Genomic DNA, 57,671 nt, shown 5'->3' with positions numbered 1-57,671 from the left:
AGATTCTGCTTTGAAAGAATATCCAGAATTATTCGAAAAATACTTCGCCAAACTTGTACCACCAACGGATAATAAGTTGGCTGCTTTAAACTCAGCAGTATGGTCAGGCGGAACGTTTATCTATGTACCAAAAGGTGTGAAATGTGATGTGCCACTTCAAACGTACTTCCGTATCAACGACCAAAACATGGGTCAATTCGAACGTACGCTCATTATCGTAGACGAGGGAGCAAGCGTACACTATGTTGAAGGATGTACAGCACCAACATATTCTTCAAATAGTTTACATGCAGCGATCGTTGAAATTTTCGTTGAAGAAGGCGGATATTGCCGCTATACAACGATTCAAAATTGGTCGGATAATGTGTATAACTTGGTAACGAAACGTGCCAGAGCTGCTGCTCACGGAACGGTTGAGTGGATCGATGGAAACCTTGGGGCGAAGACAACAATGAAATATCCTTCCGTCTTCCTAGAAGGACCATACGCGAAAGGAACGATGTTATCCATCGCATTTGCTGGAGAAGGCCAACACCAAGATACAGGTGCGAAGATGATTCATAATGCGCCACATACTTCAAGTTCAATCGTTTCGAAATCGATTGCTAAAGATGGCGGAGCGGTGAACTATCGCGGTCAAGTAACGTTCAGTAAAAAATCAGATTATTCGATTTCACATATTGAATGTGACACGATTATTATGGATGACAAGTCGAAATCAGATACGATTCCATTTAACGAAATTCATAATGATAAAGTGGCACTTGAACACGAAGCCAAAGTCTCAAAAATCTCTGAAGAGCAATTGTTCTACTTGATGAGCCGTGGAATTAGCGAGTCAGAAGCGACAGAGATGATTGTCATGGGATTCGTTGAACCATTTACAAAAGAACTTCCAATGGAATATGCTGTTGAACTAAACCGTTTAATTGCGTACGAGATGGAAGGGTCCGTTGGATAGATGACATAAGCCAAGAAACATTGTTTGAATCAGGTTTCTTGGCTATTTATATTCATAACTCTATTGAATATAATCTTTAGTAATTATATGATTGTAGTAGTTTAATGATAAATAAAAATCGAGGGATATGTTTATGATTAGTGAAGAATATATAGAAAGAGAAAAACGAGTAGCAGAATGCTATAAGAGATACTTTGATTCTAGACCAGAATTAAAGAAAGCATTAGATGAATTACATGATTTGATTGAAAATGATGAGATTTCATTTGAGGAGTTCAGGAAAAGAGCTCTTGAAGCCGGAAAAAAATATGGTTAAGCATCTAACAAGTAATTAGGTGCTTTTTTTGATTGAATCTTAAATTATTTCTCGATGAATCTCTGTAAGGATTCGATAAGGTAGGCTGTTATTCAATGAATAATCTACTCCAAAAGGAAAAAGCTTCTTTATAGTTCTATATTATTTATAAAATATTTTTAAATCGAGTATATTACACTTGTATTATATTCGAGACATGTTATAATATGGTCATCAGAGAAAAAAAGAAAGGAGAATGGGAATGAGAAAACAACCGTGGTCGAACGAAAATAAGACAGAGCGGATTAACTTCACGATTGAACCTTCTTTAAAAGAAGCATTTTTGAAGATAATTTCGACTGATGTTTCAACTTATTTTAGATCGGTCATCGAGAAAGAAGTCGAAGGTCATCAAAAAAAAGTTGAAAACTGGCCGGATGCCATTAAGAATTTATTGCATGGACAATTTAAGGCGTTCTCCGAGCAAGTATTTGGAACATTTAATTACCGAGGACGAAACTATCCTTATAAGATTTTGGATGTTATGTCCGTTGAAGAAGGCCAACCATTGGAAGTCATTGACTATGAAGATGGATTGGTTTATGTTAAAGTGATTGAGGAGCTCAATCCAGAAAAATTAGTATATGTAACTTTATAGAAAGAAGGAAATTTATCATGCCATTAACAATTATTATTATCGCTTTAGTATTAGTTTTATTAATTATCGCGTTCAAATCAATTCGTATCGTACAACAAGGACACAAAGCTGCTGTTCAATCATTCGGACGTTATGTTGGGGAATTAGGACCAGGGTTACACTTTGTAACACCAATTATTCGTAACATTGCTTACGTTGTAGATATGCGTCAACGTTCATTAGATTTAGATCCACAAGAAATCATCACCAAAGATAACGTTAATTTAACAATTGATGCTTCAGCTAAATACCACGTAGATAATCTTGAAGAATACTTATATGGAAACACAAACCCAGAAGGATTATTACTTTTAGATATCCAAAACGAATTACGTGACATCATCGGTACAATGACGATGGCTGAAATTCTTGGTGGTACAAACAAAATCAACACTGACTTAAACCAACGTGTATTCGGTAAAACAGACTCTTACGGGGTTACAATCGACCGTGTTAACATTGGTGAAGTTATTCCTCCACAAAGCATCGTTGAAGCGATGAACAAACAAATCACTGCTGACCGTGAACGTGATGCTGCGTTAATCGCTGCTGACGCTCGTCAAAAAACAGTTGAAATGGATACAAGAACTCAGAACAACAAATTATTAGCAGATGCTCGTGCTCATGCTGAAAAAATCGCAATTGACACTCAAGCAACTGTTGCTCAATTAACAGCCATCAACAACGCATTAAATGAATCTAACTTAAATGCTGCTGCATTAGAATACTTAGCAATCGATGCTAAAAAAGCTCTTGCTGAAGGTCCAAACAATACAGTTGTATTAATGGATGGACAAAATAACGCAAAAATTGCCGAAAACATTGCTTCATTAGCATCAGGACGTAAAGTTTGGGACGAAGCAGGTAAATAATCATGAAACAACGAGCTAGCAAATCTTTCTTTAGATTGAAGTGGCTTGCCGTGTTGATTGTCAGTTTCTTCATGATGGGAACTTTCTATAGTGTTGCTGTAAATACAGTATATGCAGAAACGACCTCAGATAATTCTAGTAAAATGGTGGGGTCGTATGAAACCACGGTTAATGTTCAGGCAAACAAAAATTTTAATGAAACAATTACGGTTCCTTTAAAGTTTAACAATCCTGATTATGATTCTGTGAAAGTACCTGTTCAACTCAACAATCTAAAAGAAGGAGACTATAAACTTCAATTTTTTGTATTCAGAGAAAATAAAAAATACAAAGTAGATGTCTTTCTCTTAAATAAAAATAATCTATCTATTCACCTTGAATTTATTGATATAGTGGATGGGAAAGTCGTTAAGCCATTCCAATATGATAGAGCAACGGATAAAAGAGATGTAGAGGAGATGACGACTGAAGCCGTAAATGAAAAAGAAAATCAGTCTAATCTGCAATCTACGAATCAAAAGAATAATGACAATAACACAAAGACCAATACGTACGGTAGTGAAAAAAATTCTAATACGAATGACAATAAGAAAATTAGTTTCTTGTTGAATAATTTAAATCTAAAAGATGGCGAATTTTATTATGTATTAGGACAAGCTTTGTTTTTTATCGTATTAATTCTAATGGTATTTGTTTTTATTGGTAAAAAACAAAATAAGGCAAGAAATAACTCACAAAAAGAGAACTCTAATATGAATATGAGATCTCCTAAGAGAAATGAACGACGACAAAATAATACGGATTCTAGATTGGAAGATATTCCACAAAGAGTTTATCGTCCACGTCATAGTATTTCGAATCCAAAACAACGTTCTCAAGCTAAAAAACAAGCGACTAAACAGGCATTACAATCTACAAAACACCAAAGAACTCAACAGAGCCCAGAAGAGTTTGTTGGAACTCAACGTCCAACAAGACCGGTAGTGTATAAGACAAAATCTAACGAAAAGTCTCATACTTTACCTAGAGTACTTTCTAACAAATCTCTTCCTCGAATCATAAAAACAGTTCGCTTAAAATAAAGCGTCAAATCCTCTAAGTTGTAAAAGACTTAGGGGATTTTTTACAGGGAAGCATTTGCAGTCTATAAAGAATGGGAGTATTCTAAGTGTGAAGGGTGGAATATGGATGCAAAAAATACAAAAACTAATGAAAAAAATTGAGGCAGATCCTCAAAATACCGAGTATACAAAAGCCGGAATACAGCCATTATTTTCTGCGCCACGACGCGCAAAGATTTTGATTGTTGGGCAAGCTCCTGGAATTAAAGCGCAAGAGAGTCGCTTATTCTGGAACGATAAAAGTGGAGATAATTTAAGAACGTGGATGGGAGTTACTCGTGATTTCTTTTATCAATCCGATTTATTTGCAGTTGTGCCGATGGATTACTATTATCCAGGAAAAGGTAAATCTGGAGATCTTCCACCACGTAAAGGTTTTGCCGAAAAATGGCATGAAAAAACTTTAGCCTTAATGCCGGATATTGAACTAATTATATTGGTTGGAAAATACGCACAAGACTATTATTTAAAAAATACAAAGAAGAAAAACTTAACTGAAACCGTAAAAGCGTACAAAGAATACTTACCGAAGATGTTTCCTTTAGTACATCCATCTCCTTTAAACCGCAGATGGATGGCAAAAAATCCATGGTTTGAAAAGGAAGTCTTACCTGAATTTCAAAAGAGAGTTCAAGAAATCATTAAAGGAGCCAAGTAATGAGAACAGAGGTATATCCAGAAATCGAAATCTATAACGAACATATGATTCCAGTGGGGGCCTTGCATACCATTTACGTGGAAGAGTCAGGAAACCCATTAGGACATCCAGTTGTTGTTTTACACGGCGGACCAGGAGGGGCATCCTCTCCAGCGAATCGTCAATTTTTTGATCCAGAATTTTATCGTATTATCCAATTTGATCAACGTGGATGTGGAAAGAGTACCCCTTTTGCATCGTTAGAAGAGAATACGACGCAGGATTTAGTAGCGGATATGGAGAAGATTCGTACCACATTAGGGATTGATAAATGGCTTGTCTTTGGTGGTAGCTGGGGAACAACGCTAGCCTTACATTACACGATTGCACACCGTGAACGCGTCGTAGGATTGATGCTTCGTGGGATTTTTCTTGGCCGACAAAGTGATGTAGATTGGCTGTATCAAGATGGGGCGTCTCATTTTTATCCAGAGAACTTCGAGAAGTTTAAGGCACCGATTCCTGTTGAAGAACAAGGAGAATTGGTGAATGCGTACTACAAGCGTTTGACGTCAGAGGATGAATCGATTTGTCTAGAGGCAGCGCGTGCATGGGCAGAGTGGGAACATGGTCTCGTGAAGTTGATTCCGTATGATCCAATTGTCTGGGATGAAGCAGGTATTCGCGGGGCTCTTACAATTGCGCGAATGGAATGTCACTTCTTCTATCATCACTGCTTTGTAGAAGACGATAATTTCATCTTGAATCATGCTGATGCCTTCAAGGGGATTCCAATGCATATCGTACATGGGCGTTATGATGTGGATTGCCTCCCGAGCGCGGCGTTTGAACTCGCTCAAGCAGTTGATGGCTCAGAACTCATCTTTGCACAAGCGGCAGGACATACCGCAATGGAACCTGCCACGATGGAAGCATTAGTTGGTTTTAGTGAGAAATGCAAAATTTATTTTAAATAAAAAGAAAGGCTCGTAAAATGGATCTACGGGCCTATTTTTGTGTTTAGATTTTTTCAAGAAGCATTGTAGCAATTCGCTCTACGTCTCGGTTACTTCCGCGTAATTCAAATTCATCTAGCACTGGGAATCCAAAGCGTTCTGAATATTGACGGGCAGTGAGGCAGAATTGCTTGTTGAAGTTACGATTTCCGCTACCAATTACGCCAAAGCAATGTGCGTAATTATGTTCATAGGCTAAGAAATCACCGAGTGGATTCGTTAAGACTTCAACGTCTCCATTATTCACGCCATTTCCACCTTCTAAATAAGTCGGTAGAAAAGCAACGAAGGGTTTTCCTACTTTGAAGTAATCTTCTTGGCCTTTAACAAGGTCTTTGACATTGGTTAATGTCACGTTTAAAGATGGCTCCAAGAAGCGGAGTTGATCTTTTAGACGCGTTACAAAGTTATGTGTATTTCCGGTTAAACTAATATAAATAATCGGTAATTCTTTCGACATTGAGAAACCTCCTGAAAGATTTTTGCTGTCTTTAAGTATACCGCACTTTGCCTAATCCTTCTAGAGGGTGTTTTTAAACTTTTAAAAATTGTGAAAATCAGCTATAATACTTGAGAATAAACACGAAGGAGAGACTCATGTCACATTTAAAAGAAGAAGTACAATCTCGCAAGACTTTTGCGATTATTTCCCACCCAGATGCTGGGAAAACAACGATTACAGAACAATTACTCTTATACGGGGGTGCGATTCGTCAAGCTGGTACCGTAAAAGGGAAAAAGACAGGGAAGTTTGCTAAATCTGACTGGATGGAAATCGAAAAACAACGTGGGATTTCTGTTACAAGTTCAGTGATGCAAGTGGAATACGATGGCAACCATATTAATATCGTGGACACACCAGGGCACGAGGACTTCTCAGAAGATACGTATCGTACATTAATGGCCGTGGATAGTGCCGTGATGGTTATCGACAGCGCTAAAGGGATTGAGCCGCAAACGAAGAAATTATTCGAAGTTTGTAGTATGCGTGGAATTCCAATTTTCACATTCATCAACAAATTAGACCGTGATGGACGTGAACCACTTGAATTAATCGCGGAATTAGAAGAAGTATTAGGCATTGACGCGTATCCAATGAACTGGCCAATGGGGATGGGGAAAACATTCCTTGGCTTATATGACATTTACAATAAACGTGTAGAATTGATGCATCCAGAAGAAAACGAAGATAATGACTTCCTACCATTAAACGAAGATGGGGAAGTGGACGGCGATTATGCGTTCAAACAATCAACGCTATATAACCAAGCAATCGAAGACGCACAACTTTTACTAGAAGCAGGGAATGCGTTTGATGAAGAGAAGATTGCGGCTGGTAAATTAACGCCTGTATTCTTCGGTTCAGCCTTAACAGGATTTGGGGTTCAAACATTCTTAGATGCATTTGTTGACTTCGCACCAAGCCCATCTGCGAAGAAGACAGAATCAGGGGAATTGGTAGATCCGTTACAAGAACAATTCACAGGATTCATTTTCAAGATTCAAGCAAACATGAACCCAGCCCACCGCGACCGTATTGCGTTTGTGCGTATCTGTTCAGGAGAATTCACTCCAGGGATGGACATTACAGTGAACCGTTCGCAAAAGAAAATGAAATTATCTCATACAACGCAATTCATGGCCGATAGCCGTGAAACAGTTAAAGCAGCCGTTGCAGGGGATATTATCGGACTTTACGATACAGGGAACTTCCAAATCGGAGATACGATTTATTCAGGAAAAACGCCAGTTCAGTTTGAACCACTCCCACAATTCACGCCAGAGCTCTTTAATAAAGTTTCTGCCAAAAACGTGATGAAGCAAAAATCATTCCATAAAGGAATCGAGCAGTTAGTACAAGAAGGGGCCATCCAATTGTACAAGACATACCATACAGGAGAATATATCCTTGGTGCCGTTGGTCAACTACAATTCGAAGTGTTCCAATACCGCTTATTAAATGAATACAATGCCGAAGTAGTCATGACACCAATCGGAAGTAAGATTGCTCGTTGGATTGATGAAGAACAACTGGATCCAAATATGTCATCAAGCCGTAACTTATTATGTCGCGACCGATTTGACCAACCAGTCTTCTTATTCGAAAACCAATTCGCCCTAAATTGGTTTAAAGATAAACATCCTGATGTAGAATTAAAAGCATTATTCTAATAAAAATAAGAGACTCGCTAATCACTTGATTAGAGAGTCTTTTCGCGTTTTTGATTAAGCCTCGTATCCCATTAGGATTCCGCCTTGTTCTGCATAATAGCTGCAGACCCCGCTTGTGTGGATACTAGAAACATCCGCATCTGGGAACTCGCTATGAACGGCTGCTTGAATTAAGCCACAGATTTCCGGGTTACTACAGTGGCTGATAACCACACGACCACCCTTGTAGCCATTTTTTTTCATTTCAGACCAAACTGCTTGAACAGCTTTCTTTTGACCTTTTGCTTTGTGAAGTAAGTTTAGTGTTCCTTCTGGTGAAGCGTCACCGACTAAGCGGATATTGAGCATTCCGATAACGGCGCCGACTAATTTATTTAATCGACCGTTTTTTACTAGGTTATCGACACGAGCAAGAGCAAATAATAGTTTAGTGCTCGCTAAATATTCTTTTAATGCTGCAACCACTTCTTCAAAAGAAAGTCCTTGAGCAATCAGTTCATTTGCCTTTTGGACAAATAGAACCATTTCACCACTTGCTGAAAGGCTATCGAAGACTTCAATATTTGTTTCAGGGGCTTCTTCTAATAACATTTTTTTGGCTAATTGAGCACTATTTTGACTTCCTGATAGACCACCAGTAATTGTAATGGCAATAACATTTTCAGCACCTCTATAGGCCTCTAAAAAAGCATCTGGACTTGGACAAGCAGAAGCAGTTTTTTCCTTGGATTCATACATTTCAATCATCATAGCATCAATATCTAATGTTGCATCGTCTTTATAATGTTTCTCGCCCACTTGGACAGTTAATGGTACATTAATATATTCAGTATTTGGTGCTAGATTCTCGATTTCGCGTAAATCGCAACCAGAATCCGCAATTATTTTCCATTTCATAAGAGAATTCTCCTTTGGTAGTATAGTTCATACAAGAGTAATATACTTTGAACTTCAAAACAAGTCAACTAATCTAATTAAAACTTAACATTTTAGTGGAATTTTAGCGCTTTCTGTACTATTGTTAAGGAGTAGAAATAAATCTGAAGGAGGAGTATTATGACTCAAACAATTTCTTTTGGGTATGGATCAAAGCCAGCTCAATTATTATCGAATAAATTAAATCGACATGGAGTAATTGCTGGAGCCACAGGTACAGGGAAAACTGTTACTCTAAAAGTTCTTGCTGAACAATTAAGTGAAGCTGGTGTACCTGTATTACTTTCTGATATTAAAGGAGATTTAGCTAGCCTTGCCGAAAAAGGTGAAGTAACTGAAAAGATTGCTGAACGATTAAAAAAAGTACACGTAGAAGATTTTGAACCAAGTTCTTATCCTGTAGCGTTTTGGGATATTTTTGGAGAAAACGGAATTAATATTCGTACAACCATTTCAGAAATGGGACCTATTTTATTATCTCAGCTGTTAGGATTAAATGAAACGCAAGAAGGCATTTTAAACATTGCGTTTAAAGTTGCTTATGAACAAGGTTTATTATTAATTGATATTAAAGATTTACGTGCAATGTTAAATTATGTTGGAGCTCATGCTTCTGAATTACGTAATTTATATGGAAATATTGCGCAACAATCTATTGGTACTATTTTACGTAGCCTATTAGTTTTAGAACAACAAGGTGGAAATCAGTTCTTTGGAGAACCAGCTTTTGAAATTGGCGATTTATTTAAAACAGATGCAAGTGGACGTGGAACCATCAATGTATTATCTTCTGAAAAGTTGTTCCAAACACCTAAATTATATGCAACTTTCTTATTATGGTTCTTATCAGAGTTATATGAAAACTTACCTGAAGTAGGAGATTTAGACAAACCAAAACTAGTATTCTTCTTTGACGAAGCACATGTATTATTCAATCAAAGCAACCCAGCTGTACAAGCAAAAATTGAATTAATTGTTCGTTTAATTCGTTCGAAAGGAATTAGTATTTTCTTCGTAACACAAAATCCAACGGATATTCCTAATGCGGTAGCCAGTCAGTTAGGGAATCGAATCCAACATGGCTTACGTGCGTTTACGCCAGCTGAGCAAAAAAATGTCAAATCAGTAGCTGAAACTTTCCGTCAAGAAGAAGGAAAAGATTTAGTTTCAGTGATTACGAATCTAAAAGTAGGGGATGCGGTAGTTTCTACTTTACAGGAAGATGGATCTCCAAGTTTTGCAGAAGTGGTTTCTATTTACCCACCAAAGAGTAAATTAGATGCGGTTGATGCTTTTGTTCGTCAACAGCTAGTAAATCAATCTCCATTCTATGATAAATATGCTGAAATGTTTGACCGTGAGTCTGCTCATGAGCAACTATTAGCATTAGAACAACAATTTCAACAAGAACAAGAAGAAGCTTTAGCTCAAAGAGAAGCTGAAAAACAAGCAGAAGCAGAACGTAAAGAAGCTGAAAAACAAGAAGCTCTTGCACAAAAAGAGGCTGAAAAACAGGCTAAATTAGAAGAAAAAGAACGTGAACGTCAAGAAAGAGAACTAGAACGTCAAGCACGACAAGCAGCAACTAAGAAAGGTGATTCTGCGATGGATCGCTTTACCAAAAATATTATGTCTAGCGTTGGACGTGAAGTAGGCCGAGTGATTACTCGTGGAGTAATGGGCTTGTTCAAAAAATAAGAGGAGGCTGTCCTATGGCAAATGTCGTTGTATTCTTAGCGGAAGGATTTGAAGAGATTGAAGGCCTTGCTACAGTTGATATTTTGAGAAGAGCAGGTCATATTGTTCATACAGTTGGCATTGATGGACAAGTTATTACGGGTTCTCATAAAATTTCAGTGAAGACAGATGATGAATTAGAAACCTTTTATTGGGCTCAAATTGATGCATTAGTCCTTCCAGGTGGAATTCCAGGAGCTCATCATTTAAGAGAAAATGATTTCCTAATTCAAAAACTGAAAGAATATTCGAAAAAAGGGAAAATTATTGCAGCAATCTGTGCGGCGTCAATTGTCCTACATAGGGCAGGATTGCTGAAAAAGAAAAAATTTACTTGCTATCCCGGTTTTGAAGATGAAATTAATGACGGAATTTATACAGGAACGTTAGTTGAGAAAGATGGAAAAATCATCACGGGTTGTGGTGCAGCTGCAAGTTTCGAATTTGCTTATACAATAGCAGAAGCATTAGGAACAGATACCTCCGCACTTCGAGAAGGGATGCAGTACAATAAGCTTTTTAAAAAATAATAGTAGAAAGATTTGCCCTATTATTGGGGCAAATCTTTTTTATTACAAAAACATTACAATGTTACAAAAATATTAAATGAATAACTTGATTTTTCCTTGGAAATTTGAGAGAATAAAGTATCAAAATCGACGTAATCTGTATTAGAAATTAGGGAAATATATGAGAAAAGAAGAAATTAATCAAGTAGTGAAGAAATTACGTAGTAAAGGAGTTCGTATTACCCCTCAAAGAGTGGCAATGCTAGAATTTTTAGCTAGCGTGGATACTCATCCAACTGCGGAAGAGATTTATACTGAATTAACAAGAGAATATCCTCAAGTCAGTGTGGCGACAGTATATAACAATTTAAACCTGTTTATTAAAGAGGGTGTTGTTAAGGAATTAATGTATGGAGATAGTGCCAGTCGATACGATTTTGATTTAGGACAGCACTATCATGCTGTTTGCGATGTTTGTGGGAAAGTAGTGGATTTATATTATCCAGTTTTAGATGATGTTGAAAAAGCAGCAGAACAATTAACAGGGTTTAAAGTTAGAGGACATCGAATGGAAGTTTATGGGGTTTGTCCGGACTGTCAGAAAAAAGAAAAATAGTATTTAATAAGGGGTCGTGGAGAATGGAGAAGGTCATTCAACGAAGAGCCAATAATGGCAAAGAAAAACATTCAAAAAAAGAAAATAAATATACAAAAAATCCTGAAGAAATGCTAGAGACTGATTTGAAGGAAGAGGCAGTTCAAGAGGAGAATCAAGAGAACCAACGATTCGGTGGGAAGGATTCTAAAAAGAAAAGACCGAAAAAGAAAATTCCTAAAACTATTTTTTGGGTAATTGGAGTTTTAACTCTAGCTATTTTAGTATTTGAATTATTAACGATTCATCGTATTATGGCAGATCAATTTAATGAAGAAGAATTAAAACGTATTATTCAAGTTGAACAAGACGACACAAAAAAATATAACGAAAATTTTACGGTTAAAGATGAAACGAATGGCAACATTGAAATTCAGGAATTAATCCCTACAGATAGTTCTGGAAATGAAGTTGCTTCTATTGCTGAGCAGATTTCGACTTTAAAACAAACGGTGTTAGAAAAATACGCGGGTGCTTCAAAGAAAACTTTGATTTTTTTAAAAGCCTATCAAACAAAAGTTATTTCGAACGTAAATGATATTCATTACTATGTATCTGTATATCAACAAAAGGATCGTGGTTTTGAACAGAAAGAATTTTCGGAGTTAACACATAAACTTGTTTTCGCAGATACTTTACAACCATTTGAAATTTCAAAACTCTTTAATAATGATTTAGCAGTATCTAACTTTTTTGTAAAGAAAGCATTAGATGAATCTAAAGCAAATGGACTATCTGATGAGCAAACAGATAAAATTACTACTCAATTTAAAGATAACAATTGGAAGAAACTAGATACGTCAATCATTCAAAATGGAATTCGTATAAAATACAAAGACACAAACGATTCAGATGCAGAATGGACAATTCCTTTTACCGAGCTTTTTGCATATATGAATGAAAATATGATTCCGGAAACAGAGAAAGAGAACTATACACAATATCTTGCAGCTGTTAAAGAAAAACTAGGTAAGAAGAGAATTGCTTTATCGTTTGATGACGGCCCCCGACCTGAAACAACACCAAGAGTACTAGAAATTCTAAAAAAATATAACGCTCATGCAACATTTTATATCGTAGGAAGTCATGTAGAAGGTAATGAGTCTATTATTAAGCAAATTGTGGCTGAAGGACACGAACTTGGAAACCATAGTTATAGTCATCCTTTATTACCAAAGAAATCAGCAGACGAAGTGTATAAAGAGGTTCATAACACTTCAGACCTCATTGCCAAAGCTTCAGGTGGTTTAAGACCAATGAGTTTGCGTCCGCCATATGGTGGTTTTGATAAAATGGTAGCGGAGCAAGCAGGTATTGCTATAGTGAACTGGTCGATTGACTCGCTAGACTGGAAATATAGGGATGCAGCCAAAACAATTGAGCATATTAAGGAAAATGCTCATAATGGTGGAATCTTATTGATGCATGATATTCATGAAGAATCAGTAGAGGCATTACCAACAATTATTGAATATTTACAAGCAGAAGGTTACGAATTGGTGACTGTAGATGAATTGATGGCAGGACAACCATTAAAACCAAATCATGCATATTTTAACCGTATTGATATTCAAAAAATAGATTAAGAAGCTTGCAATTTTACTGAAAATAAGGTACATTGAATAAGTGCTTAATGCACAGACCTTTTACAGAGTTTTGCGAATCACCAACGTTTTACTCAGTACAAGGCATAAATTAAAAGAAAGAGGTGTTTAGAAATGGCAATTTCTAAAGAAAAGAAAAACGAAATCATCAAAGAGTATGCATTACACGAAGGAGACACTGGTTCACCAGAAGTACAAATCGCTGTATTAACTTACGAAATCAACCACTTAAATGACCACATCCGTGTTCATAAAAAAGACTTCCACTCAAACCGTGGATTAATGAAAAAAGTTGGTCACCGTCGTAACTTATTAGCATACTTACGTAACAAAGATGTTCAACGTTACCGTGAATTAATCAACCGTTTAGGCTTACGTCGTTAATCTTAAACAAATGGAAGAACTCCCATGCATTCGTGCTTGGGAGTTTTTTGATGGATATTTATTATAGAAAAATAAGAAGATTAATATAACTTATAATTTATAAGTTATATTGCAAAATATAAATGATTAAAAAAAGGCACAAGTCCCAATTATTTGGAACTTGTGCCTTACTATTTTACATTTCTTTTATAGAGTGATCAATGATTTGTCTGTAACACATCATATTTTTATTATTGTAGGATTTAATCACATTTCGTAATAATTTAAACGAAGAACGTCCTAACTCTAATGTATGAATATCAACATAAGCATCAATTCGAACAGAAGGTTGTACCGAGTCAAAAGTGATAATAGGCAAATGAATATGTTTTTCATTTAAATATCGAACAGCTCCTTCTGTAAAGAGAGAGTCTGCTGTTACTAGACCATCAATATTTCCTTCTTTAAGAAGTTCTTTTAAAGTATGGTATCCTTGTTCCCTCGTAAATTCAGATACTTGAGCAATAAGGCTATCATTTATTGGGATATCATATTTTTTTAGAGCTTTTTCATATCCTTTTAATCGGTCTCGGGATACAAATAATTGGTCGCGACCACCGATGAATGCAATAGATTTTGCTCCTTTTTGAATAATATATTCTGTTGCATCAAATCCTGCTTTTTCATTATTATTATCAACAAATGAAATAAGAGGGGATAATGTTTTTCCGATTACAACAGCCGGAAATTCTTGATCAATCGCAAATTCAACAAGGGGGTCCTCAATTTCTCCGTACAGGAAGATGAGTCCATCTACACGTTTTCCAAGAATCGTATCTTTTAGAATGGCTAAACGTTGATTCGTATCTTTTCCAGTACATAATTGTATCGAATATTGATGGTCCGCTGCTGTTTGCGAAATTCCTCGAATTACCGCAGGGAAAAATGAATTTTGATAAAAGATATCTGAGTCTTTGGGAAGAACAACGCCGATGACATTTGTTTTATTACTTGCTAAGCTTCTTGCATTAACATTGGGATGATAATTCAGTGAAGCCATGGCCTCACGTACTTTTTTCTTCGTCGCTTCACTTATACTAGATTTGTCTTGAAGTACTCTTGTAACAGTAGAAGGGGAGACTCCAGAAAGCTTTGCAACATCCTTAATAGTGGATGCCATCTATATTCCTCCTTTCCTAGTAGAGTGATTATTGAAATAAAAAATCTGGGCATGAAAACTGTTATTTTCACGCCCAGAGCATTTAAGGAACTATGATTTGATTGCTCCGTCAACCATACCTTTCATGATATGTTTTTGAGCGAATAGGAATAAGATGATTACTGGTAACATAATCAGTAATGTAGATGTTAGAATCATATCCCATTGTTTTGTAAATGATCCGGCAAAGTTTGATACCGCGATCGGTAATGTTTGAATCGCATTTCCTTTACCAAGTAATAGAAGTGGTAATAGGAAGTCGTTCCAAATCCAGATACCGTTCAAGATTAAGATTGTAACGTAGATGGGTTTTAAGATTGGAAGTACTACGTAGAAGAATGTTTGCATTTTGTTACATCCATCTAATTCCGCAGCTTCTTCGATTTCTAAAGGCACCCCTTTAATGAATCCGTGGAACATGAATACTGATAGTGACATACCGAAACCAGTATACGCTAAGATAATCCCTGGATAAGAACGTAATAAGCTAAATCCAAATAATGGGGTAGTAATCGCATCACTTAAAACTTTAAACCAAGTAACAAGTGGATACATTACGACTTGGAAAGGAATAACCATTGAAGCTACGAAAATGAAGAAAATCACTGTCGAAGCTTTTGAACGGAAACGAACAAGTCCCCATGCAGCAAGAGCCGAAAATAGAGTGATCGTGAAAAGAGAAATCACAGTAATAATCGTTGATGATAAAAATGATGATGGGTAATTGATGGAAGGGTTATTCCAAATTGTAACGATATTAGTCCATAGTTGACCAAAACTTGCAGGTAAAGCTAACGGATCTGAAAGAATATCAGCAGAGCTTTTAGCTGAGTTAATCACTAAAAGAACGATTGGACTCAAGAATAGTAAGAAAAGGATGACTCCTAAAATTTCTAGAAGTAAGATTCCCAATTTTTGTTTTTTCATTATAAGTCAATCTCCTTCCGTTTAGTGATTGAAGTTTGAATCAAGCTGATTACTACCAAGATAAAGAATAAGATAACTGCACGAGCTTGACCTAAAGCCATTAAGTTATCACCTGAAGCAGTATTATAAATGTTCATTGTAATAAACTCAGTACTTTGAATGGCTTTGTCATGCCATAGTAGTGAAGGACCACCACCTGTTAATGAGAAGTTCACATCGAAGATCTTGAATGAGTTAGTAATAGTCAAGAAGAGCGATACAGTGAACGCTGGCATTACCATTGGAATGATAATGTGACGTAGACACTGCCATGCATTTGCACCGTCAAGTGAAGCAGATTCAACTAGACTTGAAGGTACATTTTGTAAAGCTGCAAAATAAATCATCATAATATATCCAGCATATTGCCATGTATTAGTAATGATTAATGCAGTCACAGCTAATTTCACATCACCAAGGAACAAGTTATCGATTAAGAATTGGCTACCGATTAATTGTCCTAAAGCAGGAAATACTGAGTTATAGATGAATTGCCAAATATAACCAAGAACAAGTCCCCCGATTAAGTTTGGAATAAAGAATCCTGCGCGGAATATATCTTTTAATTTAATCTTGCTGGATACAAGTAAGGCAAGACTAAATGACACAATGTTTACCACGACAACGTTGAATAACGCAAAAATCACAGTAATCATTAAAGAATATTGGAAGCGAGTGTCAGCCAAACTTTCTGTAAAGTTTTTTAGACCTACAAATTGTAGGTTGGTTTGTGTAACGCTCTTCCAGTCGGTTAATGAATAGTAGAACCCTAAGAAGAAAGGCACAATAATAACGAGTGCAAAAATGATAAATGCTGGTAAAACTAATCTATAAAAATTGCGTTTTGCACGATCATCTCTGCTTAAGGCTTTCTTGTTTTTAGACATGAGAGAGTTCCTCCTTTTAATAATTTCCAGGTGGGGTAGCACCTGTATGTATACCTATTGTAGCACATAACCCACAGCCACTAAAAGGCAGCTGTGGGTTTGTTTACTACAATATTATTGATTATTTTTTAATCAAGCTTGGCACTTCTTTAATTTGGTTGATAATTAATTCTTGGAATTTAGCTTTATCAATTGAACCTTGAGCATATTGACCGTAAATTGGTCCTAATTTGTTCATTAAGAAGTTGTCAGGCATGAAGTATGGGTTGTCAAATGAGTAAACAGGTTTTTTAGCGCTAACCCATTCTGCTAAGAAACGAGATAATGGAGCAGATGGTTTCTCAGTAGTGTTAGCAAATGGAGAAATCATGTTCGCTTTGTTTACGATGTAGTCTTGACCTTCTTTAGTATCAGCTAAGTCGTTGAAGAATTTGTTGATAGAATCTAAAGCTTTAGTATCTTTGTTCACTACATAGTAAGAAGGAGCACCGATGAATAATCCATCAGCATTTTTATCTTTACCTAAAGTTTGATAAGGAATGAATCCCATTTCGAAGTTAGCATTTAATTGTTTTAAGTTAGGATCTTTCCAGTTACCTTGGTGTAGGAAAGCAGCTTTTCCTGAAGCAAATGCTGAGTCCATATCTTCTTGAGTACCAACTGTTAAGAGTTTCTTATCAGTATGTTTGAATAATAATTCAACCCAGTTAGTGTAGTTTTCTAAACGAGTTTTATCCATTTCACCTTTAAGCACTTGGTTTGTAACTGAACGATCACCATTTGGAAGACCACTACTTAAGTAAGCACCGAAGTCATGGATACCCATGATCCAAGTTTCACCTTCTTTAGTTGCTGTAGCAACAACAGTAGATAATCCTAATTCATCTTTTTTACTTTCTAAAGTAGCCATTGCTTTCTCAACTGCTTCAAAAGAAGTTAGAGTAGCAGGATCAATTCCAGCTTTAGTTAAGATTTCTTTGTTGTAAGCTAATCCGTATCCTTCTACAGATACTGGGAATCCGTATACGTCGTTACCTTGTTTAAATTCAAACTCAGTTTTATCAATCCAGTCACCTTTTAATGGTTGTAGGTTGTCTTTCCACAAATCATATCCAGCTTGACCTTCAATTACGAATACGTCTGGTGCAGTACCTGCAGTAAATTCAGTTTTTAGTTGGTCAGAAATCTTACATGAACCAGAACAAGTTTTAATATTAACTTTAACTCCGTTTTTGTCTCCCCATTCTTTAGCATATGCTGTTAGGGCTTCTTGGATTTCGCTCTTATTACTATATAAAGTAAATTCTTTTTTGCTTTCAGAGCCTCCATTAGAAGAGTTTGATTGGTTACCTCCGCTTGCACAGCCTGCTAAAGCTAAACCAGCTAAGCCAACCATTAAAGATTTTTTAAACCATTTGTTTGCCATAATATTTTCCTCCTTAAAATTCGTTGTAGATTACGCAAACGATTTCTTAACTGGTTTTAGTATACCGCTTCCATAAACCGTTTGCAAGTATTTTGTTAAAAAAAAATTAAAGGAATAAAAAATACTGAATATAAGTGGTTTTTGGTTGAATTAAATAGAAATTAAGTTTATTTTATCCTTGTATATTCAAGATGTATTAAAAACTTATAAAATAATACTTGTTTTATTAAAAAAAATACTCTAATATTAAAGCAAACGGTTGCGCGAATTATTGCGCTTACATGGATAAATATACTGATTAAGGAGAGAGGTATCAAATATATGAGCAATAGAGAATCAGGTGTGTTAATGCATATTTCATCATTACCTGGTCAATATGGAATCGGAACTTTCGGTAAATCTGCATTTGATTTTGTAGATTTTCTAGTTCGTACGAAACAGACTTATTGGCAAATTTTACCATTAGGAACAACTAGCTATGGAGATTCTCCATATCAATCTTTTTCGGCTTTTGCTGGAAATACAAACTTTATCGATTTCGATCTTTTAATAGAAGAAGGACTTCTAAGTAAAGAAGATGTTGAGATGAATTGGGGCGCTGAAGAAACAACGGTTGACTACGCATTATTATATGAAAAACGTCGACCTGTTTTAGAAAAAGCAGTGGCTGCTTTTCTATCTAAAGGAAAAACTCCTGCATACGAAAAATTTGTTGCAGAAAAAGCAGAATGGTTAGAGCCATTTGCTGAGTACATGGCGATTAAAGAATCCTTTGATATGAAACCGTGGACAGCTTGGAGCGACGAAGCGATTAAACGTCGTCAAAAAGATGCATTAGCAGAATATCGCTTACGTCTTGCAGAAAAATTAGAGTATCACCGTGTGACACAATTCTTATTTGATGAACAGTGGCATGCTTTGAAAAAATACGCGAATGACAACTTTATTCAAATTATTGGCGATATGCCAATTTATGTAGCTGCGGACAGTGTGGAAATGTGGGCAACACCACATTACTTCAAAACTGATGCAGAAGGAAATCCACTTTGTGTTGCTGGATGTCCTGCAGATGATTTTTCTCCGCTAGGTCAATTATGGGGGAATCCAATTTATAATTGGGAAGCAATGAAAGAAGATGGGTTCACTTGGTGGAGCAAACGACTAAAAGCGAGCTTTGAATTGTTTGATGTGGTTCGTATTGACCACTTTAGAGGTTTCTCAGCTTATTGGGAAATTCCAGCAGAGGCTGAAAATGCAACAATTGGGAAATGGGTGAAGGGCCCAGGATATGATTTGTTTAAAGCAGTAAAGGAACAAATTGGAGATCTGCCGATTATTGCTGAAGATTTAGGATTTATGGATGAAGATGTCATCAATCTTCGTGAAGCTACTGGTTTCCCAGGAATGAAAATTCTGGAATTTGGATTTATGGGTGAAAATCCTAAGAGTGGAGATTTACCTCATCATTATCCAGTCAATGCGGTTGCCTATACAGGAACACATGATAATGATACAGTATTAGGATGGTATAAGTCGGTTCCAACAGAAACAAGAGAATTTTGTAATCGTTACTTAAATCGACGTGATGAGGAACCAATTAGCTATGCTTTACTACGTGGGTTATATGGTTCGGTTAGTCGAATGACAGTTGCAACAATGCAAGATCTACTACAATTAGATGAGACGGCTCGTATGAACATTCCAAGTACGCTCGGAGGAAACTGGGTATGGAGAATGACCAAAGAGCAGTTAACAGAGGCTGTAGAAGAATTCTTACTTGGGATTACTGAATTGTATGATCGTGCGAACCCACATCATGATGAAGTGGAAATTGAAGAGGAGTTAGTAGAGGAAGAAAAGTAACCTCACGCAAACCAAAAAGGAGAGAACAATGAAAAATTTTAAACAATATGTAGAAGGAAACTTAGAAAAGTCTTTAAAAGACTGCACAAAAGAAGAAGTTTACTTAGCATTATTACAATTTACGAAAGAAAAAAGTGCAGCCTTACCACAAAATAATGGTAAGAAAAAAGTGTATTACATTTCTGCTGAGTTCTTAATCGGTAAATTATTATCAAACAATCTAATTAACTTAGGGCTTTACGATGAAGTGAAAGAAGTGCTATCAGAAGCTGGACATTCATTAGCTGAAATCGAAGAAATCGAATTAGAACCATCTTTAGGAAATGGGGGTCTAGGACGTCTAGCTGCGTGTTTCCTTGATTCCATCGCAACTCTTGGATTAACGGGAGACGGTGTTGGATTAAACTACCACTATGGCTTATTCGAACAAAAATTCAAAGATAACCAACAAGATGCTGTGCCAAACGTTTGGTTAACACCTGAAAGCTGGTTAGTTCCAACAGAAACTTCTTATAAAGTACCGTTTGCTGACTTTACATTGACTTCAAAAATGTTTGATATCGATGTTTTAGGATATGAACAATCAACTAAAAATAAATTACACTTATTCGATGTGGATTCAATTGACGAGTCTTTAGTTACAAGTGATTCAATTGAGTTTGATAAAACTCAAATCGCTAAAAACTTAACTTTATTCTTATATCCAGATGATAGTGATGAAGCAGGACACTTACTACGTATTTATCAACAATACTTCATGGTAAGTAATGGTGCTCAATTATTAATCGACGAAGCACTTGCTAAAGGAAGTAACTTACACGACTTAGCGGAATACGCAACAGTTCAAATTAACGATACGCACCCATCAATGGTGATTCCTGAATTAATTCGTTTACTTGGGGAACGTGGAATTGAATTTGATGAAGCAGTGGAAATCGTATCTGCAATGACAGCTTACACAAACCACACAATCTTATCAGAAGCGTTAGAAAAATGGCCTTTAGCATACTTAGAAAAAGTAGTGCCACATTTAGTGCCAATTATTAAAGAATTAGACGCTCGCGTAAAAGCAAAATATGAAGACCCATCAGTAGCCATCATCGACGAGCAGGACCGTGTTCACATGGCGCATATGGATATTCACTACGGATATAGCGTAAACGGTGTTGCGGCACTGCATACAGATATCTTAAAAGAAAGTGAATTAAAGAATTTCTACGAAATCTATCCTGAGAAATTCAACAACAAAACAAATGGGATTACATTCCGTCGTTGGTTAATGCATGCCAACCCAGAACTAGCTAAATTATTAGATGAAACAATTGGAACAGAGTGGCGTAAGGATGCTTCTAAATTAGAAGCGTTGAAAGCTTTCCGTCATGATGCGATTGTTCGCGAAAAATTAGACAAGATTAAACGTGATAACAAGAGACGTTTAAGTGTTTACTTGCAAGAAAAGCAAGGCATCACAGTGAATGAAAATTCTATTTTTGATATCCAAATCAAACGTATGCACGAATATAAACGTCAACAAATGAACGCTTTATATGTGATTCATAAATATTTAGATATCAAGAGCGGAAACATTCCAGCTAGACCAATCACCATTATTTTTGGTGGGAAAGCTGCACCTGCATATGTCATTGCCCAAGACGTGATTCATTTAATTCTTTCATTATCTGAATTAATCGCAAATGACCCAGAAGTAAGCCCACACTTACAAGTCGTAATGGTTGAAAACTACAATGTAACAGCAGCAACACACTTAATTCCAGCATGTAATATTTCTGAACAAATTTCTCTTGCTTCAAAAGAAGCCAGCGGAACAGGAAATATGAAATTCATGCTAAACGGGGCATTAACTCTTGGTACTGAAGACGGTGCGAACGTGGAAATCCACGAACTTGTTGGTGACGACAATATCTATATCTTCGGTGAAAAGAGTAATGAAGTCATTGCGCACTATGAAAAAGGCGATTACAACGCTGGCGAGTTTGCTAAGAGAGATGCAATCCGTCCATTAGTAGAATTCGTGAAGAGTGACGCTTTACTTGAAGTAGGAAATAAAGAACGTCTAGAACGTTTATACCACGAATTAACAACTAAAGACTGGTTCATGACATTATTAGACTTAGAAGATTACATTGAAACAAAAGAACGTATGTATCGCGATTTCGAAAACAGAGACGAATGGAATGCTAAAGTGGTGACAAACATCGCAATGGCCGGCTTCTTCTCAAGTGACCGTACAATCGAAGACTACAACCGTGACATTTGGAAATTAAACTAAATCGATTGAATGAAGGGACACGGTGAATTCCATGCAAATTAAAAACGAAGCAATGCTGATCACTTACTCAGACAGCATGGGAAGCAATATGAAGGACTTAAAAGGCGTTTTGGATAAACATTTCCAAGGCGCGATTAGTGGGGTACATTTACTCCCATTCTTCCCGTCTACAGGGGATAGAGGATTTGCTCCAAGCGACTACACGCGTGTAGATCCGCTTCTGGGAACTTGGGAAGATGTGGATGCTCTAGGGGAACAATATTATTTAATGTTTGATTTCATGATTAACCATATTTCTCGTGAGTCTAAATTCTTCCAAGATTTTGTAAAAAATCACGAAAACTCACCTTACAAAGATATGTTTATTCGTATCCATGAGTTTTTCCCAGAAGGTCGTCCAAATCAAGCAGATATCGACTTGATTTATAAACGTAAAGATAAAGCGCCATTCCAAACTGTTCATTTTGCGGATGGAACGACTGAAGAAGTATGGAACACATTCGGGGAAGAGCAAATCGACCTTGATGTTCGTAAAGAAATCGTGAAAGAGTTTATTCGTGAAACGATTAAAGATATGGCAAGTCACGGATGCTCATTAATTCGTTTAGACGCATTTGCTTATGCAGTAAAGAAACTCGATACAAACGACTTCTTCGTAGAGCCAGATATTTGGGATTTATTAAATGAAGTTCGTGATGAAGCAGCGAAATACCAAGTGGAATTGCTTCCTGAAATTCATGAGCATTATTCAATTCAAATGAAGATTGCAGACCATGATTACTTCGTTTATGACTTTGCATTACCAATGGTAGTGTTATATTCACTATATTCAGGTAAATCAAATCGATTAGCCAACTGGTTACAAATGAGTCCGATGAAGCAATTTACAACACTGGATACGCATGACGGAATCGGTGTCGTGGATGCTAGAGACTTATTAACAGATGAAGAGTTAGATTACACTTCAAACAAATTATACGATGTAGGCGCCAACGTAAAACGAATCTACTCAAGTGAAAAGTACAATAACTTAGATATCTATCAAATTAACAGCACATACTACAGTGCTTTAGGAAATGATGATGCAAGTTACTTATTATCACGTGTGTTGCAATGTTTTGCGCCTGGTATTCCACAAATTTACTACGTGGGATTACTTGCTGGAGAAAATGACATCGAGTTATTAGAATCTTCAAAAGAAGGTCGCAACATCAACCGTCATTATTACACTTTAGAAGAAATCGACCGTGAAGTAGAACGTCCAGTCGTGAAAAAACTAATCAACTTATTACGCTTTAGAAATACATCAAAAGCGTTTGATTTAGAAGGTTCTTTTGAAGTAGAAACTCCAACTGAAAACACAATCGTGATTACACGTAAAGATGCTTCTGGTGCTGCCGAAGCACGTCTTGAAGCAAACCTAGAAACAAAAGAATTCACTATTTTCGAACAAGGAAATGTAGTCACTCTTTAATTTCTTCATTCGTAAATAACAATAGTAAGATGAGTGAGTTTATTCTCTAGAAAAGAGAATAACTCACTCGTTTTTTGTTTACAAAAAAATAGTACTTAATGGGCAGTTATGGTAAAATGACTCTGTATGACAAACTTTGTATCTTCTGGAGTCACCTTACTTTAGAAATAAAAGCGCTCGAACGCGTCGAACGTTTTCATTTCTAAAAGTAGGTCTGGAGGATACGTAAATAAGAGAAAAGGAGATTAGTTATGTCAGAAAAGAAAGTTTTTAGCTATAACTGGGGCGGACGTCAATTACAAGTTGAAATCGGCCAATTAGCAAAGCAAGCCAATGGTGCAGTGTTAGTACGTTACGGTGATACTGTTGTTTTAACAGCGGCTGTTGGTACAAAACAAGCAAAAGATACAGATTTCTTCCCGTTAACAGTAAACTATGAAGAAAAAATGTATGCTGCTGGTAAAATCCCTGGAGGTTTTATCAAACGTGAAGGTCGCCCAAGCGAACATGCTACTCTTACAGCGCGTCTTATTGACCGTCCAATTCGTCCAATGTTTGCGGAAGGTTTCCGTAACGAAGTACAAATCACAAATACGGTAATGTCAGTAGATCCTAACTGCCCACCAGAAATGGCTGCAATGTTTGGTTCTTCATTAGCATTATGTATTTCAGATATTCCATTTGATGGACCAATTGCTGGGGTAGACGTAGGTCGTGTAAACGGTGAATACGTGATTAACCCAACTACTGAACAAAAAGACAACTCAGATATCGAATTATCTGTAGCCGGTACAGCAACTGCGATCAACATGGTAGAAAGTTCAGCTAAAGAAGTGAACGAAGAAGATATGCTTGGAGCATTATTATTTGGTCACGAAGAAATCAAAAAATTAGTGGCTTTCCAAGAAGAAATCGTTCGCGAAGTTGGTAAAGAAAAAATGGAAGTGACTTTACTTTCATTCGATTCAGCTATCGAAGCACAAGTAAAAGATTTATTCAGCCAAGCCATGGTTCACGCGATTCAAACAGAAGAAAAATTAGCGCGTGAAGCAAACATCGAAAAAGTGAAAGAAACAGCCATCGAGCACTTCGAAGCTGTCTTAGAAGAAAATGATGAAAAAGCTGGACTTCTAAAACAAGTTTCTCAATTAGTCGATAATTTAGAAAAAGACGAAGTACGTCGTTTAATCACTGAAGAAAAAGTACGTCCTGATGGTCGTAAGATTGACGAAATTCGTCCATTAGCTTCAGAAATCGACTTATTACCTCGGGTTCACGGTTCAGGTTTATTCACTCGTGGACAAACGCAAGCATTAACTTCAGCAACACTTGCACCTCTTGGAGAATACCAAGTGATTGATGGTTTAGGAATCGAAGAAGGAAAACGATTCATTCACCACTACAACTTCCCACAATTCTCTGTAGGTTCAGTTGGTCGTGCTGGTAGCCCAGGTCGTCGTGAAATTGGTCACGGTGCACTAGGGGAACGTGCGTTGAAACAAGTGATTCCAAGTCCTGAAGACTTCCCATACACAATCCGTCTTGTATCAGAAGTATTAGAATCAAACGGTTCTTCTTCTCAAGCAAGTATTTGTGCGGGAACATTAGCATTGATGGCTGCCGGTGTGCCAATTAAAGCACCTGTAGCAGGTATCGCGATGGGTCTTATTTCTGACGGTACAAACTACACAGTCTTAACAGATATCCAAGGGTTAGAAGACCACTTAGGAGACATGGACTTTAAAGTAGCCGGAACTAAAGACGGAATTACAGCTCTTCAAATGGATATTAAGATTCAAGGGATTACAGAACAAATCTTACGTGAAGCCCTAACACAAGCGAAGAAAGCACGTTTTGAAATTCTTGAAGAATTAACATCAACAATTGCTGAACCTCGTAAAGAGTTAAGCCCATATGCACCTAAGATTGAAATGATTTCTATCCACCCTGATAAGATTAAAGTGGTTATCGGACGTGGTGGTGAAACAATCAATTCTATCATCGACGAAACAGGCGTTAAAATCGATATCGACCAAGAAGGTCACGTATCAATCGCTTCTACAGATGCTGCGATGATCCAACGTGCAAAAGAAATCATTGAAGATTTAACACGTGAAATCGAAGTTGGACAAGTATACGAAGGAACAGTGCGCCGTATCGAAAAATTCGGTGCATTCGTTGAAATTGCTAAAGGAAAAGATGGATTAGTTCATATTTCTGAATTAGCGTACGAACGCGTTGGTAAAGTAGAAGATGTACTAGCTCTAGGCGATAAAGTAACGGTTAAAGTTATCGAAATCGACGGACAAGGACGTATTAACTTATCACGTAAAGTATTACTACCAAAAGAAGATAAAGAGTAAGTATTACGGATTCTTTAATAAATGAAATTTTAAAACACTTCCTACATCAGTGTGATTGTCATACTGATGTAGGAAGTGTTTTTTTCTTCTCAAAAAAACGATCTTATTCCAAGTGCTTTGGAGTAAGATCGTTACTATTTGGTATTTAATTTTAGTGAAGGACTTTATTTAAGAAGTTTTGAGTACGTTCGTTTTGTGGGTTACCAAATACTTCCGCAGGAGTTCCTTCTTCGATGATATAACCGCCATCCATAAAGATAACGCGATCGCTAACCTCACGCGCAAATCCCATCTCGTGTGTTACCACGACCATTGTCATTCCTTCTTTAGCTAGGTTTTGCATTACTTCTAATACATCCCCAACCATCTCAGGGTCGAGTGCTGAAGTTGGTTCATCGAATAATAACATTTTTGGTTTCATTGCAAGCGCACGGGCAATAGCCACACGTTGTTTTTGACCACCTGAAAGAGATTTAGGAGAGACATCTGCTTTGTCTGCAAGGCCAACCATGCCGAGGAGTTCCATGGCATGTTCTGTTGCAGCTTCTTTTGTCTCACGACCTAATTCCACTGGGGCAAGAATGATATTTTCTAGAACGCTTAGGTGAGGGAAGAGGTTAAAGTGTTGGAACACCATTCCGATTTCCTCACGAACTTTATTTAAGTTAGTTTTCTTATCTGTTAAATCATGACCGTCAATGATGATATGACCGCTATTAATTTTTTCAAGACGGTTTAAACAACGAAGAAAAGTTGATTTACCAGAACCAGAAGGTCCGATAATACAAACGACTTCACCTTCCTCAATAGAAAGGTCGATGGATTTTAATACTTCTAAGTTGCCATATTTCTTTTGTAGTTTTTGAACTTCGATAATAGCCATTATTTTAAATTCCTTTCTAAGTGAGCTGAAAGTTTCGTTAATAGAACAATTACGATTAAGTACATCACGCCGACGATTAACCACATTTGACTTGATTGTAAGTTACGAGCGATGATGACTTTACCTGTTTGTGTTAATTCGGCGATACCGATAATTGAAAGGATAGAAGTGTCCTTCAATGTGATAACGAATTGGTTGATGAATGAAGGAACCATAATTCGAATCGCTTGCGGCAAGATAACTTTTTGCATGCTTTTTGAATATGGTAGACCTAAACTCATGCAAGCTTCGTATTGGCCTTTATCAACTGCTTGGATACCCCCACGGATAATTTCTGCGATATAAGCGGAAGCATTCAAACTTAAGGTGATAACACCTGCTACGAATGGTTGCATCGTAATATCGAAGGCTTGTGGAATTCCAAAGTAAATGAAGAACGTTAATACAATTAATGGAACGCCGCGGATGATATCAATGTAAAATCCTGCGATTGCTTGAACGATATTGTTTTGGCTTGTTTTCATTAAACCGAAGATAATACCGATTAAACTTGCAAAGATTAAAGCAACAACCGTTAATACAATCGTATTCCATAAACCAGTTGCAAGAGTTTTCCAGTTTGTTTTAATTAAACCTAGAATGCTTGTTGCTTCTGTGTTTTCATTAGCATTCGTAGTGTATTTGTTGATGATTTCATCATACTTACCACTTTCTTTTAGTTTTTTCAAACCATTGTTGAAAGCAGTGATCAATTCAGCATTTTCACCTTTATTCACAGCAACACCATATTCTGTTTTGTTTTCGTTATGGTCTGTCATTTTTAAAGGTAAGTTGTTTGATGTGATTGAGTAGGCAAGTACTGGATAGTCTTCAAATAAAGCGTCGCTGTTTCCTACTATTACATCTTGGTACATACTTGATGAATCTTCAAAAGTTGTGATTGTAAAGCCATATTTACTCTTGATAGATTCAGCATAAGTGGCACCTTGTGTTCCTAATTTAACAGCAACTTTTTTTCCTTTTAAATCAGAAAGGCTTGTGATGTCAGAGTTTTTTGAAACTCCCATTCCGATTCCGCTGTCATAGTAACTATCTGTGAAGTTGAATTTTTGTTTACGTTCATCAGTTATTCCCATTCCAGCCATAACAGCGTCTACTTGTCCAGCTTCTAGGGCTTGGACAGCTGCATTAAAGCCAAGAGCCTTAAATTCTACTTCGAAGCCTTCAGCCTCTGCGATACTCTTCATTAATTCAATATCAATTCCGACGTATTCACCATTTGTATCTTGGTATTCAAATGGTGCGAATGTAATATCTGTTGCGATTACATATTTTTTAGTTTCTGCTTTTACAGAATTTGTCGGAGAAACGAGGGATAGAAGAGTCATCAATAGAGTGACTAGAACAGCTCCCAAGCTAAATTTCTTTATGTTCATACATATTCCTCCAAATCTACCTTATGTAAAAGGTTTTTCCATTATATGGAAGATTTTCTGAAAATGCAAAAATCAACTCTCATCTCATGTTACATTATATAACATAGCAGTCGTTGAATAAAAAATCTCTTCTCTAATAAAAGAGAAGAGAATCATCATTATTTTTCTTCTTCAAGGACACGCCAAATCGCTTTTGCCACACCGCCGTTAACATTGGTGTCTGTCACAAAATCAGCAACAGCTTTAACTGCCTCTGGAGCATTTCCCATTGCAACACCGATTCCAGCATCATGAATCATCGAAACATCATTAAAATTATCGCCGATAGCAAAAGTTTGCTTCATGGATAATCCAAGTGTTTCGGCGTAGTGGGCAACGGCAATGCCTTTTTGAGCATCTTTGTGGTTGATTTCCAAATCGGTATAAAATGCGGAAGTGACCACGAGGTTTGGATGCACTTGATCAATATGGTCACGAATAGGTTTGAAATAAGTAGGTCCATCATCGTGTGATACGATAATCTTGAACACTTTAATATTTGGAATCGATAGCACTTCTTCAGCAGTAGTAACATCGGTTGCTTCTAAAAGAATTTTTAGCTGCTTAATTTCTTCCTTTAGTTGCTCAGGTGTTAAATTGTTTCTTTCCACCTTTTTTCGTTCAATTACCTTGTTGATAAAGAGAGCGTAGTTCTTTCTAAAGTTTCCTTCAGAAGTTACAAGTTGCCAATCCAAGTCAATCGAATCGAAGTAGTCCAATAGGGTATAGACGGTGTCATGGGGAATGGTTACTTCCCAAATAATGTCATGTTTTTTATCGAAAATCTGAGCGCCATTCATCGCAATTACAGGAAGATGTAGATTTGCCTGCTCGAGTGCAAAATTGGCTTGAAGATAATCACGTCCGGTACAAACGATGAAGTGTTTTCCTAATTTTTGCAATTTGCGAATAGCTTTGACGTTGTTTTTATGAATCTCTACATGATTTGTGAGGAGAGTACCGTCCATATCCGATGCAAATAATTTTATCATAAGAGTAGACCTTCTATTTCATTTCGTTTAGATGTGTTTGTAACGTTTGAATTTTATCTTGAATACGTCTGAAGCGCGGTTTATTTTCCAATTGGAATTTGGTTACTTCTTCTTGAATAGAGTTCACAACTGCCATTGTTTGTGGAACAATCACTTCTTGGATTTCTTTAATGCCTCTTTCAAGGGTTGCTTTTCCGTTATGAATAACGGAGACTTCTTGACTAACTTCCTGAATCTGTTTGGATAAGATTTCGCGGTTCTCTTTTCCACTTCTTGGGTTGTTTAATAAGGCAACGACACCACCGATGACACTACCAAAAATAAAACCTTTTAGAAATTTACTCATTGATTATGCCTCCATTTGTTCGCGGATTGATTGCGCAATTTTTGCTAATACTTCTGAATTTGGATTTGTTGGGTGCCATTTTAATCCAAAACCATCTTCTTTTGTATAGCGTGGGATTAAGTGGATATGAGAGTGGAAGACGCTTTGGTATGCCAATTCACCATTATTACTTAAAATATTTAATCCTTTAATATCTGGGTTTGATGCTTGAACGGCACGTGCAATTTTAGGAATACGTGCAAACACTGCGCCTGCTAAGTCTTCATCGTATTCGAAGATATTGGCAACATGTTTTTTAGGAACAACCAGTGTGTGTCCTGGTGTCACTTGAGAAATGTCAAGGAACGCGAGTACTACGTCATCTTCATACACGATATGTGCTGGAATTTCTTTATTAATAATTTTATCAAAAATACAATCTGTCATGGTATTTCCTCCTTGAGTTTGTACCTCTATCGTATCAAAAAAAGCCTTGAAATGAAAGGATTGCAGAACGGAGATTTGTTATTTTGTCCCTAGAACGAATTCACTCGATTATAGTTTGCTGAATTTGAGAAAGTGCATTTATATAGCGTTCTTTCACACTTTTTTGGCTTTATGGTATAATGAAGAGAATAGTTAGATAGGAGAAATTATATGTCACTACAATTAAACAATGTAACTGCAGGATATACAAAAGTTCCTGTCATTACAGACATCACTTTTGATGTAAATCCTGGTGAAATTTGTGGGCTTATCGGTTTGAATGGTGCCGGAAAGAGTACGACGATTAAAACGATTATTGGGCAACTTACCCCTTTTAGCGGAAGAGTGGAAGTGGAGAAGCTTAGTATCCTCGAAAACCAACGAGGCTACCGTCAGTCGATTGCGGTCATTCCAGAAAGTCCAGTTCTTTATGAAGAATTGACGTTTAGAGAGCATATTGAATTTGTGGCTCGTTCGTATAATCAAATGAACGAAGAGACAATGGCTCATGCAACGGAACTCGTGGAAGCTTTTCGCTTAACGAAGCAATTGGATTGGTTCCCAGCATATTTCTCAAAAGGTATGAAGCAAAAAGTGCTCATCGTCTGTGCATTAATGCTTGACGTGCCCGTCTATGTGGTCGATGAACCATTTTTAGGACTTGATCCACTAGGGATTCGTACCTTACTTCAAGTCTTAAAAGAGAAAAAAGAAAAAGGCGCAGCGATTTTAATGTCGACGCACGTACTAGATACGGCAGAGAAGTATTGTGATCGTTTCATCGTGTTACACGAAGGAAAAGTAATTGCGCAAGGCGATATCGAAGGCTTACGAGCAACTTCGAATATTGAAGAAAATTCTCTAGAGGAAATTTACTTTGCATTAACGACAGGGGACGATGCCCATGAATAGTGCAACAATTTTTGAGGCCAGGGTAAGAAAATATCAAAAGAAAAGCATGAAGTATATTCGCTATATGCTTAATGATCATTTCTTGATTGTTTTATTTTTCTTATTTGGCTTTATCATGGTGCAATACTCGAATTGGATTCAAACGATTCGTGTATTGGAATGGCCTTTACTAGGGTTACTTGCAGTTCTACTAGCGAGTGTTCCATTCTTTGGCGGTGTAGCAACGTTGCTCGAACCAGCCGATGGAATCTTTTTATCGGTAGTGGGGCAAGACTTTAAGGCGTACTTACAAAAAGCGATTCGTCGTAGTTGGGCGCTTCCGCTACTTGTGATGCTGGCTTCCTCTGGAATTGTCTTTCCAATCGTAGCACAAGCCTTTGGAACGAATATGAGTATGTTCACAAAGATATTCCTCTTACAAGTGCTCTTTAAAGATTTATTATTCCGTTGTACGAAATACGCTTATCGTGGAGTGCTTCATTTTACATGGATAGAAAAACTCGGTATTTACTTAATTGCAGTAGCGAATTTCTTCGGAATGTTTTTATGGATTTCTGAAGGGTGGTCATTTGTATTATTAGTGATTCCAATCCTTCTAAGTATTTTTATCGAGTACTATTATGGGAAAGCTGCTTTTGTATACCGCTTCGATTCTATGATTGAATTGGAATTAGAAAGACAGCAACGAATTTATCGTTTATATGCGTTGTTTGTAGATGTGCCAATGGTTCATAAACCTCAAGCCCAACGTCGTTCTTATTTAGATGCTGTATTGAAGGTACTTGTTGGAAAGAATCCAAGTGGTCACCGCTATTTAGTGAGTCGTACGGTCGTTCGTACGAGTCAATATATGAGTTTATTATTACAACTGGCGGTTGTCAGTTTTGTAGTCGCATTATTTTCTCAAGAGTATTATTGGAATTTTATCGTCAATGCGTTACTTGTGATGCTATTAGGATTCCAACTCGTTGGTGTTATCCAAAGTGCCAACACGCAAAATAGTCATTTTTCTTCTCTTGCAGATAACAACGCACGTCTTCAGGATAATTTATCAGTCCTAATGTGGACGATGGTCGCATCTGGTATTGTACTTGGAATTTTTTCAGTAATGGGAATGCGTGAAGTAATTGCTTTAGTAGGGATTATTTTTTATCCGGTTTTCGGAGTTTTATTCACTCAATTTTATTTACGTTATCGATTATTAAAGAAAAGAAGAAAAATATAGAATATATATATCAAAGTAGGTCAAGAGCTTGACTGTATGGGGATAAAACCATAAAATAAAAGAATAGATTTATTATAGAAATCAATAGAATTTGTCGTTAGGGATGGAATAAATGGAATATAACATGGACTCAGGATGGGATCTTCATCCAATTGGTGGAGACACCGGTCAAGCATATATGGGAGTAAAAGACCATGAACGCGTGTTTCTAAAAAGGAACGCCTCACCATTTTTAGCGGTGTTATCGGGTGAAGGTATCACTCCTAAGTTAATATGGACCAAACGTGCGGGTAATGGGGATGTCATTACGGCTCAAGAATGGTTAACTGGTAGATCCCTTACTAAGGAAGAAATGGGGTCCATCGAAGTCATCGAGCTGTTACAACAAATCCATCAGTCCCCAAATCTTTTACAAATGTTACAGCAAATTCAAGGTGAAGAATATAGCACACAGAAATTTATTGATGAATATTTGAATAATTTACAATCGGGATTACAAACACATCGTTTTTTAAACGAAGTATTGAATTATTTGATTGAAACTATTCCACTGGTAAGTGAAGTTGGGAAGACAGTTTGCCATGGAGATCTTGATCGTCGTAATTTCATGTTATCTGAAGACGAGAAGCTCTATCTTGTAGACTGGGAAATGGTGCGGCTTGCTGATCCAGTTTCTGATTTGACAATGATACTAACGCAATATATCCCTGTGCATCAATGGGGAGAATGGCTTGATATGTATGGTTTACAGCTTTCTACAAATATTTATCAGCGAATTGAATGGTATGCTTTAATGAATTGCTTGAATTACATTAAGAAAACACACTTCGAGGGACGATACCTTGAAATGAATGAGAAAATTCTTTTGGTGAAGTCGATTTACAATAATCGTATCGGAAAACCAAGAGAAGATTAGACAGGAGTTAGACTGTGAGATTAAGAAATAAACCTTGGGCAAAAGATGCTTTAGCGGCTCACCCAGAAATGGTCATCCAAGATCCAGCGCAATGGAAGGGAAGATGGCATGAGCGTTTTGGCAATAACAACCCAATCCATATTGAGATTGGTTCTGGGAAAGGCCAATTCGTGAGCGGAATGGCTCGTCAAAACCCAAACATTAACTATATTGGAATCGAAATTCAAGAAAGCGTCCTAGTAGTCGCACTTGAAAAAGCTCTTGCAGCAGATGTTCCAAACTTACAATTATTACATGTGAACGGTGGACAAGTAACAGACTACTTCGAAGACGGAGAAGTAGACCAAATTTACTTGAACTTTTCAGATCCTTGGCCAAAGAAGCGACATGCGAAACGTCGCTTGACTCATGAAAGTTTCTTAGGCGGATATGAAAAAGTATTACCACCATTTGGAGAATTACACTTTAAGACAGATAACCGCGGATTGTTTGAATACAGCTTAGCGTCATTCTCACAATTTGGACTTGTGTTAAAACAAGTATGGTTAGACCTACATCAAGTGAAATTTCCAGGAAATGTGATGACAGAATACGAAGAGAAGTTTTCAGCAAAAGGTCATCCAATTTATCGTGTGGAAGTGATTTTCCCACAAGAGAGAATAGTTTTTAAACAACCTAAATAACATATAAAGGAGCCTGATTCGTATGGGGTCAAAAAATAGTTTCAAAGGTGCAAGTTTTTTACTAGCAGCGGGGGCCGTTATCGGTGCATGGGCCACTTCCAAATGGTTTGAACGTAGAAATGTCAATGGAGATGTTATTGTTCAAAATGTACGCAAATTATTTCAAGTAGTAGGTACTATCGAAGGCTCTTGGATTGAGATGGAACCTGTATTCGTGGATAGTCCAGAATTTTATGGGGAAGTTTATTATGGCGGAGTTACTCGTAAGGAAGATGATGAACTTGTCCAATACGAATTTTATGCAGATGCAAAAACAGGAGCCGTTATTGATTTATACAAAATTGGATAATCAAAGAAAGCTGGAGGACCTCCAGCTTTTGGCGCGTTTATAAGATATTTTATAGAGGTAGGAAAGAAGAGGATACAATGGAAGCCAAAACAGAACAATTAATCAAAACGTTAACACAAATGAAAGGAACTAGTGGACACGAAGGTCGTATTCGAGAATTCATGAGAAATGAATTAACGCCTTTAGTAGACCGCATTGAGCAAGATGGTCTAGGCGGAATTTTTGGAGTTCGTGATAGCAAGGAAGAAGATGCACCGCGCATTATGATTGCAGCACACATGGACGAAGTTGGTTTCATGGTAACAAATATCACTCCAAACGGAATGTTCAAAGTAAGTCCTTTAGGGGGATGGAACCCATACGTGGTTTCAGCACAACGTTTTACTTTATTAACTCGTAATGGAGACTATCCAATTATTTCATCTTCAATCCCACCACACTTATTACGTGCAGCTGGTGGCCAACAAGCAGCTGTGAAAGTAACTGATATTTTATTTGACGCTGGATTCACTTCACGAGAAGAAGCCCTTGAATATGGCTGCCGTCCTGGCGATACAATCGTTCCGGATGTAGAAACCATTTGGACTGCGAATAAGAAACGCATGATTTCTAAATCGTGGGATAATCGATATGGATGTACAGTCGTTCTTGAAGCGTTGAAAGCTGTTAAAGATGAAACTTTACCAAACACATTAATCGCTGGAGCAAACGTGCAAGAAGAAGTCGGATTACGTGGAACTGGTCCAAGTGTGACAAAGTTCAATCCTGATTTATTCTTTGCGGTAGACTGCTCAGCAGCAGATGATATTAGTGGTTCAAAAGAAACATTTGGGCACTTAGACCAAGGATTCTTATTACGTATTTTAGACCCAGGGATGGTGACTCTTCCCCGTATGAAAGAATTCTTAGAAGACACTGCATTAACACATAACATTCCGTTCCAATACTTTGTTTCACAAGGTGGAACAGATGCTGGTAAAGCACATTTAATGAATCAAGGGGTTCCAAGTGCGGTTATCGGTGTATGTGCTCGTTATATTCATACACACCAAACAATGTTCTCAATTAAAGACTACGAAGCAGCACGTGAAATGGTCATCCAAACAATCCGTGCATTAGACCGTAGCACAGTAAACACCATTTTAGACGGAAGAACAAATTAAGATTAAAGAGGTACAATATATGTGGTTAAGTTTTTATAATAAAAAGGGAATCGGCGATACGTTATTATTAACAAGCGGAACAGCAAGCCGTTACGACGTCGAATATGAGAAAAAAGGAAATGTGACTCAAGTCTTTGTTCGTGAGTCAAAAGAAGTTCTAGGCTATAATATTGAAAAGATTTCTGAAGTGATTTCATTTGAAGAAGATGGACAACAAATCTTAACTCCTGAGCAACAAGAAGTTGTAAAAGGATTGATTGAAAAAGCTGGGTTTGATGTTTCAACTTTAGATTTAACGCCGGAAGATGCACTTGTAGTTGGATACGTTGAAAGTTGCGTAGATCATGAAGATTCAGACCACCTACATGTAACAATGACACGAGTAAGTGACTCTGAAGTGTTACAAATCGTCTGCGGAGCACCTAACGTAAAAGCAGGTCAAAAAGTAGTCGTTGCAAAACCTGGTACAGTAATGCCAAGCGGTGCCATCATTTGGGCTGGAGAATTACGCGGAGTGGCTAGTCACGGAATGCTTTGCTCAGCACGTGAATTAGGATTAGAAAATGCACCAGCGAAAAAAGGAATCTTAGTTTTAGATGATGCGACTCCAGTAGGAACGCCATTTAAATCATTAAACTTACAATAAAGGAGGATACGGAGTCATGAATGAACCATTTAACGAGAAAAACGATTCATTCGCTTCTTTGCAATCAAGACGTGAAAAGTCTACTTTTCCAAACTACTTGAAGCAAGGTCAAACTTTTGAAGATCAAGTCGTCGAAGAAATGACGCGAGTTGATGCAACTAGAAAAGATGAGACTCCACATGAATCCTTACCATTTGATGAGAGACCTGATGCAGCACTTTTTCAATCGAATGAAAAAGAGGAGCATCAATTACCAGCTCAATTTCGTTCATTTAAGGAAAAAGCGACGGAAGGTCATCAAAAATATAAACCGCGTGTGGATTGGACTTCTTATTTGAATACGAATCAACGCAAACCTTTTAAACCAAGTACGGTACCTTCAAGTACAAGAGGTTTAGAACAAGAGGAGACACCAAAAGTTTCTTATCGTGAATTAGAAAGAGAGTTATTACCAAATAGCACGGACTTGATATTATTCGAAAAGGAAGAATCCTTATTGGTGTCTGTTGAGGAACAAGAAGATACCATCGAGAAACGCTTGAAGGAGTACAATGGTACCTCTCATGAGAAGCCGGTACAAAGCCAAGTTTTCGCAACAAAGGGCTATGTTCCAGCCTTTAAACGCAAACAAGAATCTGACGTTGAAGTTGTGCAAGAGTCCTTATTAGAAGGGTTACCGGAGACAAAAGTTGAAAGACGAAAAGCGCCGGAAAAACCACTAACGGGAAAACAAAGACGAGCGATGAAAAAATCATTATCGATGATTATGGAACAAGAACAGCAGGGACGCCATTTACCTTATGGTCATCCCAAAAAATAGTAGTAGAAAAGTGAGGAGATAGAATGGATAAAAGCAAGATTTATCATTTTACAGGAATTAAAGGCTCCGGAATGAGCGCACTAGCGTTAGTTCTGCATGGTGAAGGATATAAAGTGCAAGGCTCTGATTTAGAAGAGTATTTCTTCACACAAAGAGGACTTGAAGAAGCGGGGATTCCTTTACTACCTTTTAGTGCCTCTAATATTAAAGAAGGACAAATTGTGATTGCAGGTAATGCATTTCCAGATAGCCATGAAGAATTAGTTGCCGCTCGCGAAAAAGGAATAGAAGTCATTCGATACCATAAATTTTTAGGCGAATTGTTGAAAAATTATAAGAGTGTTGCGATTACAGGTTCTCACGGAAAAACGAGCACAACAGGTTTGTTAGCCCACGTATTAAGTGGAATGGAACCAACAAGTTATCTTATTGGAGATGGAACTGGTAAAGGAGTTGAAAGTTCAGAACACTTTGTATTAGAAGCTTGTGAATATAAACGTCATTTTATGGCTTATCGACCAGATTACGCTATTATGACGAATATCGATTTTGACCACCCAGATTATTATACGGATATCGATGATGTACAAAGTGCCTTTGAAGCCTTTGGTAAACAAGTGAAAAAGGGAATTATTGCTTGTGGTGATGATGAAAGACTTCGTACACTAGAGGCTATTGTTCCTGTAACCTATTATGGTGTTGGTGAACATAATGATGTAATTGCTAAAAACATCCGCAAAGAGAAAGCAGGAAGTTATTTTGATGCTTATATTCACGGTGAATTATATGGTCATTTTTACATCCCTACATACGGAGACCATAACATCTTAAATGCACTTGCAATTATCGCTTTCTACTATTTAAATCAATTAGATCCAAATGAACTAGCTCAGCAGTTTCGAACATTTAGTGGCGTAAAACGTCGCTTTTCTGAAAAAGTTATTAATGGTGTAACTATTATTGATGACTATGCACACCATCCATCTGAGATTCGTGCTACATTAGATGCGGCTCGACAAAAGTATCCTGATAAAGAAGTAGTAGCTGTCTTCCAACCTCATACTTTTACGAGAACAATCGCGCTTTTAGAGGAGTTTGCTTCAGTATTATCTCTAGCAGACCACGTTTACCTATGTGAAATATTTGCATCTGTTCGTGAAGAAGCCGGTGATGTTTCTATTGAAGATTTAGCAAAATTAGTAAAAGGTGGAGCGAAAGTATTACCACTTGAAAATGTATCTCCACTTCTATCCTATAAAGATGCTGTGATTGTCTTTATGGGAGCAGGAGATGTACAAAAATATGAATTTGCATATGAGAAACTATTATCGAATACTTCTCCAACACAAAACTAAATGAACCAAAAAGCTTGGCGAAAGTCAGGCTTTTTTTATAAACAATCAGTAGAAAAGTATGAATGTCTATTTTTATTAAAGAGATTTGATATTTATAAAAAGAATAAAATTTAAATAGAAGAGGATTTCAGGAGGTATTAAGATGGATTTAAGTAAATTATCTACAGTTTACAACATTAGAAGGATGGGGAGGAATGATGTACCTCTTATTTTGGATTTAGAAAATGGCAATCAATTGTATTTTAATTATTGTCCGCCAAAACCTAGTAAACAATCTGTATTAAATGATTTAAAAGCTCTTCCAGAAGGTAAAAACATAGATGATAAAATTTACATAGGCTTTTTTAAGGAAAATAGATTAGTTGCTATTATGGATTTCATTGTATCTTTTCCGATAAAAGAAACTATCTATATTGGACTTTTTATGATGGATTGTAAAGAGTCGGGACAAGGAAAGGGAAGCCTTATTATTAATGAGGTTTTAACAGCCTTTAGAGAAGAAGGATTTACTAAAGTAAGGCTTGCTTATATGAAAGGAAATCCTCAAAGTAAAAGATTTTGGGAAAAATGTGGTTTTACAGAAACTGGAATTGAAAGAGAGAACGAACATGGAAAAGCTGTCGTTTTAGAAAAAACATTATAAACAGTTTCAGATGAAATATATTCTTACCAAAAACAGTAGATCATATGATTTACTGTTTTTTTGTTTATCACGGTAAATATTTAAAACTAAAGGGTTCATAACGGGATTCACCTTTAAACTCTATTTACGGTTATCATCAAAAAGCTCTTTTTAGTGTTCACAAGTTTGTTTATTTGTTACACTGGTAATGACTTATTAGGAGGCATATTATGGCAAAACAAAAATTATTACTTGTAGACGGAAGTAGCTTAGCATTCCGCGCATTTTTCTCAATTTTAGATTTAAATCGTTTTAAAAATTCCAACGGCTTACATACAAACGCACTCTATTCATTTCACCGTATGTTTAAGTCCATTTTAGACTCTGAAAAACCTACACATGTACTTGTAGCATGGGATGCTGGAAAGACAACTTTCCGTACAGAAATGTATGCAGATTATAAAGGAGGACGTTCGAAAACTCCAGGGGAATTTATTGAACAGATGCCTTATTTTAATGTGCTTTTAGATGCATGGGGAATTCCTCATTATCGATTAGATCAATATGAAGCGGATGATATAATCGGCACTCTTGCAAGAAAAGGGGAAGAAGCAGGATATGAAGTCGTGGTTCTTTCAGGAGATAAAGACTTAATTCAGCTTGCAGACAATAATATCACTGTGAAAATAACGACAAAGGGAGTGACTGAACTGGTCGAATATACTCCTGAAGTGATTTTCGAAAAATATGGATTAACACCTGAACAAATTATCGACATGAAGGGATTAATGGGAGACTCTTCCGACAACTATCCTGGAGTTACAAAAGTCGGTGAAAAGACAGCCGTGAAGCTTCTTCAAGAATTTGGAAGTGTAGAAGGCATTTATGAACATGTCGATGAAATGAAAAAGAGTAAGTTGAAAGAAAACTTAATCAATGATAAAGAGTTGGCTTTTTTAAGTAAGAAACTAGCGCGCATTAATGTAGAGTCGCCAATCGAAATTACATTGGAAGATACACTTCGCAAGGAACAAGATGTGGATGCATTGATGTCGTTCTATAAGGAAATGAACTTCAATTATTTCCAATCAGACCTATTAAATTCAGGCGGTGCGACTGTAGAAGAAGCACCTAAAGCCGAGCGTCCAACCGTCAAACATGTGGCGCAGATTTCTGATGACATGCTTAAAGGTACAACAAGTGTGCATTTTGAGACTCTTGAAGCGAATTATCATGTGGCAGAAGTGATTGCTGTTGCCTTCGGAAATGAAAAAGAAGTATTCGTGACCGATTTAGATACGGCAGTTTCTTCAGAAGTCTTCAAGAAATGGCTTTCGGATGCGTCTGTTGAGAAACGTTTATTTGATACAAAAGCAGCCAAAGTACTTGCTCACCGCTTCGGCCTCGACTTAAAAGGTGCCAAATATGATGTGTCCCTTCTAGCATATCTAGTGGATACAAATGATATCGTGAAAGAAATTAGTGATGTGGCCCGTCGTGTCGATGTGACGATTCTTTCCAGTGACGAAGCAGTCTACGGAAAAGGCGTTAGAATCCAAATTCCTGAAGATAAAGAGGTTTGGAATCAGCATTTAGCAGCAAAAGTTTTTACAATTGCTAAGGCCCCTGAAAAACTATTGAAACGACTCGAAGAAAATGAACAAACACATCTCTATTGGGAAATGGAATTACCGTTGAGTGATATTTTAGCACGCATGGAAATTCAAGGAATTCGTGTCGATAGAGAGCGTTTGGTTGAGATGGGTGTGGAATTTGAAGCACGCCTTAAAGAGATTGAACAAGAAATTTACGAGCTAGCTGGTGAAGAGTTTAATATCAATTCGACCAAACAACTAGGCGTTATCTTATTTGAAAAGATGGGCTTACCAGTCATCAAGAAGACGAAGACTGGCTATTCAACAGCGGTAGATGTTTTGGAAAAATTGGCACACCAAGCTCCAATCGTAGAATTAATTTTAGAATATCGTCAATTAGCCAAATTAAATTCAACATATGTAGAAGGTCTACAAGCGTATATTCAAGAAGATGGTAAAATTCATACACGATTCATCCAAAACTTAACACAAACAGGGCGTCTTAGCTCAGTGGATCCAAACTTACAAAATATTCCGATTCGTACAAAAGAAGGTCGTCGTATCCGCTACGCGTTCTTACCAGAACATGACGATTGGAAGATTCTCTCAAGTGACTATTCGCAAATTGAATTACGTGTTTTGGCGCATATTGCTGGCGATAAACATATGATAGAAGCCTTCAAGAATAATGTAGACATCCATACTAATACGGCAATGCGTGTGTTTGGCATTATAAATCCAGAGGATGTGACCAGTGAAATGCGTCGCCAAGCCAAAGCCGTAAACTTTGGAATCGTGTATGGAATTAGTGATTATGGCTTGTCTCAAAACTTGAATATTTCCCGTAAGAGAGCCAAAGAATTTATCGACCGTTACTTGGAAGAGTTCCAAGGGGTAAAAGACTTCATGGAATCTATTGTGAAAGAAGCGCGTGAGAAAGATTATGTGGAAACCTTATTCCACCGTCGTCGCTACCTGCCTGATATTCATTCAAGTAACTTTAATTTACGTTCATTCGCAGAACGTACAGCGATGAACTCACCAATTCAAGGAAGTGCTGCAGATATCTTGAAAATGGCGATGATTGAATTGGACCGCGAAATGAGAGAACGAAAATTTAAAGCTAATTTATTATTACAAGTGCACGATGAGTTGATTTTCGAAGTGCCACAAGACGAATTAGAAAGTCTTCAAAGTTTAGTAGAAGAAGTCATGGAAAATGCCGTGAGCTTGAAGGTTCCACTACGAGCAGATAGCAATGTAGGGGACAACTGGTTTGAAGCAAAATAACTAAAAATATTATGGGCATCTCATCTTAACAAATGTAAGTTAGGGATGTCCATTGTGTTTTATCTTTTGAGTTTATAGCGTTTTTGTAGTATACTCTTTGAGTTAAGAGAACAAGTTAAGGTGATGGAAGGGCTCTTTTAGCATTCAGATTCCATCACTTTCATTTTGTCAATCAATGGAGGAAATACATGAAATTAAGAAATGATATTCGCAATATTGCTATTATCGCCCACGTTGACCACGGGAAAACAACACTTGTGGATGAATTATTAAAACAATCAGATACACTAGATGCACGAACAGAATTATCAGAACGAGCAATGGACTCAAATGATATCGAACGTGAACGTGGTATTACTATTTTGGCGAAAAATACAGCCGTTCAATATAAAGGAACTCGAATCAATATTATGGATACACCAGGACACGCGGACTTCGGTGGAGAAGTAGAACGTATCATGAAAATGGTAGACGGTGTAGTTCTTGTAGTGGATGCGTATGAAGGTACAATGCCTCAAACACGTTTCGTATTGAAAAAAGCATTAGAACAACATTTAACACCAATCGTCGTTGTAAACAAAATCGACCGTGACGCTGCTCGCCCAGAAGAAGTAGTTGATGAAGTATTAGAATTATTCATCGAATTAGGAGCAGATGATGATCAATTAGAATTCCCAGTGGTTTATGCTTCAGCATTAAACGGAACTTCAAGTTTATCTGACAACCCAGCTGACCAAGAAAAAACAATGGATTACTTATTCGATACGATTATCGAACATATTCCAGCTCCAGTGGACAACTCAGATGAACCATTACAATTCCAAGTATCCTTATTAGACTATAATGACTACGTTGGACGTATCGGTATCGGTCGTGTATTCCGTGGAACAATTAAAGTTGGGGACCAAGTAACGTTATTAAAATTAGACGGAACAAAGAAAAACTTCCGTGTTACTAAATTATTTGGTTTCTTCGGGTTAAATCGTTTAGAAATCAATGAAGCAAAAGCAGGGGACTTAATTGCTGTATCTGGTATGGAAGATATCTTCGTCGGAGAAACAGTAACTCCAGTAGATTCACATGAAAGCTTACCAGTATTACACATTGACGAACCAACATTACAAATGACATTCTTGACAAACAACTCACCATTTGCGGGTCGAGAAGGGAAATTTGTAACCGCACGTAAGATTGAAGAACGTTTAATGCGTGAATTACACACAGACGTATCACTAAAAGTAGAACCAACTGATTCACCAGATGCATGGATTGTATCAGGTCGTGGAGAATTACACTTATCAATCTTAATTGAAAACATGCGTCGTGAAGGATACGAATTACAAGTATCTCGTCCGGAAGTAATTATTAAAGAAATCGATGGTGTGAAATGTGAACCATTTGAACGCGTACAAATCGATACTCCTGAAGAATACATGGGTTCAATCATCGAATCATTAAGTAACCGTAAAGGTGAAATGCAAGATATGCAACACAATGATAACGGACAAGTTCGTATCGTCTTCTTAGTTCCAGCACGTGGATTATTAGGATATACAACTGAATTCTTATCAATGACACGTGGTTACGGAATTATGAACCACACATTCGATCAATACTTACCATACATTCCAACAAGCATCGGCGGACGTCGTAATGGGGCACTTGTTTCAACAGATACAGGTAAAGCAACGACTTACGGTATTATGGGTGTTGAAGAACGTGGTGTGATTTTCACTGAACCAGGTACTGAAATTTACGAAGGAATGATTGTTGGGGAACACTCTCGTGAAAACGACTTAGCGGTTAACATTACGAAAGCAAAACAACAAACAAATATTCGTTCAGCTACGAAAGACCAAACTTCAGTCATCAAGACGCCTAAGAAATTATCTCTTGAAGAGTCATTAGAATTCTTGTCAGACGATGAGTACTGCGAAATTACTCCAGAAACCATTCGTTTAAGAAAACAAATTCTAAATAAAGGTGAACGTGAAAAAGCCAATAAACGTAAAAAACAAGCTGAATCAGAAAACTAATCTGAATTGTAAAAGGTGGATGCATTGCATCCACCTTTTTGTATATCTTTAGTTATTTAATGTAACGCGAACTGTAATACCGTTGTTGTCGGTAATATCGACTTCTTTTTCGCCACGCTTTTCAACAGTAGAAGCAAGAACCGTTGCTTTTTGAAGAATATCTTTAAACACTGAAGCGTCATTTGTTTCAACCGTATAATAAGCAAGCCCTGGAATATTTTTAACGCGAACATCAAGATGAGGTCCTCCCCATTGGTTGACCGCAAGATGATGGTGATAATCACCAGAAGCAATCCAACTTCCTGAAGGGACTGAGAATTTATCTTCTACTGGAAGAAGAGTCGTTAAGTATTCCATTGATTCTTTTGAATTTTTGGCAGATAGATGGACGTGTCCAATGCGTGTTCCTTCTGGCATTTGGTAAGGAGTAGTTTCATTACCAAGTTCATAGATTTCTTGACCAGCCATTTCCTCAGTTACCCCAATAATTCTTCCATCTTCACGAATATCCCAGACGCTTACTGGTTTATCGTGGTATACTTCGATTCCATTTCCCTCGAAATCTTCAAGATAAATTGCTTCGCTATAACCGTGGTCCGCGGCGCCGACGAGTGGAAGAGACGTATGAACGGCGTGTCTTAAGAAGTCACCAAGCGCTTCACGAGTTGGAAGGTGAATGGCTAAGTGGTATAGGCCATAACTTTCTTTAACGCTCTTGTCGATATTGGTCTGAATCAGACGAACGAGTGGAGTTGTTCCAACGCCCAATAATACTTCAGAGTTCGTTTGACTCAAGACTTGAAGACCGAGTCTTTTTGTGTAAAATTCAGTTTCCTGCAATAGATGATTGACATTTAGTGCCACTTCATTTAATTTAATTTGGCTATTATATAATGGGTACATTTTCATTCCTTCTTTCTTTTTTGTATGAGTTTAGTATACACTTTAATACTAAAATGACAAATAACTTGCTCATGAAGTTTTGAATTTTAAAATTTAAGTGATACCGTATACGGTATCACTTGTATTGTTAGACGTATTGTGTTTTTGCAAACAGTTGTAGTATCCTTATAGTAGTAAGGTTTATAGAGAGAAGAGGTGACAAATGACAAAACAAAGAAAAATCATGTACGGAGTTTTTGGAGTACTATTTGCATTGATTTTGTTGGCGTTAGGTTTGATTCAAATGTTTACCTATCGAGCAACACCTGAGGCGCAAGAAACGTGGAATGTTGCTGCTTTTGAACAAAAAAACAATTGGACTCATTTTGAAGTGACTGGAGAAAAGAAAGGGATGCTTCTATTTTATACGGGTGCTTTAGTTGAACCACAAGCCTATGCGAAATTAGCAGACGGGCTTGCTAAAGAAGGAATAGAAGTATACATTATCTCCTCTAAATTGAATTTACCAGTATTAGATAATGGAACAATGGCAACCATTGTAAAAGAAGAGCATTTGGATAAAGTGTTTATTGGGGGACATTCTCTGGGGGGCGTTGTGTCGACAGTTGAAGCAAAACAGCTAGAAGAGATGAATAAAGTTGCTGGATTAATTTTACTGGCAAGCTATCCAGATCAAAGTACGGATATTAGCGACACTCAAATTCCTGTATTATCGATTACGGCTTCGAATGATAAAATATTGAAACAAGAAAAATATGAAGATGCGAAGTCACGTTTGCCAGAGTCTACACTCTATACAACGATTGAGGGTGGGAATCATAGTGGTTTTGGACTATATGGTCAGCAAAACGGCGATGGTACAGCTACGATGAGTGCCGAAGAACAACAAAAACAATTAGTTCAACTGATTAAGCAATTTATTGTATCTCATTAAGCTAGGCTTCGGTCTAGCTTTTTTACAATAGAGTTGAGTTTTCACACCTTGGCAGTTATCATTAATGTAATGAATTTTGGAGGTAGAGCATATGCAACAAAAAGTAACAAAGAACTGGGTCACTATCGGAACTGGTGTGATTGCTAATGAATTAGCAGTAGCACTAGAATCATTGAACGGAAAACTATACGGGGTTGCTAACCGCACCTATACAAATGCTGTGAAATTTGCAGAAAAATATGGCATTGAAAAAGTATATAACGAGATTGATGAGGTATTTACAGATCCGACAGTGGATATTATTTATATTTCTACTCCGCATAACACGCATATTCACTATCTAAAAAAGGCATTGGCTGCTGGAAAGCATGTACTATGTGAAAAGGCCATTACGTTAAACAGTGAAGAATTAGAAGAAGCATTGCAACTCGCTAAAGAAAATAATGTTGTTTTGGCTGAAGCGATGACGCTTTACCATATGCCAGTCTACAAACAATTAAGTAAAGCAGCTGAGAATCTTGGGGAACTTCGTATGATTCAAATGAACTTCGGAAGCTATAAAGATTATGATATGACGAATCGATTTTTTAATCGCAATCTTGCAGGAGGCGCATTACTGGATATTGGAGTATACGCCTTGTCTTGCATTCGCTACTTCATGAGCGAGGCGCCAAGTTCAATGGTTTCTCAAGTTAAATTAGCGCCAACAGGTGTGGATGAACAAGCAGGTATCGTGTTGACAAATGATGCAGGAGAAATGGCGACTGTTACGATGACACTCCATGCTAAACAGCCAAAACGCGGTGTCATTGCATACGACAAAGGGTATATTGAGATTGTTGATTACCCACGCGCGCATAAAGCAACGATTACGTATACGGAAGATGGACGCGTCGAAACCTTTGAAGATGAATTGGGATTGGATGCCTTAGCTTATGAAGTGCTAGATATGGAGTCAACCATTAATACAGGAGTAGACCACATGCATCTTGAATATACGGTCGATGTGATGAAAATCATGACCGATTTGCGCCGTGAATGGGGGATCAAGTATCCAGAGGAAGAGGAAGCATGAAGCAACAAGAACAATTAAAACGAATGGAACAGTATGCAAAAAGAGTGCTTAGTGCAGATACAACGGGGCACGATTGGTCGCATATTAAACGCGTCGTCAATACGGCAAAGACGATTGCCAAAGCTGAAGGAGCAGACTTATTTATTTGTGAAGCTGCAGCGCTACTCCATGATGTTATCGATGATAAGATTGTCAAAGATCCTATAGTTGCGTTGAAGGGATTGAAAGAATTTCTAAATTCTATTGAAGTGACTCCTAAACAAGTTGAAGTGATTGAGTCCATCATAACGAGAATGTCGTTTAAGAATCACGAGGAACAACAAGAACTTTCGCTTGAAGGAAAAGTGGTGCAAGACGCTGACCGATTAGATGCCATTGGTGCCATCGGAATTGCCAGAGTGATGTGTTACTCTGGAAGTACAGGAAGACCAATCCACAATCCGGAAATGAAGCCGCGAGAGGAGTTGACGCCTGAAGAGTACAGAAACGGTGAATCTACAGCTATCATGCACTTCTATGAAAAACTATTGAAGTTAAAAGATTTGATGAATACCAAATATGGTAATGAATTGGCAAAAGGGCGGCATGAATTTTTAGAAACGTACTTAGAGCAATTTTATTCTGAATGGGATGGAAAACGATAAAAGACGTAAGCGACAAATTTTTGTCGCTTATTTGTTTTGAAGGAAGAATAGGTGTAAAATAGTAACTACATTTTAAAGTGAGAGGATTGGTTGCGTGGAAGTAGAGCAACAACTAACCAATAAAGAACTAAGAAAAAATATATTTGTCATTGTATGGCCGGTATTTGTGGAAGTGCTTCTTGGAGCGCTTTTTGGAATGGTCGACATGATGATGGTTGGGAAGGTGCCTGGAGACACTGCTGCAGCCGTTTCTGCAGTTGGGATGACAAACCAGCCGATGTTCCTTGGTTTAAGTTTGATTCAAGCGTTAAACGTTGGAGGAACTGCAATTATTGCTAGGTATTTTGGGGCGAAGAAATATAACCGAATGGGAAGTATCTTGAAGCATGTAATGATACTTGCAATGGTGTTTTGTGTGACGCCCGCAGCGATCTTAATGTTGATTTTCGCACCAGAGATTTTAGGACTGATGGGTGCAGACGAGAACGTTATTAATGTCGGATTGAACTACTTTAGGATTGTTACGATTGGGTTTATTTTCCAATCACTATCGTTTACTGTAACGGCAGCACTTCGAGGAATCGGTGAAACAAAAATTCCAATGAAGAATAATATTATTGCGAATAGTTGTAATGTGTTAGGGAATGCCATTTTGATTTATGGAATGTTTGGATTCCCGGCCTTAGGTGTTACTGGGGCTGCAATCTCTACAGCATTATCTAATCTTATTGCGATGGGATTAAACATCCGTTATATCTTGTCAGGAAAGAGTGTCTTGAAACTGGATTTTAAAGAAAAATTTAAGTTTAACATCAATGTGATGCGCGATTTAGTTCGTATCGGAATCCCGACAGCATTAGAACAAATGGCGCTTCGTTTTGGGGTTATCATGTTCTTGAAGATTGTTTCTGGGTTAGGAAACAATGTATATGCGGCGCACCAAATTGCCCTTAATGTACTTTCTCTATCCTACTCTCCGGCGCAAGCTTTCGGAATTACAGCGGCGTCATTAATGGGACAATCGCTTGGGGCTAAGAATGAAAAATTGGCAGAGCGTTACACAAAAATGTGTCAGCGAATTGGTCTGGCTTTAGCGATTATGATGTCTGCTTCGATTTATTTTGGAGCAAACTTGTTAGCGGGAATGTATACAGATAATGTAGAAATTATTCAAAATACAGTGATTGCTTTATCCATTGTTGCTTTTGTTCAACCATTCCAAAGTCATCAACTGATTACTTCCGGAGCCTTACGCGGAGCAGGAGATACAGTTTGGCCACTGATTGCGATTTTCATCGGATCATGTGTGATTCGATTAAGCTTAGGATATGTATTTGTGAATTTCTTCGGATGGGGGCTTGCAGGTGCATGGTATGCAGTATTTATAGATCAATTTATTCGAGATATGATTATTCTACTTCGATTTAGAAGTGGGAGATGGAAAAACATTCGAATTGCATAAAATAAAAAGGCTGGAATTTTCCAGCCTTTTTATTTTAGTGGTAAAGAAAGCGGATTAGTTTACTGAAATGTTAGAAAATCAAAAGAAAACTTATGGAGATTGATTTTTTATTGATTTTCTATCATTTTTGATTGGTGCAGCAACGGTGTTTGTGATACTATAGTAGAAAGATGTAAAGAGATTGGAGTTTTCAAACGATTATGGCAAGAAAAGGTTTATTAATCGTTTTATCTGGGCCTTCAGGTGTCGGAAAAGGAACAGTACGCGCAGCTATTTTTGCAAAAGGCAATCAAAAATTTGTGTACTCAGTATCTGCAACGACTCGTAAGCCAAGACCAGGTGAAGTGGATGGAAAAGATTATTTCTTCAAATCTAGAGAAGAATTTGAAGCTATGATTGCAAATAAAAAATTATTAGAATATGCGGAGTATGTAGGAAACTACTATGGAACACCTTTAGAATATGTGCAAGAAACATTAGATAAAGGAAAAGATGTATTCTTAGAAATTGAAGTTCAAGGAGCGCTTCAAGTTCGAGAAGCGATGCCAGACGGGGTTTTTATTTTCTTAACACCGCCTGATTTACATGAACTAGAATCTCGCATCGTAAACCGTGGAACTGATTCGGATGAAGTGATTAAAAACCGTATGAAGGTTGCTCGAGAAGAACTTTGTTTGATGAAGTATTATGATTACTCTGTTGTTAATGACAAAGTAGAAAATGCGGTTCAACAAATTGAAGCTATTATTCAAACGGAACATTTACGAATTCAAAGAAATATAGAGAGTATTGAAGAGTTTGAAGATGAGTTAGAAGAAATTTTAGAGGAAGAGTAGAAAGAGGGAAAGTTGTTATGATGTTATACCCATCAATCGATAAGTTACTAAAAAAAATCGATTCAAAATATTCATTAGTAATTCTTTCAAGTAAACGTGCGCATGAATTACACCACCATGAACCACCATTGTTAGAAAACTATGAATCACATAAAAATGTTGGTCGTGCGTTAGAAGAAATCGCAGCTGGAAAATTAACTATCCGTGAAGATAGCAAACCAGAACATGTATAAATTAAATATATAGTCAAGGGGGTTCCCCTTGGCTTTTTATTTTTGCAGTAGAGAGGTATAGCGTAGGCAACAACAAAATGAAGTTCAATATGGTATAATAAATAGTAAAACAATTTTGGAGGTGAAAAGATGTATGCAAAAGTAATCGTTGATGTACCAGTCATTCAAGTAAATCGTCCTTTTGATTATCATGTCCCTGAAATATTACAAGAGAGCATTGAAGTTGGAATGCGTGTTGCCGTTCCGTTTGGGGGACGTAGTATTTCTGGATTTGTTTTGGCTCTTAGTGATGAAGTAGATTTCGACGGAGAAATAAAAGATATTTTGCATTTAATGGATTTAGATCCCGTCTTGTCACATGAAATGATTCAACTCGGAGCGTATTTGTCAAAAAAAGTTCACGCGTTCTTGATTCAATGTTACCAAACAATGCTTCCAGCGATGTTGAAATCCAATTATGAAAAACGATTTGTATTAGTGAATCCAAAAGACCATGAAGATGTATTTCGAGAAGTTTTCCATTATGAAAATGCATTACTGTATACAGACGACCTACCACAAGAACAACTAAAACGGTTGATGAAGTTAAAAAAAGAAGGCATTGTAGTTATCGAGACGGTTGTGAAAGACCGTGCCAAGGTGAAAACGGAAGACTGGATTCGATTGAACTACGTAATGCAAGAGTATGAGGAGTTTATTCCTACGCTTTCTGCACGTGCTAAGAAGAAAATATCGCTCTTAAAGACTCTCGCTTCGATGGAAAGAATGGAAATCCAGAAGAAAAGTTTCTTAGAAGATACAGATTTTACAACGGCTGATTTAAAATTTGCAGTAGAGCATAATTGGATTACGATAGTTCAAAAAGAAGTAAGTCGCGATCCGTATAAGGGAAGATTCTTTAAGAAGAGTGTTCCGTTTCAATTGAATGAGGAACAGCAAATGGCATTTGATAGAGTAAAAGAAGAATCTATCGATCCACATAACTCAAAAGTATATTTATTAGAAGGCGTTACTGGTTCTGGGAAAACGGAGGTTTATTTGCAATGGATTAGTGAAGTTATTGCAAAAGGGCAAAGTGCGATGATGCTTGTTCCTGAAATTGCTTTAACACCTCAGATGGTCGAACGATTTAAGTCTCGCTTTGGAGATAGGGTTGCTGTTCTACATAGTGGACTGAGCACGGGCGAAAAATTTGATGAATGGAGAAAAATCAAGAATAAAGAAGCGGATATTGTTGTTGGAGCACGTTCTTCTATTTTTGCTCCATTAGAAAATATTGGCATTATTATTTTAGATGAGGAACATGAAACCTCTTATAAACAGGATGAATCTCCTAGATATCACGCAAGAGATATCGCAATTTGGAGAGGTGAATTCCATCACTGTCCTGTAGTGTTGGGGAGTGCAACTCCTAGCTTAGAATCAAGAGCTCGAGCGCAAAAAGGAGTCTATACTCTTCTGAAACTAACCAAAAGAGCTAAAGAACAAATTCTTCCAGAAGTGCATTTAATTGATATGAGAAATGAATTTATTCATCAGAAAGGATCGTTTTCTCAAACCTTATTAAAAGCAATCGAAAATCGATTGGAAAAGAAAGAGCAAACGGTTTTGCTGTTAAATCGAAGAGGCTATTCCTCTTTTGTATTATGCAGGGATTGCGGTTATGTTTTAGAATGTCCAAACTGCGATATTTCGTTAACACTTCATATGGATACGAAAACAATGAAGTGTCATTATTGTGGACATGAAGAGAGAATTCCAACTTTTTGTCCTAAGTGTCAAAGTCGACAAATTCGTTACTTTGGAACTGGAACCCAGAAAGTTCAAGAGGAATTGCAAGAGGTATTCCCAGACGCTCGTATTGTAAGAATGGATGTGGATACGACAAGACGTAAAGGACAGCATGAAGCGATTCTGAAACAGTTTGAGAATCAAGAAGCAGATATTTTAATTGGAACTCAAATGATTGCAAAAGGCCTAGACTATCCAAACGTAACGCTCGTTGGAGTGATTAATGCAGATACGGCTTTGAATATACCTGATTTTAGAAGTTCGGAAAAAACATTCCAACTGCTCACACAAGTTTCAGGTCGTGCAGGACGTGGGGAGAAACCGGGTGAAGTATTTATTCAAACCTATAATCCAACACATTACGCGATTCAATTAGCACAAGGACATCATTATGAACGATTCTTCGAAACAGAAATGCGAATGCGTCATATGGCTAACTATCCACCATATTTCTTTACGACAATGATTACGTTTTCTAGTGAAGAAGAAGGAGTGGCGTTGAAGAACGCTATCGAAGTTCATAAGTCATTGATGGCAAATGTGTCACCAAAAGCAGTTGTGTTAGGTCCAACTGCTAAATCGATTGCGAGAATGAACAACCGTTATTATTTCCAAATCATTGTGAAATACAAAAATGAGCCGCAGCTGCAAGAGTTTTTGGAGCAATTGATGATGGAAACGCAAGAGATTGGTTCGAAGAAAATACTCATGACAATTGATATGGAACCACAACATTTCTTATAGAGGTGAACAATGAAGAAAGTTATTTTTATGGGAACGCCAGAATTTTCTACAGGCGTTTTGAAACGATTAATTGAAGAGAAAACGGTTGAAGTGATTGCTGTTGTGACACAACCAGACCGTGCAGTTGGACGTAAGAAAATCATTACTCCGACTCCTGTGAAGGTAGTTGCATTAGAGCATGATATTCCTGTCTACCAACCAGAAAAATTAAGTGGATCACAGGAATTGGAAGAGTTAATGCAACTAGATGCAGATTTAATTGTAACGGCTGCATATGGTCAATTCTTGCCAACGAAGTTTTTAAACTTCCCACGTTTTGGTGCGGTGAACGTTCACGCCTCACTCTTACCAAAATATCGTGGTGGAGCTCCGATTCATTATGCGATTATGAATGGTGACAAAGAAACTGGCGTAACGATTATGCGCATGGTTGCGAAGATGGATGCCGGTGCGATTATTTCGCAACGTGCGATTCCAATTACTGGTGAAGATGACGTTGCAAGTATGTTTGAAAAATTAAGTGTCGTTGGAGCAGACTTACTAATCGAAACATTACCAGAGATATTTGCCGGAACGATTACTGAAGTGGAGCAAGATGAAGCATTAGTATCATTCTCTCCAAATATTTCAAGAGAGCAAGAGCAAATCGATTGGAATAAAACAGCGACTGAAGTAGATTGCTTTGTACGAGGCTTACGTCCATGGCCAACTTCATTTACGGTTTTAAATGGAAATCGTGTGAAGATGTGGGGAGTTTCTTTAACGGATAAACAAACCGCTAAAACTCCTGGAAGCTTATTTATAGATGGTGGACGTCTATATGTGGCTTGTGGTGGCGGAACAGTGCTTGAAATTACACGTCTTCAACCAGCAGGAAAAGCTCAAATGGACGCGAAGGCGTTTATCAATGGATTTTCTGAATGGTTGAAGAATGATGCGATTTTTGAGGGATTAAACCATGAGTAATGTACGTGATATTTGCGTAGAATTATTAACAAATGTAGAAAAAAATCAAGCGTACTCGACTGTCGCGTTTCAAAATGTGTTGCAAAAACATAAATTGGATGTAAGAGATAGAGGACTATTAACGGAATTGTTTTACGGTACGATTCAACGTAAATTGACATTAGACTTCTATTTAAAACCGTTTATCGAGAAACAAAAGAAAAAGGAACTATGGGTGCTAAGTTTACTGCGAATGACTGTATATCAAATGGCGTATCTCGACCGAATCCCTGATCATGCTGCTATTTTTGAAGCTGTACAAATTGCTAAAAAACGTGGTCATCAAGGGATTGCGAAATTCGTCAATGGTGTTCTTAGAAATGTTCAACGTTCTGGATTCGATGGAGTTTCTTCTATTAAAGATGAACGTGAACGTTTGAGTGTTGAATTTAGCATGCCACGCTGGATTGTAGAATTATTATTTGAACAATACGGAGAAGTGGCAAGAGAGATTTTCCCAAGTTTAAATATTGCGCCGCATTTAAGTGCGCGTATTCAAAATCCAGAGATGTCAGTTGAAGAAGTGCAAACTCTTCTAAGAGAAGAAGGGGTAATGGTTCAAGAAAGTAAGTTATCTCCTCGAGCAGTGATTGTCAAAGAAGGAGATTTACTAGGGTCGAAAGCATTCAAAGATGGTATCGTTACGGTTCAAGACGAGTCATCCTCATTAGTGGCTCAAGTAGGAAAACTTCAACATGGAGATAAAGTGCTCGATACTTGTGCAGCTCCTGGAGGAAAAACTACTCATTTTGCAAGTTATCTTGTGGCTGAAGAGGGTGGACTTGTTGAGGCGTTGGATTTGCATGAGAATAAATTACGCAAAATTCATCAAAACGCAAAACGCCTTGGGGTAGAAGACAGAATTCATACTCATGCACTCGATGCTAGAAAAGTAGGAGAACTTTTTGAAAAAGAAAGTTTTGATGCAGTATTTGTAGATGCCCCATGTTCTGGTTTAGGCCTTATGCGCCGGAAACCAGATATAAAATACACAAAAAATAGTGAAGATTTAACAAAATTACAAATAATACAGTTGGAAATTTTAGCGTCAGTTGCTACAATGGTAAAGAACAGTGGAAAATTGATTTATTCAACTTGCACAATTAATAAAAGTGAGAATGAGGAAGTCGTTCTTAAATTTTTAGCCAATCATCCGGATTTTGAATTACAACCAATAGAAGAGTTTGGGTGTACTAATGAAAATCCGATGCTTACCATATTGCCGCATGAATATCACACAGATGGTTTTTTCATTGCAAGAATGGTAAGAAAATAGATTCGCAACAGGAGGGAAAATATGGAGATAGCCATCAAGAGTGACGTTGGGCAAAGACGTACGTTAAACGAAGATGCTGCCGGATATTTTTTGAATACTCAAAATGTGCCACTTATCGTTGTTTGCGATGGGATTGGCGGGCATAATGCTGGGGATGTAGCTAGTGCTATGGCATTATCTCATTTGGGAAAACGTTGGGAAGAAGAAAGTATTACGGATACAGAAGCGGCCTACCAATGGCTGGTTAAAAATATTCAGGCTGAAAATGATCGTGTCTTTCAGAAAGCAAACCAATATCGTGAATTGGATGGGATGGGGACGACAATTGTTGCAGCAGTAATCATTGATTCTGAATTATTAGTAGCAAATGTTGGAGACAGTCGAGCTTATTTATATCGCAATTTTCAAATTAAGCAATTAACGGAAGATCATACACTCGTACAAGAATTGGTAAAATCTGGAGAGATTACTGAAGAGGAAGCAAAAAAACATCCTCAAAGAAATATTGTTACTCAGTCTTTGGGAATCACTTTGAATGTCCAAATAGATTTTGTACGTGTGACTTTAAAAAATGAGGATACGATTTTACTTTGTTCAGACGGATTGTCTAACATGTTAGAAGATCAATATATAAAAGAAATATTAGGTAATTATTCTGATGTAAATACACAAGCTCAAAAAGCGGTCTTAGCTGCTAACGAAGCAGGCGGACGGGATAATATTACCGTAGCGATTGCTAAATATTTGGTGAGAGAGGAGGTAGCATAATGTTTGAATCGGGGAAGACAATCGGAGGTCGATATAAGATTCAGTCTCATGTGGGAACTGGTGGTATGGCCACAGTTTACTTGGCAAGAGATTTAATTTTAGAGCGACCTGTTGCTGTGAAAGTACTTAGATTTGATTTTCACTCAAATGAAGCAGCAATGAGACGTTTTCAAAGAGAGGCACAATCAGCAACTCAATTAGTTCATCCTAATATTGTAGGAGTCTATGATGTAGGAGAAGAAAATGGAACCCATTATATTGTGATGGAATACGTCGAAGGAACCGATTTGAAAGAATATATTCGAGAAAGAGGGCCTCTACCACCACGAGAAGCAGTACGTATTATGACACAAATTGTTTCTGCTATAGAGGTGGCTCATCAAAATAGAATTATTCATCGCGACATTAAACCTCAAAATATTTTGATTGATAAACATGGTGATGTTAAAATTACGGATTTTGGGATTGCGATTGCATTATCGGAGACTTCGCTTACTCAAACAAATACGTTATTAGGATCTGTTCATTATTTATCTCCGGAACAAGCTAGAGGCGGAATGGCTACGATTCGAAGTGATATATACGCTCTTGGAATTGTTCTGTATGAATTGTTAGTTGGTGAGGTTCCTTTTGAAGGGGAGTCTGCTGTATCAATTGCTCTAAAGCATTTTCAAGAACCACTTCCGCGAATTTCATTAATGTTACCAACAGTTCCTCAAAGCTTAGAAAATGTCGTTCTTAAAGCAACTGCAAAAGAACCTTTGGACCGTTATAATAGTTGTGAAGAGATGCTGGAGGATTTACAAACGTGTTTAAATCCTGAAAGGCTTAATGAACCGATGTTTAAACCCACTACATTGAATCAGGAAACAAAAGTTTTACAACCAATTGCTACAGGAGCCATACCTCGAAAAATCCCAACTTCGAGTAAAGAAGTTCCTGAAATTCAATTTGATGAAGAAAAGAAGCCTATTACTCAAGAGCCGAAGAAAAAAAGAAAAAAATGGCCTTGGATTTTACTACTTCTTATAACCCTTATTGGGGCAGCTGCCATTTTTGCTTATATTCAATCTGCGCCAAAAGAAGTTACTATTCCTGATTTGAGTAAGTACACAGAAGCTGAAGCAAAAGTAAAATTAGCAGATTTGAATCTGGAAATTTCTGATGTTCAAAAAGTTAAATCAGATACAGTGGAAGAAGGAAAAGTGGTCGAAACTAATCCTAAAGCCGGAAGTAAAGTTAGAGAAAAATCAAAAGTAGTTTTAAAAGTTAGTGCCGGGAAAGATACGGTGACGATAGGAAACTACGTTGGTAATACATTCGATAAAGCAAAAGATGAACTTCAAAAATTAGGGATTGCTGTAGAGAAGAAAGAAATCTATTCTGATACAGTCGAAGCTGGTAAAGTTACAGAACAAAGTATTGCAAAGGATCAAAAGGTTGTTGCGAAGGAAACAAAGATGATTTTGACAGTTTCGAAAGGCAAAGAACCAGTGACCTTAGTCAACTTAAAAGGCTACACTCGTTCAGGAGTTCAAGAATACGCTAAACAGAATGGACTAAAACTTCAAATTACTGAAGAGAATAGTAATGAGACAGAAGATACAGTTATTAAACAGTCTCCAGCAGAAGGGGCCGCTTTAAAACAAGGAGATACATTAACGGTTGTTATTTCAAAAGGAAAAGGGGAAAGAGTCGTTAGTCGTAAGTTTACGATTCCTTATGAAGAAAAGAAACAAGCGAATAATGGAAATGGAAACCATACTTCAACTCAAGAGAAACAACCGAATACGGTCGAAGTATTTATTCAGGATGCTAATAATAATATAAATACGGCTTATCGATCGTTCAAAATAACGGAAACAACAACAATTAGTATTGATTTCACCTTTAATAATCAAGTGAATAGTGGTAAATACATCATTAAAAAAGATGGAGTAACGATTGATACCGGTGTTGTTCAGTAAGAGGTTATCATAGAGACAGAGTCTACGTTTTTAATAGTTAGACTCTGTTTTCTTTTCTAATAAAAATATATTAAAAAATTCATGTCCATTTTAGTTGCAAACCAAATCTGAATATGATAAATTAATATCACTGTTGAGCGAACGTTCGCTTATAAAACAGTTTCAAAAAACTTTGAAAAAGTTGAATAAAAACTGTT

General features: G+C 37.2%; 52 protein-coding genes (1 of these 52 running past the window's edge). 40 read left to right on the top strand and 12 right to left on the bottom strand.

The features are described from left to right. From sufB to pip, 7 genes are all read left to right on the top strand, one after another. Positions 1-961 carry the 3' portion of a Fe-S cluster assembly protein SufB gene (gene sufB, locus HMPREF3106_RS04110; protein WP_049555183.1) on the top strand. 434 nt of this gene lie to the left of the window's left edge, so 961 of the gene's 1,395 nt are visible here — the last part of the coding sequence; its start codon lies off the left edge, out of view; its stop codon occupies positions 959-961. A 133-nt stretch (positions 962-1,094) separates the two neighbouring features. After that, a complete protein-coding gene (locus HMPREF3106_RS04105) occupies positions 1,095-1,277 on the top strand; it encodes a hypothetical protein (protein ID WP_049555173.1) in 183 nt (60 codons plus the stop codon). A 241-nt stretch (positions 1,278-1,518) separates the two neighbouring features. After that, positions 1,519-1,914 (top strand): hypothetical protein, encoded by a 396-nt coding sequence (locus tag HMPREF3106_RS04100; RefSeq protein ID WP_039849084.1) that lies wholly within the window; start codon positions 1,519-1,521, stop codon positions 1,912-1,914. 17 nt (positions 1,915-1,931) lie between these two features. Next, positions 1,932-2,825: an SPFH domain-containing protein gene (locus HMPREF3106_RS04095; protein ID WP_005606687.1), complete on the top strand. Its 894-nt coding sequence runs from the start codon at positions 1,932-1,934 to the stop codon at positions 2,823-2,825. A gap of 2 nt (positions 2,826-2,827) precedes the next feature. Beyond that, the gene (locus HMPREF3106_RS04090; RefSeq protein WP_070444606.1) at positions 2,828-3,907 is read left to right on the top strand and encodes a hypothetical protein; all 1,080 of its coding nucleotides are present in this window, start codon (positions 2,828-2,830) and stop codon (positions 3,905-3,907) included. Between the two features lie 106 nt (positions 3,908-4,013). Continuing rightward, positions 4,014-4,604 (top strand): uracil-DNA glycosylase family protein, encoded by a 591-nt coding sequence (locus HMPREF3106_RS04085; protein WP_049555171.1) that lies wholly within the window; start codon positions 4,014-4,016, stop codon positions 4,602-4,604. Beyond that, positions 4,604-5,560 carry a prolyl aminopeptidase gene (pip, locus tag HMPREF3106_RS04080; protein WP_005606683.1) on the top strand — a complete coding sequence of 319 codons (957 nt, stop codon included), beginning with the start codon at positions 4,604-4,606 and terminating at the stop codon, positions 5,558-5,560. Before HMPREF3106_RS04085 ends, pip begins: the two co-directional genes overlap by 1 nt. Before the next feature lie 43 nt (positions 5,561-5,603). On the opposite strand, the gene nrdI is transcribed toward pip, so the two are convergent. Beyond that, positions 5,604-6,059 (bottom strand): class Ib ribonucleoside-diphosphate reductase assembly flavoprotein NrdI, encoded by a 456-nt coding sequence (gene nrdI, locus HMPREF3106_RS04075; RefSeq protein ID WP_049555170.1) that lies wholly within the window; start codon positions 6,057-6,059, stop codon positions 5,604-5,606. A gap of 137 nt (positions 6,060-6,196) precedes the next feature. On the opposite strand from nrdI, the gene HMPREF3106_RS04070 reads away from it, so the two are divergent. Continuing rightward, a complete protein-coding gene (locus tag HMPREF3106_RS04070) occupies positions 6,197-7,771 on the top strand; it encodes a peptide chain release factor 3 (RefSeq protein WP_049555169.1) in 1,575 nt (524 codons plus the stop codon). Between the two features lie 54 nt (positions 7,772-7,825). Here HMPREF3106_RS04070 and HMPREF3106_RS04065 read toward each other — a convergent pair whose 3' ends face one another. After that, a complete protein-coding gene (locus HMPREF3106_RS04065) occupies positions 7,826-8,668 on the bottom strand; it encodes a DegV family protein (protein ID WP_005606678.1) in 843 nt (280 codons plus the stop codon). 159 nt (positions 8,669-8,827) lie between these two features. Between HMPREF3106_RS04065 and HMPREF3106_RS04060 the strand changes: the two genes are divergently transcribed. From HMPREF3106_RS04060 to rpsO, 5 genes are all read left to right on the top strand, one after another. Beyond that, positions 8,828-10,405, top strand: coding sequence for a helicase HerA-like domain-containing protein (locus HMPREF3106_RS04060; RefSeq protein ID WP_070444604.1), 1,578 nt, complete (start codon positions 8,828-8,830; stop codon positions 10,403-10,405). A gap of 14 nt (positions 10,406-10,419) precedes the next feature. Then, positions 10,420-10,974: a DJ-1 family glyoxalase III gene (locus HMPREF3106_RS04055; protein ID WP_070444602.1), complete on the top strand. Its 555-nt coding sequence runs from the start codon at positions 10,420-10,422 to the stop codon at positions 10,972-10,974. A gap of 160 nt (positions 10,975-11,134) precedes the next feature. Then, positions 11,135-11,569: a Fur family transcriptional regulator gene (locus HMPREF3106_RS04050; protein ID WP_049555167.1), complete on the top strand. Its 435-nt coding sequence runs from the start codon at positions 11,135-11,137 to the stop codon at positions 11,567-11,569. Positions 11,570-11,592: 23 nt separating this feature from the next. Continuing rightward, the gene (locus HMPREF3106_RS04045) at positions 11,593-13,194 is read left to right on the top strand and encodes a polysaccharide deacetylase family protein (RefSeq protein WP_070444600.1); all 1,602 of its coding nucleotides are present in this window, start codon (positions 11,593-11,595) and stop codon (positions 13,192-13,194) included. Between the two features lie 132 nt (positions 13,195-13,326). Then, positions 13,327-13,596: a 30S ribosomal protein S15 gene (gene rpsO, locus HMPREF3106_RS04040; RefSeq protein ID WP_005606669.1), complete on the top strand. Its 270-nt coding sequence runs from the start codon at positions 13,327-13,329 to the stop codon at positions 13,594-13,596. A gap of 175 nt (positions 13,597-13,771) precedes the next feature. Here the strand turns inward: rpsO and HMPREF3106_RS04035 are convergent, their stop codons facing one another. From HMPREF3106_RS04035 to HMPREF3106_RS04020, 4 genes are all read right to left on the bottom strand, one after another. After that, positions 13,772-14,755 (bottom strand): LacI family DNA-binding transcriptional regulator, encoded by a 984-nt coding sequence (locus tag HMPREF3106_RS04035; RefSeq protein ID WP_070444598.1) that lies wholly within the window; start codon positions 14,753-14,755, stop codon positions 13,772-13,774. Between the two features lie 90 nt (positions 14,756-14,845). Then, complete coding sequence (locus HMPREF3106_RS04030; RefSeq protein WP_005606666.1) at positions 14,846-15,721, bottom strand: carbohydrate ABC transporter permease; 876 nt, start codon at positions 15,719-15,721, stop codon at positions 14,846-14,848. Continuing rightward, complete coding sequence (locus tag HMPREF3106_RS04025; RefSeq protein WP_070444596.1) at positions 15,721-16,647, bottom strand: carbohydrate ABC transporter permease; 927 nt, start codon at positions 16,645-16,647, stop codon at positions 15,721-15,723. Before HMPREF3106_RS04025 ends, HMPREF3106_RS04030 begins: the two co-directional genes overlap by 1 nt. Before the next feature lie 121 nt (positions 16,648-16,768). Next, positions 16,769-18,073 (bottom strand): ABC transporter substrate-binding protein, encoded by a 1,305-nt coding sequence (locus tag HMPREF3106_RS04020; RefSeq protein ID WP_070444594.1) that lies wholly within the window; start codon positions 18,071-18,073, stop codon positions 16,769-16,771. A 321-nt stretch (positions 18,074-18,394) separates the two neighbouring features. On the opposite strand from HMPREF3106_RS04020, the gene malQ reads away from it, so the two are divergent. From malQ to pnp, 4 genes are all read left to right on the top strand, one after another. Then, entirely contained in the window at positions 18,395-19,936 is a 1,542-nt protein-coding gene (gene malQ, locus HMPREF3106_RS04015; protein WP_070444592.1) for a 4-alpha-glucanotransferase, read from the top strand. Positions 19,937-19,964: 28 nt separating this feature from the next. Further along, a complete protein-coding gene (gene glgP, locus HMPREF3106_RS04010) occupies positions 19,965-22,226 on the top strand; it encodes a glycogen/starch/alpha-glucan family phosphorylase (protein ID WP_070444590.1) in 2,262 nt (753 codons plus the stop codon). A 31-nt stretch (positions 22,227-22,257) separates the two neighbouring features. Beyond that, a complete protein-coding gene (gtfA, locus tag HMPREF3106_RS04005; RefSeq protein WP_005606658.1) occupies positions 22,258-23,700 on the top strand; it encodes a sucrose phosphorylase in 1,443 nt (480 codons plus the stop codon). A gap of 251 nt (positions 23,701-23,951) precedes the next feature. Continuing rightward, positions 23,952-26,063: a polyribonucleotide nucleotidyltransferase gene (pnp, locus tag HMPREF3106_RS04000; protein ID WP_070438293.1), complete on the top strand. Its 2,112-nt coding sequence runs from the start codon at positions 23,952-23,954 to the stop codon at positions 26,061-26,063. Between the two features lie 151 nt (positions 26,064-26,214). Here the strand turns inward: pnp and HMPREF3106_RS03995 are convergent, their stop codons facing one another. From HMPREF3106_RS03995 to HMPREF3106_RS03975, 5 genes are all read right to left on the bottom strand, one after another. Further along, positions 26,215-26,946, bottom strand: a complete 732-nt coding sequence (locus tag HMPREF3106_RS03995) for an amino acid ABC transporter ATP-binding protein (RefSeq protein ID WP_049555161.1) — start codon at positions 26,944-26,946, stop codon at positions 26,215-26,217. Continuing rightward, positions 26,946-28,382: an amino acid ABC transporter substrate-binding protein/permease gene (locus tag HMPREF3106_RS03990; RefSeq protein WP_070444588.1), complete on the bottom strand. Its 1,437-nt coding sequence runs from the start codon at positions 28,380-28,382 to the stop codon at positions 26,946-26,948. The genes HMPREF3106_RS03995 and HMPREF3106_RS03990 overlap by 1 nt, the downstream gene beginning before the upstream one ends. Positions 28,383-28,540: 158 nt before the next feature. After that, positions 28,541-29,413 carry a Cof-type HAD-IIB family hydrolase gene (locus HMPREF3106_RS03985; protein WP_049555159.1) on the bottom strand — a complete coding sequence of 291 codons (873 nt, stop codon included), beginning with the start codon at positions 29,411-29,413 and terminating at the stop codon, positions 28,541-28,543. 13 nt (positions 29,414-29,426) lie between these two features. Next, complete coding sequence (locus HMPREF3106_RS03980) at positions 29,427-29,759, bottom strand: YtxH domain-containing protein (RefSeq protein WP_049555158.1); 333 nt, start codon at positions 29,757-29,759, stop codon at positions 29,427-29,429. Between the two features lie 3 nt (positions 29,760-29,762). Continuing rightward, complete coding sequence (locus tag HMPREF3106_RS03975; RefSeq protein WP_070444586.1) at positions 29,763-30,185, bottom strand: HIT family protein; 423 nt, start codon at positions 30,183-30,185, stop codon at positions 29,763-29,765. Positions 30,186-30,395: 210 nt separating this feature from the next. On the opposite strand from HMPREF3106_RS03975, the gene HMPREF3106_RS03970 reads away from it, so the two are divergent. From HMPREF3106_RS03970 to typA, 12 genes are all read left to right on the top strand, one after another. Continuing rightward, a complete protein-coding gene (locus HMPREF3106_RS03970) occupies positions 30,396-31,136 on the top strand; it encodes an ABC transporter ATP-binding protein (protein WP_070444584.1) in 741 nt (246 codons plus the stop codon). Further along, positions 31,129-32,361: an ABC transporter permease gene (locus HMPREF3106_RS03965; RefSeq protein ID WP_070444582.1), complete on the top strand. Its 1,233-nt coding sequence runs from the start codon at positions 31,129-31,131 to the stop codon at positions 32,359-32,361. Before HMPREF3106_RS03970 ends, HMPREF3106_RS03965 begins: the two co-directional genes overlap by 8 nt. A 112-nt stretch (positions 32,362-32,473) precedes the next feature. Further along, positions 32,474-33,277 (top strand): phosphotransferase family protein, encoded by an 804-nt coding sequence (locus tag HMPREF3106_RS03960; RefSeq protein ID WP_070444580.1) that lies wholly within the window; start codon positions 32,474-32,476, stop codon positions 33,275-33,277. Between the two features lie 14 nt (positions 33,278-33,291). Next, the gene (gene trmB / locus HMPREF3106_RS03955; protein WP_070444578.1) at positions 33,292-33,960 is read left to right on the top strand and encodes a tRNA (guanosine(46)-N7)-methyltransferase TrmB; all 669 of its coding nucleotides are present in this window, start codon (positions 33,292-33,294) and stop codon (positions 33,958-33,960) included. Positions 33,961-33,982: 22 nt separating this feature from the next. Then, positions 33,983-34,309 (top strand): PepSY domain-containing protein, encoded by a 327-nt coding sequence (locus tag HMPREF3106_RS03950; RefSeq protein ID WP_005606638.1) that lies wholly within the window; start codon positions 33,983-33,985, stop codon positions 34,307-34,309. A gap of 77 nt (positions 34,310-34,386) precedes the next feature. Then, positions 34,387-35,472: a glutamyl aminopeptidase gene (gene pepA / locus HMPREF3106_RS03945; RefSeq protein WP_070444576.1), complete on the top strand. Its 1,086-nt coding sequence runs from the start codon at positions 34,387-34,389 to the stop codon at positions 35,470-35,472. Positions 35,473-35,491: 19 nt separating this feature from the next. Continuing rightward, entirely contained in the window at positions 35,492-36,118 is a 627-nt protein-coding gene (gene ytpR / locus HMPREF3106_RS03940; RefSeq protein ID WP_070444574.1) for a YtpR family tRNA-binding protein, read from the top strand. A 16-nt stretch (positions 36,119-36,134) separates the two neighbouring features. Then, positions 36,135-36,938: a hypothetical protein gene (locus tag HMPREF3106_RS03935; RefSeq protein ID WP_070444572.1), complete on the top strand. Its 804-nt coding sequence runs from the start codon at positions 36,135-36,137 to the stop codon at positions 36,936-36,938. Positions 36,939-36,961: 23 nt separating this feature from the next. Then, positions 36,962-38,293, top strand: a complete 1,332-nt coding sequence (gene murC / locus HMPREF3106_RS03930; protein WP_049555151.1) for a UDP-N-acetylmuramate--L-alanine ligase — start codon at positions 36,962-36,964, stop codon at positions 38,291-38,293. Positions 38,294-38,435: 142 nt separating this feature from the next. Next, the gene (locus tag HMPREF3106_RS03925) at positions 38,436-38,936 is read left to right on the top strand and encodes a GNAT family N-acetyltransferase (RefSeq protein ID WP_070444570.1); all 501 of its coding nucleotides are present in this window, start codon (positions 38,436-38,438) and stop codon (positions 38,934-38,936) included. 209 nt (positions 38,937-39,145) lie between these two features. Beyond that, the gene (polA, locus tag HMPREF3106_RS03920; protein WP_070444568.1) at positions 39,146-41,800 is read left to right on the top strand and encodes a DNA polymerase I; all 2,655 of its coding nucleotides are present in this window, start codon (positions 39,146-39,148) and stop codon (positions 41,798-41,800) included. A gap of 188 nt (positions 41,801-41,988) precedes the next feature. Beyond that, positions 41,989-43,836 carry a translational GTPase TypA gene (typA, locus tag HMPREF3106_RS03915; RefSeq protein WP_005606625.1) on the top strand — a complete coding sequence of 616 codons (1,848 nt, stop codon included), beginning with the start codon at positions 41,989-41,991 and terminating at the stop codon, positions 43,834-43,836. Between the two features lie 48 nt (positions 43,837-43,884). Here typA and HMPREF3106_RS03910 read toward each other — a convergent pair whose 3' ends face one another. After that, positions 43,885-44,739, bottom strand: a complete 855-nt coding sequence (locus HMPREF3106_RS03910; RefSeq protein ID WP_070444566.1) for a VOC family protein — start codon at positions 44,737-44,739, stop codon at positions 43,885-43,887. 202 nt (positions 44,740-44,941) lie between these two features. Between HMPREF3106_RS03910 and HMPREF3106_RS03905 the strand changes: the two genes are divergently transcribed. The 11 genes from HMPREF3106_RS03905 (at position 44,942) to pknB (ending at position 57,474) form a co-directional block, all read left to right on the top strand. Then, positions 44,942-45,673: an alpha/beta hydrolase gene (locus tag HMPREF3106_RS03905; protein ID WP_070444564.1), complete on the top strand. Its 732-nt coding sequence runs from the start codon at positions 44,942-44,944 to the stop codon at positions 45,671-45,673. A gap of 91 nt (positions 45,674-45,764) precedes the next feature. Continuing rightward, entirely contained in the window at positions 45,765-46,748 is a 984-nt protein-coding gene (locus HMPREF3106_RS03900) for a Gfo/Idh/MocA family protein (protein WP_070444562.1), read from the top strand. Next, the gene (locus tag HMPREF3106_RS03895) at positions 46,745-47,392 is read left to right on the top strand and encodes an HD domain-containing protein (protein ID WP_070444560.1); all 648 of its coding nucleotides are present in this window, start codon (positions 46,745-46,747) and stop codon (positions 47,390-47,392) included. The genes HMPREF3106_RS03900 and HMPREF3106_RS03895 overlap by 4 nt, the downstream gene beginning before the upstream one ends. A gap of 94 nt (positions 47,393-47,486) precedes the next feature. Continuing rightward, positions 47,487-48,854 (top strand): MATE family efflux transporter, encoded by a 1,368-nt coding sequence (locus tag HMPREF3106_RS03890; protein ID WP_070444558.1) that lies wholly within the window; start codon positions 47,487-47,489, stop codon positions 48,852-48,854. A 200-nt stretch (positions 48,855-49,054) separates the two neighbouring features. After that, positions 49,055-49,690 (top strand): guanylate kinase, encoded by a 636-nt coding sequence (gmk, locus tag HMPREF3106_RS03885; RefSeq protein WP_070444556.1) that lies wholly within the window; start codon positions 49,055-49,057, stop codon positions 49,688-49,690. Positions 49,691-49,707: 17 nt separating this feature from the next. Continuing rightward, positions 49,708-49,923, top strand: coding sequence for a DNA-directed RNA polymerase subunit omega (rpoZ, locus tag HMPREF3106_RS03880; protein WP_070444554.1), 216 nt, complete (start codon positions 49,708-49,710; stop codon positions 49,921-49,923). A 129-nt stretch (positions 49,924-50,052) separates the two neighbouring features. Beyond that, entirely contained in the window at positions 50,053-52,458 is a 2,406-nt protein-coding gene (gene priA / locus HMPREF3106_RS03875) for a primosomal protein N' (protein WP_070444552.1), read from the top strand. 9 nt (positions 52,459-52,467) lie between these two features. Beyond that, entirely contained in the window at positions 52,468-53,424 is a 957-nt protein-coding gene (gene fmt / locus HMPREF3106_RS03870; RefSeq protein ID WP_005606600.1) for a methionyl-tRNA formyltransferase, read from the top strand. Then, a complete protein-coding gene (rsmB, locus tag HMPREF3106_RS03865; protein WP_070444550.1) occupies positions 53,417-54,739 on the top strand; it encodes a 16S rRNA (cytosine(967)-C(5))-methyltransferase RsmB in 1,323 nt (440 codons plus the stop codon). Before fmt ends, rsmB begins: the two co-directional genes overlap by 8 nt. A 21-nt stretch (positions 54,740-54,760) precedes the next feature. Continuing rightward, positions 54,761-55,507, top strand: coding sequence for a Stp1/IreP family PP2C-type Ser/Thr phosphatase (locus HMPREF3106_RS03860; RefSeq protein WP_070444548.1), 747 nt, complete (start codon positions 54,761-54,763; stop codon positions 55,505-55,507). Continuing rightward, on the top strand, positions 55,507-57,474 hold the full coding sequence (gene pknB / locus HMPREF3106_RS03855) for a Stk1 family PASTA domain-containing Ser/Thr kinase (protein WP_070444546.1): 1,968 nt from the start codon (positions 55,507-55,509) through the stop codon (positions 57,472-57,474). Before HMPREF3106_RS03860 ends, pknB begins: the two co-directional genes overlap by 1 nt. Positions 57,475-57,671 lie beyond the last annotated feature (197 nt).

The organism is Granulicatella sp. HMSC31F03 (assembly GCF_001807725.1).
Classification (GTDB): domain Bacteria; phylum Bacillota; class Bacilli; order Lactobacillales; family Aerococcaceae; genus Granulicatella; species Granulicatella adiacens.
This window is presented reverse-complemented; position numbering and strand designations above follow the sequence as displayed.

Excerpts from the sequence above, each read along its gene's own strand:
- HMPREF3106_RS04030 (WP_005606666.1), bottom strand. The coding sequence starts at position 15,721 with ATGAAAAAACAAAAATTGGGAATCTTACTTCTAGAAATTTTAGGAGTC.
- HMPREF3106_RS03985 (WP_049555159.1), bottom strand. The coding sequence starts at position 29,413 with ATGATAAAATTATTTGCATCGGATATGGACGGTACTCTCCTCACAAAT.
- ytpR (WP_070444574.1), top strand. The coding sequence starts at position 35,492 with ATGTGGTTAAGTTTTTATAATAAAAAGGGAATCGGCGATACGTTATTA.
- HMPREF3106_RS04095 (WP_005606687.1), top strand. The coding sequence starts at position 1,932 with ATGCCATTAACAATTATTATTATCGCTTTAGTATTAGTTTTATTAATT.
- rpsO (WP_005606669.1), top strand. The coding sequence starts at position 13,327 with ATGGCAATTTCTAAAGAAAAGAAAAACGAAATCATCAAAGAGTATGCA.
- HMPREF3106_RS03960 (WP_070444580.1), top strand. The coding sequence starts at position 32,474 with ATGGAATATAACATGGACTCAGGATGGGATCTTCATCCAATTGGTGGA.
- HMPREF3106_RS04025 (WP_070444596.1), bottom strand. The coding sequence starts at position 16,647 with ATGTCTAAAAACAAGAAAGCCTTAAGCAGAGATGATCGTGCAAAACGC.
- HMPREF3106_RS04020 (WP_070444594.1), bottom strand. The coding sequence starts at position 18,073 with ATGGCAAACAAATGGTTTAAAAAATCTTTAATGGTTGGCTTAGCTGGT.
- fmt (WP_005606600.1), top strand. The coding sequence starts at position 52,468 with ATGAAGAAAGTTATTTTTATGGGAACGCCAGAATTTTCTACAGGCGTT.
- murC (WP_049555151.1), top strand. The coding sequence starts at position 36,962 with ATGGATAAAAGCAAGATTTATCATTTTACAGGAATTAAAGGCTCCGGA.
- gtfA (WP_005606658.1), top strand. The coding sequence starts at position 22,258 with ATGCAAATTAAAAACGAAGCAATGCTGATCACTTACTCAGACAGCATG.
- HMPREF3106_RS03860 (WP_070444548.1), top strand. The coding sequence starts at position 54,761 with ATGGAGATAGCCATCAAGAGTGACGTTGGGCAAAGACGTACGTTAAAC.
- HMPREF3106_RS03895 (WP_070444560.1), top strand. The coding sequence starts at position 46,745 with ATGAAGCAACAAGAACAATTAAAACGAATGGAACAGTATGCAAAAAGA.
- HMPREF3106_RS04050 (WP_049555167.1), top strand. The coding sequence starts at position 11,135 with ATGAGAAAAGAAGAAATTAATCAAGTAGTGAAGAAATTACGTAGTAAA.
- glgP (WP_070444590.1), top strand. The coding sequence starts at position 19,965 with ATGAAAAATTTTAAACAATATGTAGAAGGAAACTTAGAAAAGTCTTTA.
- HMPREF3106_RS04035 (WP_070444598.1), bottom strand. The coding sequence starts at position 14,755 with ATGGCATCCACTATTAAGGATGTTGCAAAGCTTTCTGGAGTCTCCCCT.
- HMPREF3106_RS03980 (WP_049555158.1), bottom strand. The coding sequence starts at position 29,759 with ATGAGTAAATTTCTAAAAGGTTTTATTTTTGGTAGTGTCATCGGTGGT.
- HMPREF3106_RS04065 (WP_005606678.1), bottom strand. The coding sequence starts at position 8,668 with ATGAAATGGAAAATAATTGCGGATTCTGGTTGCGATTTACGCGAAATC.
- rsmB (WP_070444550.1), top strand. The coding sequence starts at position 53,417 with ATGAGTAATGTACGTGATATTTGCGTAGAATTATTAACAAATGTAGAA.
- HMPREF3106_RS03910 (WP_070444566.1), bottom strand. The coding sequence starts at position 44,739 with ATGTACCCATTATATAATAGCCAAATTAAATTAAATGAAGTGGCACTA.
- HMPREF3106_RS03900 (WP_070444562.1), top strand. The coding sequence starts at position 45,765 with ATGCAACAAAAAGTAACAAAGAACTGGGTCACTATCGGAACTGGTGTG.
- polA (WP_070444568.1), top strand. The coding sequence starts at position 39,146 with ATGGCAAAACAAAAATTATTACTTGTAGACGGAAGTAGCTTAGCATTC.
- HMPREF3106_RS03970 (WP_070444584.1), top strand. The coding sequence starts at position 30,396 with ATGTCACTACAATTAAACAATGTAACTGCAGGATATACAAAAGTTCCT.
- HMPREF3106_RS03935 (WP_070444572.1), top strand. The coding sequence starts at position 36,135 with ATGAATGAACCATTTAACGAGAAAAACGATTCATTCGCTTCTTTGCAA.
- HMPREF3106_RS04090 (WP_070444606.1), top strand. The coding sequence starts at position 2,828 with ATGAAACAACGAGCTAGCAAATCTTTCTTTAGATTGAAGTGGCTTGCC.
- HMPREF3106_RS04100 (WP_039849084.1), top strand. The coding sequence starts at position 1,519 with ATGAGAAAACAACCGTGGTCGAACGAAAATAAGACAGAGCGGATTAAC.
- HMPREF3106_RS04085 (WP_049555171.1), top strand. The coding sequence starts at position 4,014 with ATGCAAAAAATACAAAAACTAATGAAAAAAATTGAGGCAGATCCTCAA.
- HMPREF3106_RS03965 (WP_070444582.1), top strand. The coding sequence starts at position 31,129 with ATGAATAGTGCAACAATTTTTGAGGCCAGGGTAAGAAAATATCAAAAG.
- HMPREF3106_RS04045 (WP_070444600.1), top strand. The coding sequence starts at position 11,593 with ATGGAGAAGGTCATTCAACGAAGAGCCAATAATGGCAAAGAAAAACAT.
- rpoZ (WP_070444554.1), top strand. The coding sequence starts at position 49,708 with ATGATGTTATACCCATCAATCGATAAGTTACTAAAAAAAATCGATTCA.
- pip (WP_005606683.1), top strand. The coding sequence starts at position 4,604 with ATGAGAACAGAGGTATATCCAGAAATCGAAATCTATAACGAACATATG.
- typA (WP_005606625.1), top strand. The coding sequence starts at position 41,989 with ATGAAATTAAGAAATGATATTCGCAATATTGCTATTATCGCCCACGTT.
- HMPREF3106_RS04105 (WP_049555173.1), top strand. The coding sequence starts at position 1,095 with ATGATTAGTGAAGAATATATAGAAAGAGAAAAACGAGTAGCAGAATGC.
- HMPREF3106_RS03905 (WP_070444564.1), top strand. The coding sequence starts at position 44,942 with ATGACAAAACAAAGAAAAATCATGTACGGAGTTTTTGGAGTACTATTT.
- gmk (WP_070444556.1), top strand. The coding sequence starts at position 49,055 with ATGGCAAGAAAAGGTTTATTAATCGTTTTATCTGGGCCTTCAGGTGTC.
- HMPREF3106_RS04070 (WP_049555169.1), top strand. The coding sequence starts at position 6,197 with ATGTCACATTTAAAAGAAGAAGTACAATCTCGCAAGACTTTTGCGATT.
- HMPREF3106_RS03995 (WP_049555161.1), bottom strand. The coding sequence starts at position 26,946 with ATGGCTATTATCGAAGTTCAAAAACTACAAAAGAAATATGGCAACTTA.
- pnp (WP_070438293.1), top strand. The coding sequence starts at position 23,952 with ATGTCAGAAAAGAAAGTTTTTAGCTATAACTGGGGCGGACGTCAATTA.
- pknB (WP_070444546.1), top strand. The coding sequence starts at position 55,507 with ATGTTTGAATCGGGGAAGACAATCGGAGGTCGATATAAGATTCAGTCT.
- HMPREF3106_RS03925 (WP_070444570.1), top strand. The coding sequence starts at position 38,436 with ATGGATTTAAGTAAATTATCTACAGTTTACAACATTAGAAGGATGGGG.
- HMPREF3106_RS03975 (WP_070444586.1), bottom strand. The coding sequence starts at position 30,185 with ATGACAGATTGTATTTTTGATAAAATTATTAATAAAGAAATTCCAGCA.
- HMPREF3106_RS04060 (WP_070444604.1), top strand. The coding sequence starts at position 8,828 with ATGACTCAAACAATTTCTTTTGGGTATGGATCAAAGCCAGCTCAATTA.
- HMPREF3106_RS03950 (WP_005606638.1), top strand. The coding sequence starts at position 33,983 with ATGGGGTCAAAAAATAGTTTCAAAGGTGCAAGTTTTTTACTAGCAGCG.
- priA (WP_070444552.1), top strand. The coding sequence starts at position 50,053 with ATGTATGCAAAAGTAATCGTTGATGTACCAGTCATTCAAGTAAATCGT.
- pepA (WP_070444576.1), top strand. The coding sequence starts at position 34,387 with ATGGAAGCCAAAACAGAACAATTAATCAAAACGTTAACACAAATGAAA.
- malQ (WP_070444592.1), top strand. The coding sequence starts at position 18,395 with ATGAGCAATAGAGAATCAGGTGTGTTAATGCATATTTCATCATTACCT.
- nrdI (WP_049555170.1), bottom strand. The coding sequence starts at position 6,059 with ATGTCGAAAGAATTACCGATTATTTATATTAGTTTAACCGGAAATACA.
- HMPREF3106_RS03990 (WP_070444588.1), bottom strand. The coding sequence starts at position 28,382 with ATGAACATAAAGAAATTTAGCTTGGGAGCTGTTCTAGTCACTCTATTG.
- HMPREF3106_RS04055 (WP_070444602.1), top strand. The coding sequence starts at position 10,420 with ATGGCAAATGTCGTTGTATTCTTAGCGGAAGGATTTGAAGAGATTGAA.